Below are 53,127 nucleotides of genomic sequence, written 5' to 3'. Positions count from 1 at the left end.
GCCCAGCGCCAGGCCCAGGCGGGTCATCTCGGCCAGCCCGCGCGTGACCAACGCAGCCCGCGCGTTGAGCCCCAGTTGCAGGCCGTCGCACAGCCCGGTGGCAATCGCCAGCACGTTCTTGACCGCACCACCCACCTCGACACCAACCGCATCGTCATTGGCATAGATGCGCAGCGACGGGCCGTGGAACGCGCTCACCAGGGCGTCGCGAACCTCGGCGTGGGCGCTGGCCGCCACCAGGGCGGTCGGCTGGCCGCGCGCCACTTCCTGCGCAAAACTGGGACCACTGAGCACCCCGGCCTTCAGCCTGGGCGCCACAGCGGCCTGAATCTCGTGCCCGAGCAGGCCCGGCGAACCGCCGCCCTCACAAGGCGCCTCGAAACCCTTGCAGAGCCAGGCCACCGGCGACCCCTGGTCTGCCAGCCGCTCCAGCATGCCGCGCAGGCCGGCCATCGGCGTGGCCACCACCACCAGATCGGCCACGGCCAGCGCAGCGATCGGCCAGGGCTCGGCATCACCCGCCAGCCGCAGGGCCGGCGGCAGGGTCACGCCCTGAAGGTATCGGGCGTTTTCACCCTCGGCCCGCATGGCGGCCACCTGCGCGGCGTCGCGCGCCCACAGGGTCACCTGGTGGGGAGTGCCCGGCAGACGGGCGGCCGCAATGGCCAGTGCCGTGCCCCAGGCACCGGCACCGAGAACGACGATGTTCATCGCCTGCGGTTCAGGCCTGGCTTACTGCGTGACAGCACCGGCGGCCTGCGCCTGCTGCTGTTCGTACATGGCCTGGAAGTTGATTTCGGCCAGGTGCACCGGCGGGAAACCGGCGCGCTGGATCAGGTCGGCCACGTTGCCGCGCAGGTAGGGGTACACGATCTGCGGGCAGGCGATGCCCATGATCGGGCCCATCTGGTCTTCCGGCAGGTGGCGGATCTCGAAGATGCCGGCCTGCTTGACCTCGACCAAGAACACGGTCTTGTCCTTGATCTTGGTCTGAACCGTGGCGGTCACGGCCACTTCGTACACGCCTTCGGCGGCAGGGGTGGCTTCCACGCCCAGCTGGATGTCGACCGAGGGCTGCTCCTGTTCCAGCAGGATGGCCGGGGAATTGGGCTGCTCCAGGGACGCCTCCTTGAGGTAGACGCGCTGGATCTGGAAAACGGGATCTTGGTCGGCCATAAGAGCTTTCGGATGATTCAGGAATGAACAGGGCCCGCCCGGGAAGTCTCCCGCAGCGGGCCCGAGGGCGGATTATCTCAGCAGTGCGGCAACGCGCTCAGCCCCGCAGCAGCGGCTCCAGACCGCCCTGGCGGTCCAGTGCGTGGAGGTCGTCGCAACCGCCCACGTGCGTCTGCCCGATGAAGATCTGCGGCACGCTGGTGCGTCCGGTGATCTGCGTCATCTGGGCGCGCACCTCGGGCCGGCCGTCCACCACGATCTCCTCGTAGTCGGTGACGCCGCGCTGCGCCAGCAGGGCCTTGGCACGGCTGCAGTACGGGCAATAGTCGCTGGAATAGATCTTCACGTGGGCCATGGTGCGCTCCGTTTCAGGCCTTTTCGACCGGCAGGTTGGCGGTGCGCCAGGCGCCCATGCCACCGGTCAGCGAATGGGCGTTCTCGTAGCCCAGCTTCTTGGCGATCGACACCGCGCGCTTGGAGCGCATGCCGGACGCACAGACCAGCACCAGCGGCAGGTTCTTGTTCTTCACCACACCAGCCAGCTTGGCCTCCAGCTCGGGCAGCGGCACGTTCTTCGCACCGGTCACGTGCCCGGCCGCGAACTCATCGGGCCCGCACACGTCCACCACCGCGGCTTTCTCACGGTTGATCAGCTGCACCACTTCGGCGGGGGTCAGGCCCGCCGCGCCGCCGCCCGAGGTCAGGGCGGGAAACATCAACATCCCGCCCGAGGCCAGGGCGATGGCAAACAGCATCCAGTTGTCGAGAAAAAAACTCACGAAGCACCTTTCAGGTCAGACAAGCCTGGGATTTTAGAATGTGAGGCTGTCCGGCGCGGTCCGGCCAGCCTCCATGCCCCTTTTTCCTGCTCCCAACGCCCTCACGCCCATGCACAAGCTCGTCCTGATCCGCCACGGCGAATCCACCTGGAACCTCGAAAACCGCTTCACCGGCTGGACCGACGTGGAGCTGACCCCCACCGGCGTCTCCCAGGCCATGTCCGCCGGCAAGCTGCTCAAGGCCGAGGGCTACGAGTTCGACATCGCCTACACCTCGGTGCTCAAGCGCGCCATCCACACGCTGAACTACTGCCTGGACGAGATGGACCGCAGCTGGCTGCCGGTGGTCAAGGACTGGCGCCTGAACGAGCGCCACTACGGTGGCCTGCAGGGCCTGAACAAGGCCGACATGGCCAAGCAGTACGGCGACGAGCAGGTGCTGATCTGGCGCCGCAGCTACGACACCCCGCCGCCCGCCCTGGAGGCCAACGACCCGCGCGGCCAGCGCCAGGACCTGCGCTATGCCAAGCTGCCGGCCGACGCCGTGCCGCTGACGGAATGCCTGAAAGACACCGTCGCCCGCGTGCTGCCCTGCTGGAACGACTCGCTGGCGCCCGCCATCAAGGCCGGCCAGCGCATCGTGATCGCCGCCCACGGCAACTCGATCCGCGCCCTGGTCAAGTACCTGGACAACATCGGCGACGCCGACATCGTGGGGGTGAACATCCCCAACGGCATCCCGCTGGTCTACGAACTGGACGCCGACCTCAAGCCCATCAAGAGCTACTACCTGGGCGACGCCGAAGCAGCCGCCAAGGCCGCCGCTGCCGTGGCCGCTCAGGGCAAACGCTGAACCGCCCGGGCGGAACCGAATCACAAGGCTTGACTCCTAGGTGTATATTGGTTTGCAGGCCCGCGGCGCAACCGCCCGGGCCAGCGCTTTTTTCGGGGTGAATGGATGGGCAAGCAAGTGAATCAGAAGCTGAAGATCGTCGGCTGGGTGGCCGCAGGCGCCGTGGCCGGTGCGCTGACCACGGTGCAGCTTCAGGCGGTGGCGCGCGGCTCGCTCGCCCCCCTGCCGCTGGAGGAGCTGCAGCAGCTCGCCGCCGTGTTCGGCATGGTCAAGACCGATTACGTCGAACCGGTCGACGAGAAGAAGCTGATCTCCGAGGCGATTTCGGGCATGGTCTCCAGCCTGGACCCACACTCCCAGTACTTCGACAAGAAGTCCTTCAAGGAATTCCGCGAGGGCACCAGTGGCCGGTTTGTCGGCGTGGGCATCGAAATCACCATGGAAGACGGCGTGGTCAAGGTCGTGTCCCCCATCGAGGACTCACCCGCCTTCCGCGCCGGCCTCAAGTCTGGCGACCTGATCACCAAGATCGACGACACCGCCGTCAAGGGCCTGTCCATCAACGACGCCGTCAAGCTCATGCGCGGCGAGCCGCGCACCAAGGTGCTGCTGACCATCTTCCGCAAGGACGAGAACCGCAGCTTCCCGGTCACGATTACCCGTGAAGAGATCAAGACCCAGAGCGTCAAGAGCAAACTGGTTGAACCCGGCTACGCCTGGGTGCGTGTCTCGCAGTTCCAGGACCGCACGGTCGAGGACTTCGCGCGCAAGGTCGAGGAGCTGTACAAGGCCGGCCCGCTCAAGGGCCTGGTGCTGGACCTGCGCAACGACCCGGGCGGCCTGCTGGACGCCGCCGTCGCGCTGTCGGCGGCCTTCCTGCCCGAGAACGTGACCGTGGTCTCGACCAATGGGCAGCTTGCCGACAGCAAGTTCACCTACACCGCCAACCCGCAGCACTACCTGCGCCGGGGTGGCCCGGACCCGATCGCCCGCCTGACCAAGACGACCAACGGCGCGCTCAAGAACGTGCCGCTGGTGGTGCTGGTCAACGAAGGCTCGGCCTCGGCCAGCGAGATCGTCGCCGGCGCGCTGCAGGACCACAAGCGCGGCACCATCCTGGGCAGCCAGACTTTCGGCAAGGGCTCGGTGCAGACCGTGCGCCCGCTGGGCCCCGACACGGGCCTGAAACTCACGACCGCGCGCTACTACACGCCGGCCGGCAAGTCGATCCAGGCCAAGGGCATCGTGCCCGACGTGATGGTCGACGAAACGCCCGAGGGCAATGTGTTCGCCGCTCTGCGCACCCGTGAGGCCGACCTGACCAAACACCTGACCAATGGCGAAGAGGCCAAGGCCGGCGAGCCGATGACCGATGCCCAGCGCGCCGCCGAACAGCAGCGCGACCAGGAACGTGAGCAGGCCCGCAAGCGGCTGGAAGAAGAGTCCAAGAAGAACCCGGGCCAGCGCCTGGTGCCGGAATTCGGCAGCGACAAGGACTTCCAGCTGCAGCAGGCGCTCAACAAGCTCAAGGGCCGTCCGGTGCTGGTCAGCAAGACCCTGACCGAGCGCCCCGAAGAGAAGAAAGAGAACTGATCACCGCCCCGGTGAACGGGTCGGCGACGCGATCTTGGACGACCAGCAGCTCCTGCGCTACTCGCGCCACATCCTGCTCGAAGAGCTGGGCATCGAAGGCCAGGAGAAGCTGCTGGCGTCGCACGCCCTGGTGATCGGTGCCGGCGGCCTGGGGTCGCCGGTGGCGCTCTACCTGGGCAGCGCCGGCGTCGGGCGCATCACCGTGATCGACGACGACGAGGTGGACGCCACCAACCTGCAGCGCCAGATCGCGCACAACCTCGAACGCCTGGGCACGCCCAAGGCCGAGTCGGTGCGCCACGCGATCGCTGCCATCAACCCCGACCCGCAGGTCGCGGCCCTGGTACAGCGCGCCGACGACGCACTGCTGGACCAGTTGCTGCCCGGTGTCGATGTGGTGATCGACTGCTGCGACAACTTCGCCACCCGCCACATGGTCAACCGCGCCTGCGTGCGCCACGGCGTGCCGCTGGTCTCGGGCGCCGCGATCCGCATGGACGGGCAGCTGGCGGTGTACGACCCGCGCGACGCCGACTCACCCTGCTACGCCTGCGTGTTCCCCGAGGACGCCGGGGTGGAAGAGGTGCGCTGCGCCACCATGGGCGTGTTCGCGCCGCTGGTGGGCATCGTGGGCACCATGCAGGCGGCCGAGGCGCTCAAGATCCTCAGCGGCCTGGGCTCGCGCCTGACCGGTCAGTTGCTGATGATCGATGGCCGCGATCTGGCCTTCAACACCATCGCCCTGCCGCGCCAGCCGCACTGCGCAGTCTGCGCTCAGCGCGCCGGCTGATCCTTCGCGCTGCTGCGCGCCGGCATCGGGCACGGCCCGTGGCGCTTGCGGAAATCCCGCGGGTTCTCGGCACCCACCGACGCGAAGATGCCTTTGCGGTCCTTGCGTGCCAATACCTCTTCGATGGCGAACGGCCCGTCGCTGTGCCGCCAGCGGTACGACCAGGCCCAGCCCTCGCGCACCAGCCAGCCCGCCACATCGTCGCCCCGGTGCTTCAGCCGCACCAGCGCCCGCCCGTAGTCGTCGCGCCGCCGTTCGGTCACCGTCACCGTCTGCTCCAGCAGACGCCCGGCCAGCGCCTCGCGAGACGCCACACCGCCGTCCTGGCAGATCTCCGGTGCATCCACCCCGTCCAGCCGCAGCTTGCGGTACGTCCCACCCGCCAGCGGCTTCACCCACAAGGTGTCCCCATCCGGCACCCGCGTCACCCGCGCCTCATAGGCCACGTTGAACCGGGGACGAAAACCCGAAGCAGCGGACGACGTGGAAGCAGGCGACTGTGCGAGCGCAAGCGAAGCGCCGAACACAAAAAACAGCGGAGCGAAGAGAGACCAGGGCACCCGTGGAACCGGCTTCGCCGGGCCACAGGGTGCGTCCCCCCTCCGGGGGGAAGCCGCGAAGCGGCGCAGGGGGGGCCCCCTCATACAGCCATGTACCGGCCCGGCCGGTGGTTGATCGCCAGCGTCATGTTCAGCACCACCGCCCCCAGCACCGACCAGGCGATCTGCACCGGCTCGCGCAGCGCGAACGCGGTCAGCACGATGGCGCAGTCCAGCCCCATCTGGATGTGCCCCGCGCGCCAGCCGAAACGCTCCTGCAGGTACAGCACCAGCACGTTGAAACCACCCAGGCTGGCCCGGTGGCGGAACAGCATCAGCATGCCCGCACCCACCAGCAGCCCGCCCGCCACCGCGGCAAAGCCCGGGGCCAGTGCGCCGATGGATATCCAGCGCGGGATCAGGTAGGCCCAGAGCGAGAGCAGCCCCACCGCCGCAAAGGTCTTGAGCGCGAACGGCGCGCCCATGCGGCGCCAGGCCAGCCAGTAAAACGGCAGGTTGATGAGGAAGAACCAGACGCTGAAGCTCACGCCGGTCGCGTAGTGCAGCAGAAAGGCCAGCCCCGCCGTGCCGCCACTGAGCAGGCCGACGTGGCCGAACAGCACCACGCCCAGGCCGACGAACAGGGTGCCGGTGAGCAGGGCCTGCACGTCTTCGTGCGGCCGGTGGCGGGAGGGGGCTGCGGCGGCAGCGAGCATGGCGGTGGATCGGACAGCGGCGGTCATGGGCATCGGTCGGTCGACAGAGGCGCACAGTGTCGCCGCTGTGGCCACCCGCCGCCTTGACCCAGGTCAGCACCGCTCAGGGCCGCAGGACCTTGGCCACCGGGTTGTAGCGCAGGCGGAAGGCGTCGGGCATGTCCGAACCCAGCAGCGGGCGCAGGTAGAGCCGGAAGGCGTCGGTCACGTCGGTGCCGCTGGGCGCGATGAACTCATCCTCCATGGTGCGGGTCTTGCCCGCCACCGCCTCCAGCGGCAGCAGCTCGTAGTCGGCCGAGTAAAAGCCGGTGCGCTTGATCGCCACCGATCCGTCCACCTTGCCCCACATCGCGAACTGCACCGCTTTCTCGCCCACCTCGCGCGCCTCGCGCTGGTCCACGTCGCTCACGCAGCCGATGAAGCTGCGCTGCAGGTAGCCGAAGGTGTCGCCGCGCACGCGCTTGATGCCCAGCTTGGCCTTGATCTCCTCGCACAGCAGGTCGGCCAGCGCGCCGGTGCCACTGAGCTGCACGTTGCCATGCGCGTCCTTCTCCACGTCCTTGGCCAGCTGGGTGATGATGGGCTGGCCCGAGGCGTCGTGGATGCCTTCGCTGACCGCGATCACGCAGCGGCCGTGGCGCTCGTACATGGTCTTCACGTCGGCCAGGAACTTCGGGATATCGAACACCCGCTCGGGCACGTAGATCAGGTGCGGGCCGTCGTCGGGAAACTTCTTGCCCAGGGCCGACGCGGCCGTGAGGAAGCCGGCGTGCCGCCCCATCACCACGCCCACGTACACCCCTGGCAGGGCCGCGTTGTCCAGGTTCGCCCCCGCAAACGCCTGCGCCACGAAGCGCGCCGCCGACGGAAAACCCGGCGTGTGGTCGTTGCCCACCAGGTCGTTGTCGATGGTCTTGGGGATGTGGATGCTGCGCAGCGGGTAGCCGGCCTTGCGCGCCTCCTCGCTGACGATGCGCACCGTGTCCGACGAGTCGTTGCCGCCGATGTAGAAGAAGTGCTCGATCTCGTGCGCCTTGAGCACCTTGAAGATCTCCTGGCAGTAGGCCAGGTCGGGCTTGTCTCGCGTGGAGCCGAGCGCCGAGGCCGGCGTGCGCGCCACGGCTTCGAGGTTGTGGCTGGTCTCCTGCGTGAGGTCGACGAAGTTCTCGTCGACGATGCCGCGCACGCCGTGGCGCGCGCCGTAGATGCGTTGCACGTTCTGGAAGCGCCGCGCCTCCAGCGCCACGCCCACGAGGGACTGGTTGATCACGGCGGTGGGGCCACCGCCCTGGGCGACGAGGATTTTTCCGGACGACATGGTGAACCTCTGGGTGACGGCAAAAGTGTGCTCGCGCAATATAGCCTTCGGCGCCGCAGAGTGGGACACTGTCGCGCATGAAGACCTTCCACAACCCCCACCACGCCCTGCACCAGGGGCGCGAAGAGATGTTCCGTGGCCGCATGGTGCACTGTCACGAGGTGCCCGCGCGGCTGGACTACGTGCTGGCCGAGCTGCAGCGTCGTTCGCAGGGCGGGCTGTTCCTGCCGGAGGTGGGCGACACCGATCTGGACGCCGCCATCGCCCGCGTGCACGACGCGCGCTACACGCAGTTCCTGGCCGGCGCCTGGGACGAGTGGGTGGCGATGGACCCGGCGAACGCGCAGCGCGACGCCCTGCCCTCGGTCTGGCCGCTGGGCAACAAGCACGCCTTCCGCACCGATGTGCTGCCGCAGAACTTTGCTGCGCGGCTGGGCCTGTTCTCGTTCGATTCGGGCTCGCCGCTGATGGCCGGCACCTGGACCGCCGCGCGGGCCGGTGCTGCCTGTGCCGTGGCCGCCGCGCGCGAGGTGCACGGCGGCGCCCGCGCGGCGTTTGCGCTGACCCGCCCGCCGGGCCACCACGCCGGGCCGGACTTCTTCGGCGGCTACTGCTTCCTGAACAACGGTGCCATCGCCGCGCAGGCCTTGCGCGACCTAGGCCACGCCAAGGTGGCCGTGCTGGACATCGACTACCACCATGGCAACGGCACGCAGACCATCTTCTACGAGCGCGCCGACGTGATGACGGTCTCCATCCATGGTGACCCGGCGACCGAATACCCCTTCTTCCTGGGCCATGCCAACGAACGCGGCGCGGGTGCGGGCGAAGGCTTCAACCTCAACATCCCGCTGCCGCGCGGCACCGGCTTCGCCGCCTGGTGCGCCGCGCTGGACACCGCCATCGAGGCGGTAGAAGACTTCGGCGCCGACGCCTTGGTGGTGCCCATGGGCATGGACACTTTCAAGGGCGACCCGATCTCCGGCTTCACGCTGGAGAGCAGCGACTACGACACCGTCGGCCGCCTGCTGGCCGCCGCCAGCCTGCCCACCGTGTTCACCTTCGAAGGCGGCTACGCGGTGGACGAGGTCGGCGTCAACGCGGTCAACCTGCTCGAAGCCTACTGCCGCTCGATCTGACGCCGGCTCACGCCGGCTTCCAGAAGATGTAGTCGGCCGTGTAAGTGACCACGCGCTTGCTGCCCATGGTCGACGCATCGCAGGGCGCGGCCGGCGCCACGCCGCCCTTGGTCGCCACGCGCTGGATGTGGCTCACGCCCTGGGCCATGCCGCTGCCCATGGCCGGGTTGGCCCTGACCAGCTGCAGCGGGATGTTGCCGCTGCCGTTGGGCGCCACCGCCAGCTGCGCACCGCTCACCTTGGAGCCATCGTTGAAGTCCCAGGTGGCGGGCGGGCCGTAGTACTTGCCCAGGCGCTCGCCCTTGCGGCCCTTGAGGCCGGCGTCGGGGCTCATGAACACCCACTCGTACTGGCCGGCCATGTTCTTCTTGGCCTGGCACTGGTAGGTGATGTCGCCGGCGGCGGCGGTCTCGAAGGCCACGCGGTGGCCTGCGGGCACCTGCACCGCGGCCGGCAGATCGGCCTGCGAGAACGGGGCCATGGTGGGGCCGCTGGCGCAGGCGGAGAGAGCGAGGACGGCGGCGCCGCCCAGTGCGGTGGTGGTGAAGCGGGAGAACATGGAACAGCTCCTGTGTGTATCTATATAGGTGGGTGAACGGCACTCAGCGGGCCGGCTGGCCCGTGGCGAGGGATTGCAGGAAAGCGACGACGTCGCGCCGGTCGGCCGCCTCGGACAGCCGGTAGCCCATGGCCTGGCCGGGCACCAGGGTCTCGGGGTCGGTCAGCCAGGCCTGCAGCTTCTCGGGCGTCCAGACGTGGGTGGCGGCGGCCAGCGCGGCGGAGTAGGCAAAGTCCGCCTTCTTGCCCGCCACGCGGCCGGCCACGGTGCCCAGCGCGGGACCGACGCGGTCGTCGTCCAGGCTGTGGCAGCCGCCGCAGCGCGACTCGAACAGCCCGCGGCCACGCGCCACATCGCCCGACTGGGCCTGGGCCGCCGGCCAGGCGGCGGCCAGCAGACCCAGCGCGAGCGCGGCGCGGCGCAACGACATGGCCATCAGGCGCCGAAGCTCAGGGCGCCGCCGGGCAGCGGACGGCCCAGGGCGTTGGTCAGCACGGTGAAGTGCATGGTCTCGTCGGCCGCCAGGCGCGCGGCCACCTTGGCCAGGTCCTTGCTGCCGAGCGAGGGGATCACGCCCAGGTAGGCGTTGGTAGCGCCCAGCTCCAGCCGCGCCGCCAGGTCCAGCACGTCGGCCTGGTTGCGCAGCGTGTCGGCCTTGAGCGCCTTGGCGTAGTCGTCCAGCTTCTTCTCGGCCACCGGCGTGCCGCCCAGCTTCTGGATGGTGGCGATCAGCGCGTCGCGGTGCGCCTTGTGGTGCCCCTGGAAGCTCACGGCCACGTCCAGCACCGGCTTCTGCAGCAGCCCGCTGCCCGCACCCAGCTGGTAGGCGTTGATGGCCTCGTGCTCCAGGCCGAGCGCCACGTTGAGGATGGACACATCCTTGGACACATCGGCGGACATACCCTGGGCCAGGGTGTCCTTGCCGGCCAGCAGGGCCACGGCCACGGCCGAGAGCGCACCGCCGCGGCGCATGAAGCTGCGGCGCGAGGCGGGCGGGCCGACGAGTTCGGAAGCGGGAAGGATGATGTTCGACATGGTGGGGTCCTTGTGTGGTGGGTGAGGGAAACAGCGCCGGTCGAGAAATCAGCACCGACGGACCGGATACGCAGGCCGCTCCCGCAGCGGATTCAGAAACCCACAAATTTCTTGTGGGTATGCCGCGCCTGAATCCACTGGCCCGGTGGCCGCGTACAGGGAAGGTCGGGTCTGTTCAGCGACCGGCACCTTTTCCCCATCACATCCCACCACCATGCCCCACACCTTCCACTCCCCACTGCGCCGGCACCCTGTCCGCCACCTGCTCGCCCTGGCCGCCACCGCCGCCCTGCTGGCCCATGCGCCCGCCCACGCCGACACCGGCAAGCTGCTGCTGACCGGCGGCGTCAGCACCATCGACGGCGCGGCCGGCGGTGGCCTCTCGCCCTGGGCCGTGATCGGCAGCCAGGCGAGCGCCGGCCAGACCGGCTTTTCGGCCCACCTCAGCCATGCGCGCACGCAGGACTACAAGCTCAACGCCTTCGGCGCCGCGGTCGGCATCAACGACCGGGTGGAGCTGTCCGTGGCGCGGCAGGACTTCGACACCGGCATCACCGGCACCCTGCTGGGCCTGCCGGGCCTGAAGCTGAAACAGGACATCGTCGGCGCCAAGTTCCGCGTGGCGGGCGACGCCATCCTCGACAGCGACACGCTGATGCCGCAGATTGCGGTTGGCGTGATGGCCAAGCGCCTGGGCTCCACCGGACTGGACAGCACGCTGTCCGCCCTGGGCGCCAAGCGCTCGGGCACCGACATCTACGTCAGCGCCACCAAGCTGTTCCTGGCCCAGGGCCTGCTGGTCAACGGAACGCTGCGCGCCACCAAGGCCAACCAGGGCGGCCTGCTGGGCCACGGCGCCACGCTCGGCGGCGCCGACAACGGCGTCGAGCTGATGCCCGAACTCTCGGTGGCCTACCTGCTGCGCAACAACCTGGCGGTCGGCTTCGAGTACCGCGCCATGCCCGACAAGCTGAACAAGGCCGGTGCCGCGGCCGGTCTGGGCGACGGCCTGCGCGCCGGCGACTGGAAAGACATCTTCATCGCCTGGGCGCCCAGCAAAAACGTCTCGCTCACCCTGGCCTATGTAGATCTGGGCACCGTCGTGCCGGCCACCACGAAAGGCAAGAAGCAGACCGGCACCTACCTCTCGGCCCAGTTCGCGTTCTGAACGCCCACCCAAACAAGTCACCACCACCATGAAACAGCTCATCACCCTCTCCGCCCTCTCGCTGCTGGCCCTCATCGGCGCGCCGGCAGGCGCCCAGTCCATGGACAAGCCGCTGGCGCCCTCGGCCGCATCGGCCTACCCGGTGGCGCCGGCCCCTGGTCTGTACGACGCCCTGGGCGGCCAGACCGGCCTGCGCACCCTGATGAACGACTTCGTCAACCGCCTCAAGGCCGACGCTCGGCTGGCCGAGGCCTTCAAGGACGCGAACGGTGCCAACCTCGCCAAGCAGCTGACCGACCAGATCTGCCAGCTCGCCGGCGGCCCCTGCGTCTACAACGGCCCCGACATGAAGGAAGCCCACAGCAACATGGACGTGACCCGCGCCGACTTCAACGCGCTGGTCGAGGTGCTGCAAATGAGCATGGACGCCCGCGGGATTCCGTTTGCCCGGCAGAATCAGTTGCTCGCGCTGCTGGCCCCGATGCACCGCGACGTGATCAACGTCCGATAAACCAGGAGACCCCATGCGCCACGCCCCCCTTCTGGCCGCCTGCCTGCTGGCCGGCCTTTCTGCGGCGCAGGCCGCCACCGTGCAGGTCACCGTGCTCGCCCGCGACGGCAAGCCGCTGCCCGACGCGGTGGTGGTGCTGGAGCCGGCCGCCGGCCAGCCGGTGCCGGCGGCGCAGCCGATCAACCAGACGGTGACGCAGGAGAAGATGCAGTTCGACCCGGTGCTCAGCCTGGTGCCGGTCGGCTCGAAGATCCGCTTCTCCAACCTCGACCGATGGGACCACCACGTCAAGGGCGGCACGCCCAGCCTCCTGTCCGCAGGCACCACCGCCTTCGAGTTCCGGCTGGCGGGACGTGTGCAGGGGCAGACGCCTCCCAGCAGCGAAGTCACGCTGGAGAAGGCCGGGCCGATCCAGCTCGGCTGCCACCTGCACGGCTCGATGCGCGGCTTCGTCTACGTGGCGTCCACGCCCTGGGCCGCCAAGACATCCGCCGACGGCACCGCCACCCTGCCCCAGGTGCCCGAGGGCGCGATGCAGCTGCGGGTCTGGCATCCGGACCAGCTGGTCGACCAGGCCAGCGTCGCGCTGCAGGTGCAGCCGGTCACCACGGTGAACGTCCCCACCCTGGTGCAGCCGCGCAAGCCGCGCCGGGTGCAGTCCGACGCCGGCAGCACCTACTGAGGCCCGCCCACCGCATGGACACCGACCCCACCCTGATGGCGCTGCTCGACCGCGTGGCGCAGCGCGACGAGACCGCGCTCAAGTCGCTCTACGACCTCACCAGCGGCAAGCTCTACGGCCTGGCGCTGCGGGTGCTGGAACGCCACGAGTGGGCCGAGGACGCGCTGCAGGAAACCTTCCTGCACATCTGGCGCAGCGCGCCCGACTACCGCGCCTCGCTGAGCCCGCCCATGGCCTGGATGGGCCTGATCGTGCGCAGCCGCGCGCTGGACCTGCTGCGCCGGCGCAAGGCCGAGCGCGAGCACCTGAGCGACGACATCGACGACGACGGCATGGCCGACCGGCTCGAAGGCGACACGCCCGATCCGATGCACACCAGCCTGGCCAGCCAGCAGGCCTGGGCCCTGCACCAGTGCCTGACACGGCTGGAGAACAGGCAGCGCGAGGTGGTGAGCCTGGCCTACCTGCGCGACCTCAGCCACGGCGAGCTGGCCGAACAGCTCAAGCTGCCGCTGGGCACCGTCAAGACCTGGATCCGCCGCGGGCTGGACCAGCTGCGTGTGTGCATGGCAAGGTTTGCCTGAGGAACGCCATGGACATCCACCGACACCCCGAGCTGCTGGACCGACTGGCCGCGGCCTACGCCATCGGCACCTTGCGCGGCGGCGCGCGGCGCCGCTTCGAAACCCTGGCGCGCGAGCGGGCGCCGGTGCGCGCGGCGGCCCTGGTCTGGCAGAGCCGCGTGGCCAGCATGACCGAGCTGGCGCCCGCGGTGACGCCCTCGCCCGTGGTCTGGACGCGCATCCACAACCTGATCGAGGCCGAGCGCGAGCAGGCGGCCATGGCGGCGGCCCGTGCGGAACCGGCGCCGCCGCCCCCCATCGGCTGGTGGCGCAGCCTGGCGCTGTGGCGCGGTGCGGCCGGTGCCGGCGCGCTGGCCACCGTGCTGGCCGTGATCACCACGGTGGGCCTGCGCGACCGCATGGGGGCGCAGATCGACGAACTGCAGGCGAAGCTCTCGACCCAGCCGCAGATCGAATACGTGGCCGTGCTCAACGACGAACAGGCCAGCGCCTCGATGTTGGTGACCTTCGACCCGAAGAACCGCAAGCTGACGCTGCAGCGCGTGGGCGGTTACCAGGAAGCGGCCGACAAGTCGCTGCAGCTCTGGGCCCTGCCCCCGGGCAGCAAGCCGCGTTCGCTGGGCGTGCTCACGCCCGAGCGGCTGCTGCAGCTGGCGGCCGGTGAATCGGATGTGCGCGAGGTACCGGCGCTGGCGGTGAGTCTGGAGCCCAAGGGCGGCGTGCCCAGCGAGACCGGCCCCACCGGACCGGTGCTGTTCAAGGGCGCACTGATCCAGAAGATGCTCTGAACCAGGCCCACCCCTGCCGCGCTGCGCGCGACCCCCTCAAGGGGGCGATGCGAGTGGCCCGGCAGAGCCGGTTCCACCGCATCCTCGATGGCGTACCGGCGCGCCGGAGACGGCCTACTGTCTGGCAGTCCGCGTATTTGCGGGCGGCAGCTGAGGGTGGCTGCTGCGCCAAGGGTTGATGTCCAGTCCGCCGCGGCGGGTGTAGCGCGCGTAGACCATCAGCTTGGCCGGCTTGCAGCGCGCCATGATGTCCATGTAGATGCGCTCGACGCACTGCTCGTGGAATTCGTTGTGGTTGCGGAAGCTCACGATGTACTGCAGCAGCCCGGCCTGGTCGATCTGCGGCCCGCTGTAGCGGATCTGCACGCTGCCCCAGTCGGGCTGGCCGGTCACCGGGCAGTTGCTGCGCAGCAGGTCGCTCACCAGCACCTCGTCCACCGGCTTCTCGTCCAGCGCGGCGCTCAGAAAGGCCGGCGTCGGCTGGTAGGTGTCGCACTCGACATCGAGGCGGTCGATCGACACGCCTTCCAGCTCCTTCACCGGTTCGCATTCGAACAGCTCGGGCAGCAGCAGCCGCACGCCGGCCGAGGACTTCACCGCCTCACCGCCCCAGATGGCGCGGCTGATGTCGTCGCGAATGCGGTCGCGCACCGCGTCCGCACTGTCCAGGCGGGTGTTGTTGAAGCTGTTGAGATAGAGCTTGAACGACTTGCTCTCGACGATGTGCGTGCTCTCGCAGGGAATGGTGATGTGGGCGATCGCCACCTGCGGCTTGCCCTTCATGTTCAGCCAGCTCAGCTCGAAGGCGGTCCAGAGGTCGGCGCCCAGGAAGGGCACGCTGCCGGTGATGCCGATTTCGACGCGCTTGGCCTCGCGCGGCAGCGGGAACAGCAGGGACGGGTCGTACTGGTCGACGTAGTCGGTGGTCTTGCCCAGGGGAGATTGGTCTGGCGTCATTCAAATACCCGTTCGCGCATCCATTTGGTCGCCACCCATTTTTCACCTTCGAGCACCGGCGCGCCGCCGTGCAGGGTCAGGGTGCCGGGGTGCGGCCGGTTGTAGGAAAAAAACACCGCATTGCCGCGCACCGGCGCCACTTCCAGACCGATGTCCGGAAAGGTGGTGCCGCCGCCGCGCGGCGGTTCGTTGAGGTACATGACCACCGTGCCGACGCGCTGGCCACCGCGCTTGAGGATGGTCGGCGTGCCCGGCTCGGCCGGGTCGAAGTAGTCGTAGTGCGGCTTGTATTCCGCACCCACCTTGTAGTTGAGCACCTGGATGCCCTCGCCGTTTTCCACCGGCCAGTTCACCAGCCGCGCGATGCGCGCCTCGATGCGTTTGACCAGCTCACTTTCGCCGCGGTTGAAGAACATGCCGTTGCTGGTGCGGTCGGGGTTGAGCTCCTCGCCGCCGGTGGCGGTCTGCACGGTGAGCGAGCGCGCCAGGCGCGGCCGGGACGCCTCGATCAGGCCGTCGCACTCCTCGTGGCTGAGCAGGCCGCCGAGCACCACCACCCGCGGCTGCGTCACCGAGATGATCACGTCGACCATGCGGTCGCCCGCGTCCAGCCGGCGTGGCGAACCGCTGAGTGCGATGTCGGGCACGCGCACCGTGGCCATCTCGAGCGCCGTGGCCTGGGCCGGTGCCTGGGCTGGGGCCTGGACCGGGGCGGGCGCGGCGGCACGGCCGGCGCCGAGCTTCTGCAGGTGGTCGCGCAGGGTCTGCTCCAGCGCGGCTTCGGCCACGTCCGGTTGCCAGCCGGCCTTGACCATGGCTTCGAGCACCGCCTCGGGCATGCAGCCGGCGGTGGACTGCTCGATGATCCACTGGCGCAGTTCGGGGGTGACGGTCTGGGTCATGGTCGTCTCCTCGGTCGGCGGTCAGGCGCCCTGGTCGCGCCGGAACACGAAACGGTCGGGCCCGCTGGCGGCGGGCGCAAAACGGTAGCCCTCCAGATCGAAGCCCTTGAGCTGCTCGGGCGTGGACGCCCGGTGCTGCAGCGCGTAGCGCACCATCAGGCCGCGCGCGCGCTTGGCGAAGAAGCTCACGATCTTGTAGTTCGCGCCCTTCTTCTCTTCGAACACGCAGTTCACCACACGCGGCTGCAGCGCCTTGAGGTCCACCGCCTTGAAGTACTCCTCGCTGGCCAGGTTGACCAGCACCGGGCTCTTGTCGGCGCGGGCGCGGCCATTGAGGTACTCGGCGATCTGGCTGCCCCAGAAGCGGTAGAGGTTGCTGCCCTTGTCGTTCTTGAGCCGCGTGCCCATCTCCAGCCGGTAAGGCTGCATGCGGTCCAGCGGGCGCAGCACGCCGTAGAGACCGCTGAGGATGCACAGGTGCTGCTGCAACCAGTCCAGCTCGTCCTCGTTCAGAGTCTTCGCATCCAGCCCGCCGTACACGTCGCCATCAAACGCCAGCACGGCCTGCTTGGAATTCCTGGCGGTGAATTTGGGCGACCAGGCCTGGTAGCGCGCGGCGTTCAGGCCTGCGAGTTGGTCCGACAGGTCCATCAGCTCGGCGACCTGCTGCGGCGACTTCTCGCGCAGCACGGCGATCAGCTCGCTCGCCTGTTCCACGAACAGCGGTTGCGTGTAGGTCTTGATGTGGGCCGGCGTCTCGTAGTCGAGGGCCTTGGCGGGGGAAATGACAAACAGCATGGTGGCTCAGCCAGCCTTCTTCTTGGTGGGCACGGGTTCGGGCAGCGGCTTCTCGACCAGGCGCTGCACCTCGTCGACCAGGTGGTTGTGCGCGTCCAGGAAGGCCGCCGCAATCACCTTGGCCTCGTTGGTGTTGCTCCAGCCCAGGCCGCCCGCGCCGCCGGCCTTGCCGATGGCCAGGCCGCCGATGCCCAGATCGGTGCTGCGCGCGGCGCCGGTGGCGGCGGAGAGCTGCTCGGTGGTTTCGTTGTCGGTCAGCAGCAGCACCACCTGCGCTTCCTTGAGCTTGACGTTCTCGGCCGCGCCGGCGATCACGTTCAGGCCCGGAATCTGCGCCAGGATGCCGCCGATCTGGCGCCCTGCGTCCTGCTCGGAAAAGGTCAGGCTGGGCACCAGGGTGTACTGCGCCACGATGCCGCGGCCCTTCTTGACCGTGGTGTCGTCCTGGCGCAGGACGCCCTCTTCCTTGAGCTCCTGTTCCTTGACGGTGGCGTTCAGGCCCGAGTGGCGGTCGACGATGCGGAAGCACCCGCTCTGCTGCATCATCACGCGCACCAGCGGCAGGGGCGAATCGGGGAGCCCGCCACGGCCGATGCCGACGTAGCCGCGCGGGTTCTCCATCAGCGCCACCACTGCCACCGGCGCCGCACAGGTCTTGAGCTCGGTGGCCGCGTTGTGCGCGCCGTCCGGCCCGGCCGAACCCTTGACGACGGAGCCGCCTTCGCCCAGTTCCACACCCTGCTTGCCACAGGCGGCCAGCAGCAGCGACAAGGCCAGCGCGGCGAGGGTCGAGACGCGTCGGAACATGGTGTTTGAGGGGGGAAAAAGAGGAAAAAAGCGAGTGTACCTGTGGCATCCGAAGCATTCAGTCGCCGGACAATCGACCCATGCTGCGCATCCTGCACCGCGACGACCACCTGATCGCCATCGACAAGCCTCCCGGCCTGCTGGTGCACCGCACCGGGCTGGACGCAGGCGAGACGCGCTTTGCGGTGCAGCTGCTGCGCGACCAGATCGGCCAGCCGGTCTGGCCGGTGCACCGGCTCGACAAGGGCACCAGCGGCGTGCTGCTGTTCGCGCTGGACGCGGCCACCGCCAGCCTGTTGGGCCGCGCCTTCGAATCCGGCGAGGGCATGCGCAAGACCTACCACGCCGTCGTGCGCGGCTGGCCCGCCGACGAAGGCCTGATCGACCACCCGCTGCGGCGCCTGCCCGACGACATGCGCAGCGAGCGCGAAGAGGTGCAGGAGGCGCAGACCCGGTTTGCGACGCTGGAGCGCTACGAACTGCCGCTGCCGTACGGCGGCTTCCCGGCCACGCGCTGCGCCCTGGTGGAACTGCAACCGCTCACCGGCCGCCGCCACCAGCTGCGGCGCCACATGAAGCACATCGCCCACCCGATCATCGGCGACGCGACGCACGGCAAGGGGCCGCTGAACAGAGCCGTCGCCGATTGGCTGGGCATGCAGCGGCTGTGGCTGCATGCAAGCCGCCTGGCACTGCGGCACCCGGTCAGCGGCGACGATCTGGCGCTGGAGGCACCCCGCGATCCGGACTGGTCGCGCTGGTGCCAGGCCTGAGGCCTACTTCAGATCTCCGGCCAGACTCGCCAGCGTCTCCGCCGCAATCTGCACATGCGCAGGGTAGTGCGTGTGGTCGCAGCCGATCTTGACGGCCGCGCCCGCCTTGATGGCCGCGCGCATGGCAGGCGTGAACTCGAAGCGCACGAAGTGCACCGCGCTGGTCTTCTGCTCGTTCTCGCGGTCCAGGTCTTCGTCGGCGATGGCGTAGACGCGCTCGTAGCCTTCGACCTCGACGAACATGCGGTCCTCCACGCCGATCAGTCGCGCCAGCTCGCGCTTGCGCTCGTTGACGTCGATGTACTCGATCAGCATCGTCGCCTTCCAGTTGCTGCCGTCGGGCACCAGGGGCGCGTAGGCCTCGATCTCGCTCTGGATGCCCTCTTCCTCGAAGATTTTCTCGATGCGCAGCATCTCCTGGATCTGGTAGCGGATGGTGGTCTCGCTCTCGAACTGCAGGTTCAGGTGCTCGCCCAGCTGCACGCTGCGCAGCTTGCGGTGCGCGATGACCTCGGGCTTGTGGACCTTGCGCCACTTGCTGTAGGCCTCCAGGCTCATGAGGCTGTCGGGGGTGATGTGTCCGGTCAGTTGCATGGTGTCGTCCTCACTTCAGGCCATAGGCGCGGGCCACGAGCGACAGCGGGTGTTGCAGCTCAGGCGCCCCGTGCCCGTTCACTTCAAAACCTTGCGCGATGTGGTGGCCGCCGAGCGGGCAGTCGGAGCTGATGTAGTCGGGCTTGCTGCCGTCCTTCATGGTGGCCATGGCCTTGAACACCGGCTTGCCGATCTTCATGGCCTGCTGGTGCGAGCCCTTCTTGACGCCGAAGGTGCCCGCATGGCCCGAGCAGCGCTCGATGGTGTTGACCGTGGTGTCCGGGATCATCTTGAGCATCTCTTCGGTCTTCTTGCCGATGTTCTGCACCCGGCCGTGGCAGGGGATCTGGTAGCTGATGTTGCCCAGCTTCTGCGGGAATTCGGTTTTCAGCAGGCCGTCGCGCTTGCGCGCCATCAGGTACTCGAAGGGGTCCCACATGTGTTCCTTCACCAGCTGGGTGTCGGCGTCGTCCGGGAACATGAGCGGGATCTCCTGCTTGAACATCAGCGCGCAGCTGGGCACGGCAGCGAGGATGGCAAAGCCGTCGCGCGCGTACTTCGCCAGCACCGGGATGTTGGCCTCCTTGCTGGCCTGCACCGAGTCCAGGTCGCCCAGCTCCAGCTTGGGCATGCCGCAGCACTTTTCCTTCTCGACGATGGTGTAGGGGATGTCGTTGTGGTCGAGGATCTTGAGCAGGTCCAGGCCGATGCCGGGTTCGTTGTAGTTGATGTAGCAGGTGGAGAAGATGGCGACCTTGCCGGGCGTCTTCTCGCCATCGACCACCTTGGTGGCCCTGGCGTCGGGCGCCGCCCAGCGGAAGCGTTTGGTCGCCAGATCGGGCAGCCAGGCGTCCTTGTCCACGCCCATGGCGCTTTCCATCACGCCGCGCGCGGCCTTGGTCTTGTTCACCGCGTTGACCACCTGCACCACGATGGGAATGCCGGCGAACTGGCCGTGCACGTCGGTGGAGGCCAGCAGCTTCTCGCTGGTCTTGACCTCACCTTTTTTGAACTTGATGGCCTTGGCGCGCAGCATGGTGTGCGGGAAGTCCAGGTTCCACTCGTGCGGCGGCGTGTAAGGGCACTTGGTCATGTAGCAGAGGTCGCACATGTAGCACTGGTCCACCACCTTCCAGTAGTCCTGCTTGGCGACGCCATCGACCTCCATGGTCGCACTCTCGTCCACCAGGTCGAACAGGGTCGGGAACGAGCCACACAGGCTCACGCAGCGGCGGCAGCCGTGGCAGATGTCGAAGATGCGCTCGAGCTCGTGGAAGCACTTCTCCTCGTCGTAGAAGTCGGGGTTCTTCCAGTCCAGCGGGTGGCGCGTCGGTGCCTGCAGGTTGCCTTCTGTGGCCATGTCTCTTGTCCTCGTCTGTGCGGGTTGGCTCGTGGGTTTTTGAAAGCGCTCGCGCAAGCGCTTTCAAAAACGGCGTCCGGAGCGAAATTCCAGAACGCCGCGGAACCGGCTCCGCCGGGCCGCCAGCGTTGCCCCCTTGAGGGGGTCGCGCGCAGCGCGGCGGGGGTGGGTCAATCAGTCCACCAGCTCGTTCAGAGCCTTCTGGTAGCGGTTCGCGTGCGAACGCTCGGCCTTGGCCAGGGTTTCGAACCAGTCGGCGATCTCGTCAAAACCTTCTTCGCGCGCGGTCTTGGCCATGCCCGGGTACATGTCGGTGTACTCGTGGGTTTCGCCTGCGACGGCGGAGGCCAAGTTCTGGCGGGTGCTGCCGATGGGCAGGCCGGTGGCCGGGTCGCCGGACTGCTCCAGGAACTCCAGGTGACCGTGCGCGTGACCGGTTTCGCCTTCGGCGGTGGAGCGGAACAGGGCCGCCACATCGTTCTGGCCTTCCACATCGGCCTTGTTTGCGAAGTACAGGTAGCGGCGGTTGGCCTGGGATTCGCCGGCGAAGGCGTCCTTCAGGCACTGCTCGGTTTTCGAGCCTTTCAATGCGGCCATGGATATCTCCTTGTCTCGTGGGTTGAGGAAGCGCCCAGCCCGCCCGCCAGGCGGCGGGGAGGTCTGTGACAGGCAGACCGTACGCCGCCCCCCCCCTTCCGTCAAATTGCCGCAGACTATGTGACGAATTGTTCAAATCTATTCAGAGGGAGCCATTGATAACCACTCTCAACTGGGTCGACACCCCTCTGGAAAACCCTCACACTGACCCGGTGTCGGATGCCCGATAAGATTTCGTTTTGTTAAATGCATTCAACATTGCGAAACCCCGCAATAGAACAGGAGACTCCATGAACGCCACCCTGCCCCCGCCCGCCCCGGTGCAGCAGCTGCACCACTACGCCTACCGGGCGCGCGATGCCGAAGAAACGCGGCATTTCTACGAGGACATCCTGGGTCTGCCGCTCTACCACATCATCCAGAGCGACTACGTGCCCAGCACGGGCGAGTACTGCCCGTACACGCACTTCTTCTTCCGCCTGCAGGACGGTTCGTTCATCGCCTTCTTCGACCTGGGCGACGACGTGGCTGCCGAGCCGTCGCCGAACACGCCGAAGTGGGTGAACCACATCAGCTTCCGGGTGAACACGGTGCAGGAGCTGGAGAACACGAAGGCGCGCCTGCAGGCGCACGGGATCGAGGTGCTGGGGGTGACGGACCACCACATCTTCAAGAGCATCTATTTCTTCGACCCGAACGGCATCCGGCTGGAGCTGACGGCGCAGCTGGCGGACGAGTTCCAGATGCTGCAGGAGAGCAAGACGGCGCATGCGCGGCTGGCGGAGTGGAACGCGCGCAAGGAGCAGTGGCGCAAGGAGAGGGCTTCGGGTCAGACTTCGGCGCCGTTGAAGCCGCAGTCGAATGACCGGCCGGAGTTTGTGCCCTCTTCGTCTTGATTTCTCTTGGCGGTGGGCCCGTGCGGTGAATGGCTGGGTGACCGGCTCCGCTCGTGTCCCCCGCCAGCGGCTGCGCCGCTGGCTCCTCCTTTACCTCGCTGCGCTGGTCACCCAGCCATTCACCACACTCGTTGGCGCGCCAACAGTTCGCACACACGTATCTGGTGGTTCATGGGGGTGGTGTGCCCTGTGCAGCGAAGTAAAGGAGGAGGATCGGGCGAAGCCCGATCCGGGGGACATGAGCGGAACAGGGCACACCGCACCCATGAGCCCGCGAGGTCGATGAACGAAAAACAGAACACAGACAGGAGACACCCGTGACACCAACGGCATACAAGCAAGCCGCCCACACCAACAGCTACGAGTTCACCCAAGGCAGTGGTTACCAGCTGCCCGAATACCCCTTCGTCCCCCCACCCGAACTCAGCGAAGCACGAACAAGACGACACCCCATCGTCATCGTCGGCGGCGGCATCACCGGCCTCACCCTCGCCTGCTCGCTCGCCAAACTCGGCACCCCCGCCATCCTGCTCGACGAAGACAACACCGTCGGCGTCAAGGGCGCGTCCTCCCGCGGCATCTGCTACACCCAGAAATCGCTCGAAATCTTCCAGCGCCTGGGGCTGTACGACCGCATCGCCACCAAAGGCATCCAGTGGAGCGTCGGCCGCACCTTCGCCGGCGAGGACGAGGTCTACAGCTTCGACCTTCGTCAGCAGGGCGGCTACAACCTCTCCCAGCAGCCCCCCTTCATCAACATCCAGCAGTTCTACATCGAAGGATTCCTGGTCGAACGCATCGCCGAACTTGGCCATGTCGAGTTGCGCTGGCAGAACCGCCTGACCGCCTTCACACAGAACGCCGACTTCGCCACCCTCACGGTCGAGACACCCGCGGGCTCCTACGTCATCGAAGCCGACCACGTCATCGACGCCACCGGCTCGCACAGCCCGCTGCGCCAGTGGCTGCAGGTGCCGTTCACCAGCAAGCGCGGCGACGACCGCTGGTGCATCGCCGACGTGCGCTTCACGAAACGACCGCCGGTCGAGCGCCACACCTGGGTCGAGGCGCCGTTCAACGAGAACCGCGCCGTCTGGCAGCACCTGATGGCCGACGACGTCTGGCGCATCGACTACCAGATGGCGCCCGACAGCGACCCGGCCCATGTGAGCCGCGAGGACGTGGTGCGCGAGCGGCTGGCGCGCCAGTTCGGGCCCGACACCGAGGTCGAGATCGTCTGGGTGGGCCCCTACGCCTACCGCAGCGAGTGCGTGCACCGCATGCGCGAAGGCCGGGTGTTTTTCATGGGCGACTCGGCCAAGGTGGTCAGCCCCTTCGGCGCGCGCGGGGGCAACACCGGCGTGGCCGATGCCGACAACCTGGCGTGGAAGCTCGCGGCTGTTCTGCGCGGCCGCGCCCACCCCGCGCTGCTGGAGAGCTACGGCGACGAGCGGCTGGAGGCCGCGCAGCAGAACGTGCTGGTGACCAACCGCACCGCGCGCTTCCTGCGCCCGGCCGATGGCGTGGAGCGCCTGTTCCGCCACGCCGCCATCGGTCTGGCGAAGAAGCACCCCTTCGCCCGCACGCTGATGAACACCGGCCGCATGGCGGTCGCCAACCCGTACTCGCGTTCGCGCGCCTGCACCTACGCCGAGGGCAGCGCCGCCGGCCAGTCGGTGCAGAACGTGGCGCTGCGCTGGGCGAACGGTTCGGCAGGTTGCGTCAACGACCTGCTGAACTGGGCGGCGGGCGACCTGTTGCTGCTGGTCTTCGGACCGCTGGGGCGCGCCGACCTTCAGCGCCTGAAGACGCTGACCGGCGGCGCGCCGCTGCGCGCGGTGCAGGTACCGGCCGGCCGTGAGCGCGCCCAGGCGACAGAACACGTGCGCGACCCCGACGGCCACCTGCGCGCCGCCTGCCAACTCACAGGTCCGGGCTGGGCGCTGGTCCGGCCGGACGGTTATCTCGCCACCACCGGCGACCGCATCGACGGTCGACTGGTCGCCGCGCTCGAACGGTCGCTCGGCCTGCGCTGAAACCCTTTGGAGAACCGCATGAACACCGCCCCGAACTTCCAGGACGCCGACGGCTTCTATGAGCGCCTGCTCGACGCCCACCAGGGCCTCTCGCGCGAGCAGTCGGAACTGCTCAACGCCCGCCTGATCCTGCTGCTGGCCAACCAGATCGGCAACGCCCAGGTGCTGGCCGACTGCGTCGCCACCGCCCGGGACACCCTCGAATAAAATCGGGGGCTTCCCGAACACCCACCCGACGGCGCCCTGCGGGGCGCCGTCGCACTTTCTGCGCCCCACCCCCATGTCCGACGCTCCCGACACCCTGCAGCAACCCGGTCTGAACAGCCTGTCCAAGTCCTTCGAGCCCGCCGCGCTCGAAGCCCACTGGGGCCCCGAGTGGGAGCAGCGCGGCTACGGCGTGGCGGGCTTCCGCGGCACCTCGGCCCCCAGCGCCGAAGCGGCCACCGCAGGCAAGAACTTCGCCATCCAGCTGCCGCCGCCCAACGTGACGGGCACGCTGCACATGGGCCACGCGTTCAACCAGACCATCATGGACTCGCTGACGCGCTACCACCGCATGAGCGGCTTCAACACCGCCTGGATTCCGGGCACCGACCACGCCGGCATCGCCACCCAGATCGTGGTGGAGCGCCAGCTGCAGGAACAGAAGATCAGCCGCCACGACCTGGGCCGCAAGAACTTCGTCGCCAAGGTCTGGGAGTGGAAAGAACAGTCGGGCAACACCATCACCACGCAGATGCGCCGCATGGGCGATTCCGTGGACTGGAGCCGCGAGTACTTCACCATGGACGAGAAGCTCTCGACCGTGGTGACCGAGACCTTCGTCAAGCTCTACCAGCAGGGCCTGATCTACCGCGGCAAGCGCCTGGTCAACTGGGACCCGGTGCTGATGTCGGCCGTGTCCGACCTGGAGGTGGAGAGCGAAGAGGAAGACGGTTCGCTCTGGCACATTGCCTACCCGCTGGTCAACGGCAGCGGTCACCTGACCGTGGCGACCACCCGACCCGAAACCCTGCTGGGTGACGTGGCCGTGATGGTCCACCCCGAGGACGAGCGCTACAGCGCCCTGATCGGCCAGTACGTGAAGCTGCCGCTGTGCGACCGCGAGATTCCGGTGATCGCCGACGAGTACGTGGACCGAGCCTTCGGCACCGGCGTGGTCAAGGTCACGCCCGCGCACGACGCCAACGACTACGCCGTCGGCCAGCGCCACCAGTTGCCCATCATCGGCGTGCTGCACCTCAACGCCACCATCAACGACAACGCGCCCGAGAAGTACCGCGGCCTGGACCGTTTCGTGGCGCGCAAGCAGGTCGTGGCCGACCTTGAAGCCGCCGGCCTGCTGGTCGAGGTCAAGAAGCACAAGCTGATGGTGCCGCGCTGCGCCCGCACCGGCCAGGTGGTCGAGCCCATGCTGACCGACCAGTGGTTCGTGGCCATGAGCAAGGTCAGCGACCAGGACCCGACCGGCAAGAGCATCGCGCAGAAGGCCATCGACGCCGTGGCCAGCGGCCAGGTCAGGTTCGTGCCCGAGAACTGGGTCAACACCTACAACCAGTGGATGAACAACATCCAGGACTGGTGCATCTCGCGCCAGCTCTGGTGGGGCCACCAGATCCCGGCCTGGTACGACGAGCAGGGCCAGGTCTACGTGGCGCGCAACGAGGCTGAAGCGCAGGCTCTGGCCGGCGCGGGCAAGACACTCACCCGCGACCCGGACGTGCTCGACACCTGGTATTCCTCGGCGCTGGTGCCCTTCTCCACCATGGGCTGGCCCAACCAGGGCGACGCCGCCACCGACGACTACAACCTCTACCTGCCCAGCAGCGTGCTGGTCACCGGCTACGACATCATCTTCTTCTGGGTCGCCAGGATGATCATGATGACCACCCACTTCACCGGCCGCGTGCCGTTCAAGGACGTCTACATCCACGGCCTGGTGCGCGACGCGCAGGGCCAGAAGATGAGCAAGTCCGAAGGCAACGTGCTCGACCCGGTGGACCTGATCGACGGCATCTCGCTCGCCCCGCTGCTGGACAAGCGCACCACCGGCCTGCGCAAGCCCGAGACGGCGCCCAAGGTGCGCAAGCAGACCGAGAAGGAGTTCCCCGACGGCATCCCGGCATACGGCGCCGACGCGCTGCGCTTCACCTTCGCCGCACTGGCCTCGCTGGGCCGCAGCATCAACTTCGACAGCAAGCGCTGCGAGGGCTACCGCAACTTCTGCAACAAGCTCTGGAACGCCACCCGCTTCACGCTGATGAACTGCGAAGGCCACGACTGCGGCCTGATGGAACACACCAAGGCCGACTGCGAAGTCGGCGGCAAGGCGCACGGCTACATGAGCTTCAGCCACGCCGACCGCTGGATCGTCTCGCGCCTGCAGCGCGTCGAGGCCGAAGTGGCGCAAGGCTTTGCCGAATACCGGCTGGACAACGTGGCCAACGCCATCTACGACTTCGTCTGGAACGAGTTCTGCGACTGGTACCTGGAAATCGCCAAGGTGCAGATCAACACCGGCAACGAGGCGCAGCAGCGCGCCACCCGCCGCACCCTGATCCGCACGCTGGAGACCATCCTGCGCCTGGCACACCCCGTCATTCCGTTCATCACCGAAGAGCTGTGGCAGAAGGTCGCGCCGGTCGCCGGTCGTGAGGGTGCCTCGGTGAGCGTGGCGGCCTACCCGGTGAGCCAGCCCGAGCGCATCGACGAAGCCGCCGAGGCACAGGTGGCCAAGCTCAAGAGCCTGGTGGATGCCTGCCGCACGCTGCGCGGTGAACTCAACGTCTCGCCCGCCACCCGTCTGCCGATGTTCGTGGTCGGCGATGCGGACTTCATGCGCGCCAACGCCGCCGTGCTGCAGGGTCTGGCCAAACTGGCCGAGGTCAAGGTGTTCGACGACGAGGCCGGCTGGGCCGCCGCCGCGCAGGCCGCACCGGTGGCGGTGGTGGGCGAAGCCCGCCTGTGCCTGTTCATGGAAATCGACGTCGCCGCCGAGAAGGCCCGCCTGACCAAGGAAGCCGCACGGCTGGAGGGCGAAATCGCCAAGGCGAACGCCAAGCTGTCCAACGAAGCCTTCGTGGCCAAGGCGCCTCCGGCCGTGATCGAGCAGGAGAAGAAGCGCGTGGCCGACTTCGGCGCCACGCTGACCAAGGTGCGCGAGCAGCTGGCGCGGCTCTGACGCGCCAGCGACCGGATCTCAGCCCGGTCGCTCCTCGCCCAGCGAGATCTCGGCCCACTGGGACCCCGAGTCGACCGGCGGCCATTCCGGGTCGCGCGAGCTGTCGAGGCTGTCGAGCACGGAGAAGTCGCTGGCCTGTGCCTGCCCCCGCTCCACCACTGGTGACAGGGTTTCGTGGATGCGGTGCGCCACGTACCAGCTGGCGCGCAGCTTGGCCTCGCGGGTGTGCGACCCCAGCCGGGGTGTGAGGTGCAGGTTGGGAATGTTGTGCAGCGGGGTGCCGGGCCCGGCGAACTGGGGGTGCGCCCCGTCGAGCAGGCAGGCGTCGATCCGGCCATCCGTCAGCGCCAGTGCCAGTGCCTCGGGTTCGAACAGCGCGCTGCGGCTCAGCCCCACCCACAGCTGACCGGGCTTGCAGTTGTTGAGCAGGCGTTCGTTGATCCAGCCCTTGAAGCGGGAGGCATAGACCATCTGCAGCGACACGGCGTCGCTGCGCGCCAGCAGCTCGTTGGCCGGGATGTATTCGATGCCCAGCTTCTTCCAGATCGGTGCGCCCTGGTGCACCGCCGGGTCGTAGCCCAGCAGGCGCACCCCGAGCCCCCTGAGCATGGGCGCCAGGGTGTGGGCCACCGGGGCCAGGCCCAGCAGGCCCACGGTGCTGCCACAGAGCTCCCGGCCCATGCGCACCTGCGCCAGCTTGCGTCCCAGGAGGGCGCTGACCATGCCGCGCCGGTAGAGCATCAGCAGACCATAGAGCAGGTACTCTGCATTCGAACGCACCGTGGCGCTGCGTGCCTGGATCACCCGGATGTTGCGCTGCGCGCAGGCCTCCAGGTCGGTGTTCTCGCTGGAGATCTGCATGCGCGCCACCACCTTCAACAGGGGCGCGAAATCGAGAAACTCCCGCGAGACGACCACATGCGAGGGCAACACCAGTGCCTTCGTCTTGTAGACCTGCTTGCGCAGTGCCATGGGGTCGTCTGCCAGCTCCGGGGCCAGCGTCACGGCGTGGCGCTCCTGGAGCCAGGACAGGGCTTCAGGAACTAAGGGGTCGAGGAGCAGGATTTCCATGGTCGTCGGGCCGGCGATTGCGGCATGCCGCAACCATGGTGGACCCAGTTCAGCGGCGCTTGAGCACCGTGATGAAGTCGCTCCCTACGGTCTGCTGCTCCACCAGTTCGTTGCCCGTCTGCTTGGCAAAGGCCTGGAAGTCGCGAACCGATCCGGCATCGGTGGCGATCACCTTGAGCGTCTGGCCACTGGTCATGTCCGCCAGGGCCTTCTTGGCCTTCAGGATGGGCAGCGGGCAGTTCAGGCCGCGGGCGTCAAGTTCTTTGGTGGCGTTCATGAAGGAATCCTCGGAGATCGAATTTTAAACAGGAAGGGTGACAGAGATCAAAAACTGTATCAATTTGTACGAAGAAAAGTCACGCCGCCGGGACCTCCATGAACTGGGGCTCGATGCCGATCGAGCGCAGCCAGTCGGCCAGGGCAAAGCCCGTTCCGGCCGGCCAGCACCGGACCTGTTCCGGCGCGAGCAGCTTGTATTCGGCCAGCTCCGGGGACAGCACGATCTGCCCTTCTGCGAGCGCGTGGTAAGTGACGATCACTTGATTCATGCGCTGGAAGTCGTGCACGCCGACCAGCTTCAAGGCCGTCACGGTCAGCCCGGTTTCTTCGGCGATCTCGCGCCGGATGCCCTCTTCCGGCGTTTCCCCCGCTTCCATGAAGCCGGTGATCAGCGCGAACATGCGGTGCTGCCAGGCGGCGTTGCGGGCCAGCAGCACCTTATCGCCCACCTGCACGATGGCGGCCAGCACGGGCGTCGGGTTGTTCCAGTGGGTGAAGTCGCAGGCCGTGCAGCGCAGGCGGTGCTTCAGACCGCCGTCTTCCTGCGCAGCGGTCAGCGCCAGAGGCGCGGCACAGCAGGGACAGAACCGGTACTCGGCGGCCATGGCAGGCAACGGCCTCAGGCCGGGAACACGCCGGTCGAGAGGTAGCGGTCGCCGCGGTCGCAGACGATGAAGGCGATGGTGGCGTTCTCGACCTGCGCCGCGATCTGCTGCGCCACCCAGCAGGCGCCCGCGGCCGAAATGCCCGCAAAGATGCCCTCTTCTCGCGCCAGGCGGCGGCACATCTCCTCGGCGTCCGACTGCCCCACCAGGACCAGTTCGTCCAAACCCGACGGGTCGTAGATCTTGGGCAGGTACTCCTGCGGCCACTTGCGGATGCCCGGGATGCGCGAGCCCTCGCTGGGCTGGGCGCCGATGATGCGGACGGCCGGGTTCTTCTCCTTCAGGAAGCGCGAGACGCCGGTGATGGTGCCGGTGGTGCCCATGGCGCTGACGAAGTGCGTGATGCGCCCGCCGGTCTGCTCCCACAGTTCGGGTCCGGTGGTCTCGTAGTGGATGCGCGGGTTGTCGGCGTTGGCGAACTGGTCCAGCACGCGCCCCTTGCCCTCCTTCTCCATCTTGTCGGCCAGATCGCGCGCGTATTCCATGCCGCCGCTCTTGGGCGTGAGGACGAGTTCCGCACCAAAGGCCTTCATGGTCTGGGCGCGCTCGATGGACAGGTCCTCCGGCATGATCAGCACCATGCGGTAGCCCTTGATGGCCGCGGCCATGGCCAGTGCGATGCCGGTGTTGCCCGAGGTCGCCTCGATCAGCGTGTCGCCGGGCTTTATGTCGCCGCGCTCCTCGGCGCGCTTGATCATCGACAGCGCGGGCCGGTCCTTCACCGAACCGGCCGGGTTGTTGCCTTCGAGCTTGCCCAGGATCACGTTGCCCCGCGCACGGAGCATCTCAGAGCCGATGCGCTGCAACGCAACCAGCGGCGTGCGGCCGATGGCGTCTTCAATGGTCGGGTAGTTCATGCACCCCACTGTGCCATAATTTCGGGCTGTCCATGACACCCGCCCGGGTGGCGAAATCGGTAGACGCAGGGGATTCAAAATCCCCCGCCAGAGATGGTGTGTCGGTTCGAGTCCGACCCCGGGCACCAGCTTTCAGGGCCGCGCAGCGTTGGTTGCGCGGCCTTTTGTCTTGGTGCTTTCCGCGGGGGCATCCGCGTTGGCCAGCTCATCCTCCAGCATCTGCCGGTACACCCGTGGCAACTCGCGGGACATGCTGTTGTTCTCGATGCCATAGCCCAGGCTGGTCCAGGTGCCCGAAAGCCGGCGCAGCACCGGCTGGATGCGGCCCTGGCGCAGCTGGGCCGAGAGGTTGCCCCAGCGCCCTTCCTGCAGCCAGGCGTGCACAACCACGTCCTGGTATACGGGTGCAAAGCTCAGGCCAGTGGCGTCCAGTGCATCGTCGGTGCGCTCCGGGTGGTAACGCGCAGCCAGCTCCAGCCAGGTGCTGTAGAGCAGCTGGTAGCGGCCCGCCGCGGTGGAGCAGTTGCCCCGGTTCGGCCCCTGACCGATCGACTCGCAGCGGTTGGGATGCCGCTCCAGGGTGCCCACGTAGTCGCCTCCGTACAGCACGTGGTAGGGGCGCATGACATTGGACTCGCTGGCAGAGATGGTGCGCATCAGCGCCCGCAGGTAGGGGTCGCCCCCGGCCATCACCAGTGGCTGGGTGCCGGGCAGCAGCAGCCAGGGTCGCCACAGCCAGAGCATCAGCAGCATGAACGCCACCGCCAGCGCCGTCAGCCCCAGGCGGGCGCGCCAGGGTGAACCCCAGAAGTCGCGCTGGTGCGAAGGCCGTTGGTTCAGGTCGTGCGACATGGGGTCGGTGGGTGCAGGGTGGCGCTGAGACAATGGGCATTGTCCAACACCCACACCACGCCCATGCTGCTGCCCGTTGCCGCCGTGATCGCCGGACTGCTCTTGCTGATCTGGAGCGCCGACCGCTTCGTCGAGGGTGCCTCCGCCACCGCCCAGCACTTCGCGGTGCCGCCCCTGCTGGTGGGCATGGTCATCGTGGGCTTTGGAACCTCGGCACCGGAACTGGTGGTGTCCGTCATTGCGGCCACACAGGGCAACCCGGCGCTGGCGCTGGGCAACGCCTGGGGATCGAACATCGTCAACATGGGCCTGATCCTGGGCGTGACCGCACTGATCGCGCCGATCCAGGTGCGGTCGGTGGTGCTGCGCAAGGAACTGCCCCTGCTCATGGCGGTGACCGCGCTCTCGGCCCTGCTGGTCTGGGACCTGACCCTCTCGCGCGCCGACGCGCTGGTGCTGCTGGCGGCGTTTGCGGCGCTGATGGTCTGGTCCATCCGCGAAGCCCGCACCCATGGCGACGACGCGCTGGCGCAGGAGACCGCCAGCGAGCTGAAAGCGGGCGCCCTGCCGCTGCCGCGCGCCCTGCTGTGGCTGGTTCTGGGGCTGGTGGTGCTGGTGGCCAGCTCGCGCCTGCTGGTCTGGGGCGCGGTGGAGATCGCCCAGAACCTGGGCATCAGCGACCTCGTGATCGGCCTGACCGTGGTGGCCATCGGCACCTCGCTGCCCGAACTGGCGTCCTGCGTGGCGGCCGCGCGCAAGGGCGAAGACGACATCGCCCTGGGCAACGTGCTGGGCTCGGGTCTGTTCAACACGCTGGCGGTGGTGGGCTTGGCGGGCATCATCGCGCCCATGGACGTGGAATCGGCCGCGCTCACGCGCGACCTGCCGGTGATGGCGGGCCTGACGGTGCTCCTTTGGAAGATGGGCCGCGGCTGGCGGAGGCCTGGGCGCATCAACCGCTGGGAGGCGGGCGGTCTGCTCGGTGTCTACGGGGCCTACACGCTCTGGCTGCTCTGGACCATGGGACCACGCTGACGGCGCTGTGAAATTTCAGCCGCGCAGGCCCTGCGCCACCGTGGGGTAGCGCAGCCGCAGGCCCAGTTCGGTCTTCATGCGCCGGTTGTGCAGGCGGCGCGACTCGCTCATGAAGCTCAGCAGCACCATCGGCAGTTGGTCGCCCGCGGCATCGCGCGCAACGCGCGGCGGCCGGGGCAGGCCGTACAGATCGGCCGCGAAGTCGAAGTAGTCGCCCATCTTGAGCTCGGTGTCGTCCACCACGTTGATGGTGCGCCGGGGCTTGCCGCGCCAGAGCGCCAGCACGCAGGCGCGCGCCAGGTCGTCGGCGTGGATGTGGTTGGTGTAGACATCGTCCTCGGGCCGGAGCACCGGTGTGCCGCGGCGCAAGCGCTCCTGCGGCGTGCCGCCCGCCCGGTCGGGCGCGTAGATGCCCGGGATGCGCAGCAGCGTGCTGCGCACGCCCAGCGCGCGCGCCAGCCAGTGCACCGATGCCTCGGCGTCGACCCGTCGCCAGGCGCGCGGGGTCAGCGGCCGGGTGGGCGCCGACTCGTCCACCCAGCGGCCCTCGCAGTTGCCATACACCCCGGTCGTGGAACCATAGACCAGGGCGCTCGGAGGCGACCGCCGCGCCAGTGTCCGCACCAGGGACCGGGTCCTCGCGTCGGCCTGCCAGTCGGCCTGTCCTTCGGACGGCGGTGGCGCCAGGTGGAGCACGCGTGTGGCCAGGCCGGCCAGCCGCTGCAGGTCGGCCGGCCGGTCCAGGTTGCCGATCAGGGGCGTGATGCCTTGGCCACGCAAGGCGCCGGCATTGTCGGGGTTGGAGGTCAGCGCCAGCAGACGGACGCGCCGCCCGCCACCTAGCTCGCGCGCGGCGCGCTGGCCCACGTCACCGCAGCCGATGATGAGCACCCGTTCGCGGCGGAAACGGGCTGGAAGGGCACCAAGAAATGTCATGGATTCGAATTTGGGAAAATGGCGGGTTGCCTGCGGGGGCGCCCGCGGTTCAGCGCCCGTTCATCCAAACCACTGTAGCCTGATTCACCATGACCTTCAGCATCACCGTCCAGCCCAGCGGCCGACAGTTCAGCGCCGAATCCGGCGAAGCCATTCTCGCGGCCGGCATCCGCCAGGGCATCGGCCTGCCCTACGGCTGCAAGGACGGCGCCTGCGGCTCCTGCAAGTGCAAGCTCGTCAGCGGCAGCGTCGCCCACGGCCCGCACCAGGCCAAGGCCCTGAGCGCAGAAGAGGAAGCCTCCGGCTACATCCTCACCTGCTGCGGCGTCGCCCAGAGCGACGTGGTGCTCGAATCGCGCCAGGTCACCGAGGCGGGTGCGTTCCCGATCAAGAAGATGCCGGTGCGCGTGATCAGCCTGGAGCGCGCCTCGCACGACGTGATCGTGATGAAGCTGCAGCTGCCGGCGGCCGACACCTTCCAGTACCACGCCGGCCAGTACGTCGAGTTCCTGCTGCGCGACGGTGACCGCCGCAGCTACTCGATGGCCAACGCGCCGCACACCCAGGCCGCAGGCCCGCAGGTCGAGCTGCACATCCGCCACATGCCGGGCGGCAAGTTCACCGACCATGTGTTCGGTGCCATGAAGGAAAAGGACATCCTGCGCGTCGAAGGGCCCTACGGCGGCTTCTTCCTGCGCGAGGACAGCGACAAGCCCATGGTGCTGCTGGCCTCGGGCACCGGCTTCGCGCCCATCAAGGCCATCATCGAACACATGCGCCACAAGGGCATCACGCGGCCGGCCACGCTCTACTGGGGTGGCCGCCGTCCGGCCGACCTCTACCAGTCGGCCTGGATCGAGGAGCAGCTGGCCACCATGCCCCACCTGCGCTATGTGCCGGTGATCTCCGATGCGCTGCCCGAAGATGCCTGGACCGGCCGCACGGGCTTCGTGCACCGCGCAGTGCTGGAAGACACGCCCGACCTCTCGGGTCACGAGGTGTACGCCTGTGGTGCGCCGATCGTGGTGGAGTCGGCCAAGCGCGACTACCTGGCCGCCGGCCTGCCCGAAGAAGCGTTCTACGCCGACTCGTTCACCAGCGCCAAGGACAAGCTGTGAGCACCCGCCGCCACATCATTGCACTCGCCGCCACCGCGGCCCTCGCGCTCCCTGCGCTGTCGATGGCGCAGGCCGACAAGCCCACCCGCATCATCGTTCCGTTTGGCGCCGGCGGCCCGATCGACGTGACCGCACGCATCCTGGCGGAGGCGGTCAAGGACTCGCTGGGCACGGTGATCGTGGAAAACCGGCCCGGTGCCGGCGGCAACATCGGCGTCAGCGCCGTGGCCCGGGCCGCGCCCGACGGCCACACGCTGGGCATTGCCACCACCGCCTCGCACGGCATCAACCCCTGGCTGTTCAGCAAGCTGCCCTACGACCCCGCCAAGGATTTCGCCCCGGTCACGCAGATGCTGCGCGTGCCCAATGTGCTGGTGATGAACGCCGACACGGCGCAGCGGCTGAACATCCGCAGCCTGCCCGACCTCATCCGCTACGCCAAGGCCAACCCCGGCAAGCTCAACTACGGGTCGGGCGGCAACGGCAGCGCCGGTCACCTGGCGGGCGAGCTGCTGAAACACCAGGCCGGCATCTTCGCGGTTCATATCCCTTACAACGGTGGCAACCCGGCGCAGCTGGCCCTGCTGTCGGGGCAGGTGGATTTCAACATCGACAACCTGGCCACCGCCGCCGCCAACATCCGCGCCGGCAAGCTGCGCGCCCTGGCCGTGACCACGGCACAGCGCAGCGCCATGCTGCCGGAAGTGCCGCCGATGGCCGAGACCCTGCCCGGCTTTGAAGTGGACACCTGGTGGGGGCTGATCGCGCCGGCGGGCACTCCGGCCGAGACCGTGCGCAAGCTCAACAGCGCGTTCACTGCCGCGCTCGGCACGCCAGAGGTCAAGGCCCAGTTCGCGCGCCTGCTGGCCGAACCTGCGCCCAGCACGCCTCAGGCGTTCGAAGCCTTCCTGCAGAAAGAGCGCGGCAAGTACGAGCGCATGGTCAAGCTCAGCGGCGCCCAGGTCGACTGATCAGACCCCGGCCTCGGCCAGCAGCTTCTTCAGGTCGCCGGCAAGCGCCGGTGCGCCGCTGCCATAGCGGTGGTACAGCCGCAGGCGTCCCTGGGTGTCGTAGACATAGCTGCCCGCCGAGTGGTCCATGGTGTAGCTGGTGGGTGTCTTGCCGTCGACCTTCTTGTAGTAGATGCGGAAGCTCTTGGCGACCTCGGGCAGCTTGTCCGGCTGCGCGTAGAGCGCGAGAAACGTGGGGTCGAAGCTGCCCATGTACTCCTTCATGATCGCCGGCGTGTCCCGCTCCGGGTCGACGCTGACGAACAGGCCCTGCAGCTTGTCCCCGTCCGCCCCCAGCAGCTGTTTGGCCTGCGCCATCTCGCTCATCGAAGTCGGGCACACGTCCGGGCACTGGGTGTAGCCGAAGAAGATCACCACCACCTTGCCTTTGAAGTCCGCCAGCGAGCGCGTCTGGCCGTTGTGGTCGGTCAGCGAGAAGCCGGTGGCGTAGTCGGCACCCGTGATGTCGATGCCCGAGAAGCCGGAGGCGGTGGCGTCTGCGGGTTTGTCGGAACAGGCGGCCAGCAGGGTGCTGCACAGGGCCAGGGAAATCAGATGCCGACGTTTCATGGCGGGAGGGTGTTTCAGATGTAGTGGTCGATCAGCATCGCGGCGAACAGCAGCGACAGGTGCCAGAGCGAAAAGCGGAAGGTCTTGCGGGCGAGCGCATCCGAATAGTTGCGCCACAGGGCCCAGGCGTAGCCGCAGAACCCGACGCTCAGCGCCAGTGCGGCCACCAGGTAAACCCAGCCGCTCATGCGCATGATGAAGGGCATCAGGCAGGCGGCGAACAGCACGAAGGTGTAAAGCAGGATCTGCAGCCGCGTGAACTCCGAGCCGTGCGTCACCGGCAGCATGGGCAGCCCCGACTTGCGGTAGTCCTCGACGCGGTAGAGCGCCAGGGCCCAGAAGTGCGGTGGCGTCCAGAGGAAGATGATCAGGAACAGGATCAGCGCTTCGGGCGCGACCACGCCGGTCATCGCGGCCCAGCCCAGCACCGGCGGCATGGCACCGGACGCCCCGCCGATCACGATGTTCTGCGGCGTCAGCGGCTTGAGGATGACGGTGTAGATCACCGCATAGCCCACGAAGGTGGCGAAGGTCAGCCACATGGTCAGCGGGTTGACCCACAGGTACAGGATGGCCGAGCCGAGCGCACACAGCACGGCCGAGAACGTCAGCGTCCGCACATTGCCCAGCTCGCCCTTGGCGGTGGGCCGCCAGGCGGTGCGGCGCATCTTGGCGTCGATCTGCTGCTCGACCACGCAGTTGAAGGCTGCGGCCGCACCGGCCACCAGCCAGATGCCCAGGCAGGCCAGCGCGGCCGTCTGCACCTGGGCCCAGCTGGGCAGCCCGGGCACGGCCAGCACCATGCCGATAAGGGCGCAGAAGACGATCAGCTGGATGACGCGTGGCTTGGTCAGCGCGTGGTATTGGCGCCAGACCGAGGGCATGGTCGGGGCCAGGGAAGTGGGCGCGGTGCTCATGGGGAGGTGCGTGGAACGGTGAGCGCGGGCGCGCCCACGGAAGAAGGTGCAGTGCGGGTGCCTGCCAGCAGCCCGGTCATCACGACCACCAGAGCGGCCGCGCCACCCGTGTGGCCGACGGCAGACAGCAGCGGCCAGTCCAGCACCACATTGCTCAGGCCGGTCGCCAGCTGCAGGCCGGCCAGAGCGAGCAGCCAGCGCGCCGATGTGCGCGCGCCTGGCCGGGACCAGAGTTGCCAGGCCAGCCCCACGAGGGCGGCGAGCACGAGGTAGGCGCACAGACGGTGCACGTAATGGATGCCGGTCAGCGCGGCAAAGGTGATGGGCTGGCCATCGGCGTTCATGCCCAGCTCGCGCCAGACCGTGAATCCTTCGCTCAGGTTCATCGGCGGCCACCATCCGCCCTGGCAGGTGGGGAAGGTGTCGCAGGCCAGCACCGCGTAGTTGGTGCTGACCCAGCCGCCCAGCGCAATCTGCAGCCACAGCAGCGCGTACACCAGCAGCAGGGCCCCGCGGGCCGGCCGGCCCAGCATCAGCGGCGCATGCCCCTGTACGCCCAGGTCGTAGGCCACCGACTGGGCCCTCAGCAGGGCCAGCAGCACCATGCCCCCGAGCAGGTGCAGGGTGACGATGGCCGGGAACAGCTTCATGGTCACGGTCAGCGCGCCGAAGGCCCCCTGCAGACAGACCCAGAACAGGGTCAGCCAGGCCCATGCCGGGGAAATGCTCAGGCGCCGGCGCTCCATCCAGCTGGTCACCGCGAGCACCAGGATCAGCACCCCGACCGCCGTGGCGAGGTAGCGGTGGATCATCTCCACCCACGCCTTGCTGTGCGTGACCGGCCCGGTGGGCATGGCCTGCTGCGCCGCCGAGATGGAGGCGTGCGCCCCCACCGGACTGGCGCTGCCGTAACAGCCCGGCCAGTCCGGGCAGCCCAGGCCGGAGTCGGTCAGCCGCGTGAAGGCGCCGAACAGCACCAGGTCAAAGGTCAGGAACAACGTCAGCAGGGTCAGCGCGCGCAGGCGCTGCGCGCCGCTTGCGCGGCGATGGCGCAGCCACACCCAGGCCAGCGGCCCCAGAGCGATCACCGCCCCCAGGAGCATCAGCCGCAGGGCGGGCGACAGGTCGTACAGCTCGCCCATGTCAACGCCCGGCCTTGTCCCAGAACGCCGACGCGCGCAGCAGGCGGTCGAGATCGCGCTTGACCTGCTTCGGATCGTCCTGCGCCGGGAAACGCATCATCCAGTTGCCGATGGGATCGACCACATACAGGTGGTCCTCCAGGCGCTGGCCCTCGGCGGGCTGCAGCCAGGTCGCCAGCGCGGCCGCGTCGACGTGCAGCACGGTCGCCGCCGCCGTCGCCTGCTTCAAAGGTTCGGACAGTGCAGGCGAGCCGGTGCGCAGCCACACCCAGTCCAGCCGGTCCTTGTCCTTGCCCAGGGTTTCGCGCAGCTGCCGCTGCAGGAAGAGGTGCTTCTGGCAGGCGTCGTCGCAGGCGGAGTCGGCAACGCTGATGAGCAGCCACTGGTTCTTCAGCTGGGTCAGCGGTACTGGCCGACCGCTGGTGTCGGTGCCGACCAGATCGGGCAGCGGGCGCTGCGGGTCGATCAGTTCGCCATAGTTGCGGCGGCCTTCGGGCCGGATCACGTAATAGGTGAAGTACGACGCGATCACCGGCGAAGCGCACACCAGCAGAAGCAGCAGCATCTTCCAGCGCCCGGCCCGGGTGGCGGCGCTGGTGTCCGGCGCATCGGCCTTGGGCAGGCTGTGCACCGTCAGGGTCAGGGGTTCATCGGGGGTCTTGGCCATGAAGCGTGCGTCGGCGACGGGGAGAAATCAGTTGGAACCAGGCGTACAGCCCGGCGGCGACCGCACTCATGGCGAACCACTGGGCGGCGTAGGCGTGGTGCTTGTGAGCAGCAGATTCGAAGCGCGGCCACTCCCGGAGCAGGCCCTCGGGCGAGGCGCCGGTCTGGAGCACCGACATCGGCAGCAGCGCCAGCCCGGTGTCCCTGGTCAGCGACTCGATGTCGAGATTCTGCCGGATGCGCCCCTGCTCCGCTGCACCCAGCTCGAACAGCCGGCTCGGCGGTGGGGCCAGGCGGCCGACGACCTCCACTTCGTCCGGCGGGGTGGGGACATCGGGCACCTGCGACCGGTCCTGGAAGTTGCGGGGCACCCAGCCGCGCTGCACCAGCAACGCGCGGCCGTCGCCAGAGATTCTGAGCGGCGTGACCAGGATGAAGCCGCTGCGCCCGGCCATGGGCCGGTTGTCCAGAAACACGCTGGCCTCCGGCACCCACTGCCCCTTGAGCCGGACCATGCGGTGCAGCAGCGGCTCGAAGACCCCATTGGCCGAAAGCACCGCGGCACCGTCCAGTTCCGCCATCGCCCCCCGCTCGGCGATGCCGGTCTCCAGAGCCTGCTTCTGGGCGGCGCGCGCGAGCTGCCACACACCCAGCGATGCCGTGAGCCCAACCGTGCCGGCGGCGGCAATGGTCATGGTCCAGAAGCGGATGCGAGGTGTCATGGAAGGCGATGAAAACTGGGAGCGGCGGATAATCCCCGCATGACCTATCTTGTGATTGTGGCGTTTGTGGCCATCCTCGGCAGCCTGGCGGCGGCGCTGGTGTTCATGATGCGCGGCGGCGGCCAGGGCGACGACACCGGATCCCGCCGCAAAAACCCCATGGCCAAGGCTCTGGCCTTCCGCGTCGGCTTCTCCATCCTGCTGTTCGTCGTGGTGCTGCTCAGTTACTGGATGGGCTGGATCCAGCCCACCGGCCTGCCGCTTCGGGGTTGAAGGGCCGGCACACCGGATCCAAAAAAACGGCGCCTTCCGGCGCCGTTTTCTCTGGGACGGGCGGCGGGGCCGCCCAGTGCGTCACATCCAGTACACGAGGATGTAGAGGCCCAGCCAGACCACGTCCACGAAGTGCCAGTACCAGGCCGCACCTTCGAAGCCGAAATGCTTCTGGGCGGTGAAATGGCCCTTCTGCAGGCGCAGGGTGATGAACAGCAGCATCAGCATGCCGACGAACACGTGGAAGCCGTGGAAGCCGGTCAGCATGAAGAAGGTCGAACCGAAGATGCCCGACGACAGCTTGAGGTTCAGGTCGCCATAGGCGTGGGCGTACTCGTAGCCCTGCACGAACAGGAACACCAGACCCAGGATCACCGTCATCCACATGAAGGCGATGGTCTTGCCGCGGTTGCCCGCCTGCAGGGCGTGGTGGGCGATGGTCAGCGTCACGCCAGAGGTCAGCAGCAGCGCGGTGTTGATCGTGGGCAACCAGAACGGGCCCATGGTCTGGAACGGCTCGACGATGCCGGCCGGCGAGGCGGTGGCACCGACCTGGCGGCTCGGCCAGACGGACGTGAAGTCGGGCCACAGCAGGGCGTTCTCGATGTTGCCCAGCGCCGGCACCGAGTGGGTGCGGGCCCACCACAGCGCGGTGAAGAACGCACCGAAGAACATCACTTCCGAGAAGATGAACCAGCTCATGCTCCAGCGGTAGGACAGGTCGATCTTCCGGCCGTACAGACCACCCTCGCTCTCGGTCACCGCATCACGGAACCACTGGAACAGCACCACCAGCCAGAAGGCCAGGCCAAAAGCCAGCGAATACATGCCCCAGGCGGCACCGTTGATCCACTGACCTGCACCAAGAATCACGAAGAACAGGCCGACGGCCGCCATCACCGGGTGACGGGAGGGTCCGGGGACGAAGTAATAAGGCGTCGTGCCGTGGGTTGCTGCTGACATGCTCGCTCCTCAGTGCTTTCGCTGGTATGAATGAATAAAACTGTTTGATTCGGATGACTGGTTCAGCCAGCCACCCAGTTCACGATCAGGATCAGGATGCCGACAAACGCCAGGGCCATCAACACCCCCACCACCATCAGGTGGATCGGGTTGAGGCGGGCGATGTCGCGCTGATAGTCGGCCTGGCGACGGATTCCCAGAAAGCCCCAGAGCACCGCCTTCACGGTGCCCATGACCGAGCCCTTGCGTTTGTGGACCGGGGGCGTGCTCACACGGCCCCCTGACTGGTCACGGCCACAGGCGCCGGCGCGCGACCGACCATGCCTTGCGGCGCCGCGGGCACCTTGCCGCCCACCTCGAAGAAGGTGTAGGACAACGTGATGGTCGTCACGTCCTTGGGCAGCTTCGGATCGATCACGAAGGCCACCGGCCACTCTTTCTTCTCACCAGGCGCGAGGGTGTACTGCGTGAAGCAGAAACACTCGAGCTTGTTGAAATGGGAGGCCGCCTGCGTCGGTGCGTAGCTGGGAATCGCCTGCGCCGCCATCGTGCGGTTCTGGATGTTCTGGAACTCGTAGAGCACGGTGGTCAACTCGCCCGGATGCACCTGCAGTGTCCGGACGGCCGGCTTGAAGTGCCAGGGCCCGCGTGCGTTGACATCGAACTCCACCGTGATGGTGCGCGACCTGTCGACCTGGGTGTTGAGCACCTTGGGCTGGGCACCGGGCACCGTGCGCTCGGTCAGCGCGAGGACATTGATGCCCGTGGCTTCACAGATGGCCTTGTACAGCGGCACCAGCGCATACCCGAAGGCGAACATGCCCAGCGTGATCACGCCGAGCTTGCCCACCATCTTCAGGTTCTCTCGTTTCAGACCCATCGAATGCTCTCCCGGAACGGCTCAGCCGCCCAGCAGCACGATCTTGCCGACGAAGCCCAGGAAGAACACCAGCGCCACCGAGGCCAGGATGAGGCCCAGGCGCTGGTTCTGTTTTTTCTGTTCGTTCGAGGTCATGGACGTGCTCAGCCGATCACCTTGGTGGCGGTGGCGTCCAGCTTTGGCGGGTTTTCAAAGGTGTGGAAAGGCGCCGGGGACGGCACTTCCCACTCCAGGCCTTCGGCGCCATCCCAGGGCTTCTGAACCGCCTTGGGGCCAACGCCGCGCATCGCGGGGACGATCACGAACAGGAAGAAGTACACCTGGGCCAGACCAAACGCAAAGGCACCCACAGACGCGATGGCGTTGAAATCAGCGAACTGCATCGGGTAGTCGGCGTAGCGACGCGGCATGCCGGCCAGACCCAGGAAGTGCATCGGGAAGAAGGTGATATTGAAGGAGATCATCGACCACCAGAAGTGCAGCTTGCCACGGCCTTCGCTGTACATCACACCGGTCCACTTGGGCAACCAGTAGTAGATGCCAGCGAACATGGCGAACAGCGAACCGGCCACCAGCACATAGTGGAAGTGGGCCACCACGTAGTAGGTGTCCTGGAAGTTGATATCGATCGGCGCCATCGACAGGATCAGGCCGGTGAAACCGCCGATGGTGAACACGAAGATGAAGCCGACAGCCCACAGCATGGGCGTCTCGAAGGTCATCGAGCCCTTCCACATGGTCGCGATCCAGTTGAAGATCTTCACGCCCGTGGGCACGGCGATCAGCATGGTGCTGTACATGAAGAACAGCTGACCCGTCACCGGCATGCCGGTGGTGAACATGTGGTGGGCCCACACGACGAAGGACAGGATGGCGATGGAGCCGGTGGCGTACACCATGGAGGCGTAGCCGAACAGCTTCTTGCGCGCGAAGGCGGGCACGACCTGGCTCACGATGCCGAAGGCCGGCAGGATCATGATGTAGACCTCCGGGTGGCCGAAGAACCAGAAGATGTGCTGGTACATCACCGGGTCACCGCCGCCGGCGGGGTTGAAGAAACTGGTGCCAAAGTGGCGGTCGGTCAGCGTCATGGTGATGGCGCCGGCCAGCACGGGCATCACGGCGATCAGCAGGTAGGCGGTGATCAGCCAGGTCCAGCAGAACATCGGCATCTTCATCAGCGTCATGCCGGGCGCGCGCATGTTCAGGATGGTCACGATGATGTTGATCGAGCCCATGATGGACGAGGCACCCAGGATGTGCATGGCGAAGATGCCGGCGTCCATCGAGGGACCCATCTGCAGGGTCAGCGGCGCGTAGAGCGTCCAGCCGGCGGCCGGGGCGCCGCCGGGCATGAAGAACGAGGCCACCAGCATGATCGCTGCCGGGATCATCAGCCAGAAGCTGAAGTTGTTCATGCGCGCGAACGCCATGTCGGACGCGCCGATCTGCAGCGGGATCATCCAGTTCGCGAAGCCCACGAAGGCCGGCATGATGGCGCCGAACACCATGATGAGGCCGTGCATGGTGGTGAGCTGGTTGAACAGCTCGGGATTGACCAGCTGCAGGCCGGGCTGGAACAGTTCGGCGCGGATCAGCAGGGCCAACACACCACCTACCATGAGCATGGTGAAGGCGAACAGCAGGTACAGCGTGCCAATGTCCTTGTGGTTGGTCGCGTAGACCCAGCGGCGCCAGCCGGCGGGGGCGTGATGATCGTGGTCGTGCGCGTGAGCGTCGTGGGGATCCAGTACTGCACTCATGTTCTAGTCCTTGAGAATTTCAATCTGTTCTGGGTCCGCGTCACTTGCGGGCCGCGACGATGTCGGCGGGCTGCACGATCTGCTCGGTCTTGTTGGACCAGCTGTTCTTGGTGTAGGTGATCACGGCAGCGATCTCGGTATCGGACAGCTGTTTCCAGGCCGGCATGGCACCGTTGTTGACACCATTGAGCAGAACAGCGATCTGCTTGGATTTGTCAGCGTCCAGCACGATGGGGGATGCATCGAGCGCCTTGATCGGACCGGCGCCCTTGCCATTGGCCTGGTGGCAGGCTGCGCAGTTGGCGGCATAGACCGACTCGCCGCGCTTGACCAGGTCGGCCAGGTTCCAGACCTTGGAGGGATCGTCTGCAGCAGCAGCCATCTTTTTCTTCTCGCCCTCGACCCACTGGGTGTACTCCTCGGCGGACACCACCTTGACGTGGATCGGCATGTAGGCGTGCTCCTTACCGCACAGCTCGGCGCACTGGCCATAGAAGTCGCCGGTCTTCTCGGCACGGAACCAGGTGTCGCGCACGAAGCCCGGAATGGCGTCCTGCTTGATGCCGAAAGCCGGCACCATGAAGGCGTGGATCACGTCGTTGGCGGTGGTGATGATGCGGACCTTCTTGCCCACGGGCACCACGAGCGGGTTGTCCACCTTCAGCAGGTAGTCGTCCGTGGCGGGCGGCTTGCCGCTGTTGGACATTTCACGGTGGCTGTTGTCCAGGGTGGAGAGGAAGCCGATGCCCTCGCCTTCTCCCTTGATGTAGTCGTAGCCCCACTTCCACTGCATGCCCGTGACTTTGATGGTCAGGTCGCTGTTGGTGGTGTCCTTCTGGGCCACCAGCACCTTGGTGGCCGGCAGGGCCATGCCGATCACGATCAGCAGCGGCACGATGGTCCAGCCCAGCTCGACCCAGATCGGCTCGGGCAGTTCCTGCGCCTTGTGCCCCACCGACTTCCGGTGCTTGAGGATGGAATAGAACATCACCCCGAACACCACCACGAAGATGACCGAGCAGATGGCCATCATGAACCAGTGCAGCCAGTGCTGCTCTTCTGCGATCTTGGTGGCAGGCGGGGCAAAGTTGAGCTGGTTGACCGCCGGACCACCGGGCAAGTCGTTCACCGCATGGGCCGCCTCGGCCAGCCAGACCGAGGAGCCCAGAATCCAGGCAGAAGTCGTCGCACGCAGGCCACCGGAACGCTGGCGCAGGAAATCACCCATCTGTCTTGTCGTACTCACGTTGAACGCCTCAAATATAAGTATTGATTTATATCAATCCAATTAGACCAAAAACACCCTGAACGCCCTCTCAGGGAATACCCACACCAGCTTCTTGCCCCCTCAGTGCACGCCTGATTTCCCGGGCCAGCACCGGCCGCAAATCGGCCCTCACATACCGCCCGACTTCCGCCGAACGCCCTCCGCCCCGCACCGACACCAGCGAACAGTGGCCGGACGGACCCTCCACGCGAATGGCATGGCCCGCAAACTCAATACGCGACAACCGGCCGGCGTTCTCCCGCTCCACCACCAGCCGACCACAGCTCACACAGATGTGCTCACCGTCGGTCGCATGCCGGGCGTAGACCAGAAACGCCACGCCAACCGCCACCAGCTCCACCAAGGAGAATGGCAAAACCATCCAGGCGCCGTGGGTCCAGAAGAACCCAGCCACCACCAGGGACAGCGCACTCAACAGCGCGTATATGGACCCCAGTTGCCGTGGCGTGACCGAACAGTTGCGCCTCAGCACCCAGTGAGTCCCGTCCGCGGTGACGCTTGCGAGGCGATACATGTTGTGTCTCCGACACAACCGGATGCGCCGGGAGCGTCCGACATGGGATCACGCCTGCCGAAAATTCGGCGTGCGGAGTTTGATTTATGTCAATTGTAGCGACCAGAAACCGCCCGCCGCCCGCTGTACGGCATCTGGGGCGCGCCTTGGCAGCAGATCAGCCGCGCCGTTTTCGCAGCATGGCCCGCATCTCGTCCACCGAGACCGACTGGCTGTCCCCGGCCTGGGGTCGGGGCGCCGACTTGAACGCGTGCCCATAGTTGATCTCGAACCCCAGGGTCAGTCGCCCATGACCGTCGCGCGGCCCGTGCTGCTCGATGGCGGACTCGATGCGCGCGCGCCACCCGCGCCCCCGCAGCCCAGGAAACCGAGCCGCTCCCAGGTTGCGGCCAAAGCTGCGCAACTCGTCCAGCATGGCCGCCGCACTGCTGTAGGTCAGCGTGATGCGCTCCATGTCCATCACGGGCTCGGCGAAGCCCGCCTGCACCAGCATGTCACCCCAGTCGTGCATGTCGGTGAAGCTGTGGGCGGGTGATGGCCAGCCCTGGCCCTGGTAAATGCCCCGCAGCTCGCTCAGGCTGTCGGGTCCCAGGCAGGAGAACATCAGAAATCCGCCGACATCGATGTGCCCGTGCCAGCGACGCAGCAGGGCCTGGGGGCGGGGCTCCTGGTGCAGCACCATATTGGCCCACAGCATCGCCACCCGGGTGTCTGCGGTGGCCACAGCGGGTGCGCTGGACTTGCCCCAGCCCAGGAGCGACCGGAGCGACCGGCCGGCCCCGCCCTGCAAGCGCTCGGTCACGCGCAGGTCCTCCGCAAACACCAGGCAGCGGGCATTCGGCAATCGCGCAGCCAGGCTGCGATGCGCCTCCAGTCCGCCCATCAACGGCTCCCAGTGCAACCAGCTGGCCGGCTGCTCCCGGAACCACTGAAGGCGGTCAATCATGCGCCGGGCCACCTCCTCGTGCAGCCAGGGGCTGGCCGCATGCGAGCGAAGCAGCCAGCGCCGCGCTGCGACGGGATCAAGCCCGGGTACGGGCGATTCTTCGGTGGGGTGGGTCACAGAGGTCTGTTGACAGGGGTGGCGGCCGGCTGGCGAAGGCGAGCCAGTATATTGGCCCGCATGGGAGTTCTGACCGCTTTGCTGCACCGGATACCCGGGCTGCCCTCCATCTGCCAGGTCTGCGGCAGCTGGCCGGCAGCGCCGATCTGCCCGGCGTGTTGCCAGCGCCATGCGCCGCCCCTCGGTCGCTGCCAGCGCTGCGCCAGGCCGCTGCCTGACGATGCTGCGCTGTGTGGCGAATGCCTGACGGCCACAGGGTCATCCCCCGTGCAGAGGTGCCTGACCGCCGTGGACTACCGGTTCCCGTGGGACGGGTTGATTGGCCGGTTCAAGTTTCGCAACGAACCGGGCTGGGCCGGCCCGCTCGGGGACCTGATGGTGCAATCCGCCTCCAGGCAGGACTTCCTTGCGCCCGACATGTTGCTGGTGCCGGTGCCCGTGACACCAGCGCGGCTGGCCGAGCGGGGCTACAACCAGGCTTGGGAGCTGTGCCGAGTGATCGGTCGGCGCACCGGCCTCCAGACCATGGCGGAGGCCTTGGTGCGCCTGGGTGACACGTCGGACCAGCACCGCCTCACGCGCGCGCAGCGACTGGTCAATCTGCGAGGCGCATTCGTGGTCCACCCCCTCGTGGTATCAAGGCTGGCAGAAAAGCGGGTGGTCCTTGTTGACGACGTGCGCACCACGGGCGCTACCTTGCATCATGCAGGACTGGCGCTTCGCCATGCCGGCGCCATCGAGGTTCGGGCCCTGGTTTTGGCGCGAACGCCACAGGCGGCACAAGACGGGGAGACTGGTCGATGACACCGCTCCATATGCGCTTATGATCGCGCCCACCAAGGGGGTAGAAGACAAGGCCGGCCCACCGGTCACCGCGTTGAAGGCAGCGCCTCGCCCCATGTTCCACGTTGTCCTGGTCACACCGCAGATCCCGCCCAACACGGGCAATGTGATCCGCCTGTGCGCCAACACGGGATGCCATCTGCATCTGATCGAGCCCCTGGGTTTCTCGATGGACGACAAGCAGATGCGCCGGGCCGGACTGGACTATCACGAATACGCCAGTGTCCAGCGCCACCCCTCATGGACACAGTTCCTCGACACCGCCCAACCGGTTCGCGAGCGCATGTTCGCCCTCACCACCCGGGGACAGGGGCAGGCCTATGCCCAGCGCTTCATGCCCGGCGACTGGCTGGTCTTCGGCTGCGAAACCGAGGGGCTGCCGACCAGCGTGCGCGAGCACTTCGCCGCAGAACGGCAGTTGCGGCTTCCCATGCTGGAAGGCCAACGCAGCCTCAATCTTTCCAACGCCGTGGCGGTGCTTGTTTACGAAGCGTGGCGCCAACAGGGATTCGGAGCGACAAAACCGTGATGCATATCACTTCTTTGCTGAGGGACGCACCCCACATTTGGGGGTTGCGGTCAACCACAATACGCGGGTTCGTTTGTCCGCCGCATCATGCGGCTCATACTCCCTTGCTGTATTGTGTAGACGTCCTGCCCCTGCGGGCAGCCCGGAGGTTTTTTTGATTGCGACGCTGACCAAGCTCTTCAAAGGCAAGGCTGCGCCCGGCAAGGGGGCCAAGGCCGTGCCGAGCCTAAAAGATCTTCAGGTCATCCGGTCTGCCCTGCTGCAGACCGTGGCGGACTGCGACGGCATCTCCGTGCACCGGTTGCGGCACAAGATCGAGCAAACGCAGACCGTGCAGGATCTCTGGTTGCTGCGCAACGACGCCTACCAGCTCATTTCCCAAGCCACCAGCCAGACGGTGGCGGCCGAGCGGATCAACGCACTCCTGGCGGTGTTCGAAGGCTGGGTCGACGCCCGTCAGCTGGGACGCATCCGCTGAGCGACGCTCAGGGATAGCGCCGCACCAAGGCTTCGGCCACACACACCGGCTTCTCGGCCCCTTCGCGCTCAATGGCCACCGACCAGGCCATCTGCAGGCCATTGCCTTCGATCGGGGTGGCCGTCAACAGCGTCATGCGCGCCCGCAGGCGACTGCCCACCGGGACGGGTGAGGTGAAGCGCACCTTGTTCAGTCCGTAGTTCACCCCCATGCCGCCCTGCCGGATTTCGAACGCCGAGTCGAAAAACACGGGCAGCAGCGACAGGGTAAGGAAGCCGTGCGCGATCGGTGCACCGAAGGGGCCCGCACGCGCGCGCTCCACGTCCACATGGATCCACTGGTGGTCACCGGTCGCGTCGGCGAAGCGGTTGACCTGCTCCTGGGTCACGGTGACCCAGTCGCTGGTGGCCACTTCCTGACCCACACAGGCCGCAAGTTCGTCGAGGGTGTCAAAGCTTCTCATGGAGGCCGACTCTAGGTCCAGGACCCTGGAAGGCACTGTCGGCACCGCGACAGCGCCGGACCGGGTTCAGCGGTCCAGCCAGTCGCAGATGCCGCGCCACTGCTCCAGGTCTTTTTCCACACGGCTGGGCGCCACATCGAACAGCGTGAGCCCGCGCGCGGCGAGGTGGATGTAGTTCTGCGTGTCGCGCAGGTAGCCCAGAACCGGCAGCCCCAGCCCATCGACAAACTCGTGCAGCTTGTCGGCCGCAATCGTGCGGGCATCGACCCGCATGCCGACGATGCCCACCTGCAGATGCCCCGCGTGCTTGGACTGAGCGAGCTCGTCAAGAAACGCGCGCGTGGCGTAGATGTCGAAGATGCTCGGCTGCAGCGGCACCAGCACCTTGTCGGCGTGTTTGAGCGCTTCCTTGCACAGCGAACCGTGCAGGCCGGCGGGCGTGTCCAGCACCACATGGGTCGTCCCCTTGGGCGGCTTGCCCACATGGTCGCCCGACACTTCCCACGAGCGGATCGGGCGGGCGGCCGCAGGGCGCAGGCTCAGCCAGAGCGCGGACGACTGCTGGCGGTCGGCGTCGCCCAGCATCACGGCGTGGCCGCGGCTGGCCAGGTAGCCGGCCACGTTGGTCGACAGGGTGGACTTGCCCACCCCTCCCTTCGGATTTGCGATCACCACCACCGGCATACGGACCTCCTCGGGTGCATGGAACGCCGGCTATGTTAACGGGCGTGCATCCCAGAGCAGCTTCACCGCGGTCAGGAACATGCCGGTATAGACCATGCGGTAGAACAGCGCCTGGTTGATGCGGTGCGCGATGCGCACACCCACCCACACCCCGATCGGCGCGAATGGCAGCAATGCCAGCGAGGTGGCCATGTTGCGCCAGTCCAGCAGGCCCAGCCAGGCGTACGGAATCCACTTGGACAGGTTGATGAAGAAGAAGAAAAAGGCCATGGTGCCTGTGAACAGCACCGGCCGGAGCTTCAGCGGAATCACATAGGCATTGATCGGGGGCCCGCCCGCGTGGGCGATGAAACTGGTGAAGCCGGACGTGGCTGTCAGGATCGCGCCCAGCCATTTCGGCGGTGGCGGGCTGTCGGCGCGGGGCGGAAACAGCAGGCGCTGCGCCAGGAACAGCAGCGTCACCAGCCCCACCACCCCGGCCACCACCCGGGCGTCCAGGACGCGGAACAACACGGTGCCCAGGACGATGCCGGCCAGGCCGAACGGCAGCAGGAATTTCAGCAGTGCCCGGTCCACATCCTTGCGAAAGGCCGCCATGCCCAGCAGGTCCATCACCAGCAGCACCGGCATCAGGATCGCCGCCGCCTGCGGCACTGTGACCGCCAGCGCCATCATGGGCACAGCCAGCGAACCGAAGCCCGCACCGAAGCCGCTCTTGCTCACGCCCAGCAGCAGCACCGCCGGGATCGAGACCGCGTAGAAGAACGGATCGGTGATCAGCGGCAGCGCGCTCACACGCGCTCGACGATCAGCGCAATGCCCTGGCCCACGCCGATGCACATGGTGCACAGCGCGTAGCGTCCGCCGGTGGCGTGCAGGCGGTTGACCGCCGTGGTGGCCAGGCGCGCGCCGCTGGCGCCCAGCGGGTGGCCCAGCGCGATGGCGCCGCCCCAGGCGTTCACGCGCTCGTCGTCGTCCTTGAGCCCCAGCAGGCGCAGGACAGCCAGGCCCTGGGCCGCAAAGGCTTCGTTGAGTTCGATCACGTCGATCTGCTCCAGCGTCAGCCCGGTCTGGGCCAGCACCTTCTGCGTGGCCGGCGCAGGGCCGATGCCCATGATGCGCGGCGCCACCCCGGCCGTGGCCATGCCGACGATGCGGGCCTTGGGCGTCAGGCCGTTCTTCGCGGCCGTGGCCTCGTCGGCCAGCAGCAGGGCGCAGGCACCGTCGTTGACACCACTGGCGTTGCCGGCCGTCACCGTGCCGTCAGGACGCACCACACCGTTGAGTCTGGCCAGTGCATCCAGGCTGGTCTCTCGCGGGTGTTCATCGGTGTCGACCACCACCGCATCGCCCTTCTTCTGCGGAATGCTCACAGGGCAGATCTCGCGCGCCAAGTGCCCGGCCTTGATCGCCGCCACCGCGCGCATCTGGCTGGCCAGGGCCATGCGGTCCTGGGCTTCGCGCTCGATCTTGAAATCGGTCGCCACGTTCTCAGCCGTCTCGGGCATGGAGTCCACGCCGTACTTCTCCTTCATCAGTTTGTTGACGAAGCGCCAGCCGATGGTGGTGTCGTAGACCGCGTTGGCGCGGCTGAAGGCGCTCTCGGCCTTGGGCATCACGAACGGCGCGCGGCTCATGCTCTCCACGCCGCCGGCGATCATCAGCCCCGCTTCGCCGGCCTTGATGGCGCGCGCGGCCGTGCCCACCGCGTCCAGCCCCGAGCCGCACAGGCGGTTGATGGTGGCACCCGGCACCTCCAGCGGCAGCCCCGCCAGCAGGCTGCTCATGTGGGCGACGTTGCGGTTGTCTTCACCGGCCTGGTTGGCGCAGCCGAACAGCACATCGGTGACGGCTTCCCAGTCCACCGAAGGATTGCGCGCCATCAGCGCCCTGAGGGGAATGGCACCGAGGTCGTCGGTGCGCACGGAGGACAGGGCGCCGCCGTAGCGGCCGAAGGGGGTGCGGATGGCGTCGCAGATGAATGCCTGTGGCATGGTGTGTCTCCTCGAAAAACATGCAGGATAATGCATCCATGTTCAGTCCGTCCCAAGCCGATGTCCGGCGCTTCTTCTGTGCCGTGCACGCCAAACAACAGTCCGGCGAGGCCATGGAGGCCATCGAGATGCTGGCCGGCCAGTGGATCGCCGAGCACCCGGAGTACCACGCCGCGCTCTCGGATGTCGACGCGGCGCTGGCGCAGATGGGCACCCCCGGCGACGGTGGGCAGGAGAACCCGTTCCTGCACCTGTCCATGCACCTGTCGATCAGCGAGCAGTGCAGCATCGACCAGCCCCCGGGCATCCGCCAAGCGGTGGAGCTGCTGACCGCGCGCCGCGGCGACCTGCACGCCGCCCACCACGAGGTGATGGAATGCCTGGGCCGCATGATCTGGGAGAGCCAGCGCTCGGGCCGCCCGCCGGACGGGCAGGCCTACATCGACCAGGTGCGCCGACGCGCCACCCAGGACTGAAACAAAAAAACCGCTCGATGAGCGGCTTTTTCATGGGAGGTCAGAGGTCAGCGGAAGCGCGACTGCGGCACCGTCTGCAGGTCGCCGTCCAGCGAACCCAGGTACTTGGCGATCTCGCGCATCTCGGCGGGCTTGAACTGCTTGGCAATGCCGGCCATCACGCCGTTGGAGCGACCGACCACGTTGTTGCCCTCGACCGTGTAGGACTTGAGCGCGACGTACAGGTAGTCCGAATGCTGGCCGGCGATCTTGGGGTAGCTCGGATCGATGGGCTTGGCGAAGTTGGCGCCGTGGCAGGAGGCGCAGGCACCCTTCTGGATCAGTGCGGCGGCGGCTGCACTCGCGGTCTTGGGTGTCTCCGCAGGCGCGGCGCCAGCTTGTGCCGAATAGAACGCGGCCAGATCGGCCATGTCCTGCTCGCTCAGCGAACCGGCGATGCCGCGCATGGAAGGGTGCTTGCGGTCGCCCTTCTTGTAGGCGGTCAGCGCGGAGACGATGTACTTGTCGGACTGACCCGAGATCTTGGGAACCTTGTGGATCTCGGGGAAGCTGTTCTGGTAGCCCTTGATGCCGTGGCAACCAATGCACATTTCAGCTTTCTTCTGGCCGGCCTCAGCCGAGCCGGTCACACCTTGCGCCTGGGCAGCCGAAACCGCTGCAAGAAGGGTCGCAGCGGCGACAACAGTACGGGCGAACGTAGGCAGCGGATGGGTCATTTTGCAAGCACAATGAAGTGAACGATTGATAAAAATCAACAGACGATTATATAGACTTGACCATCAATAACGGCTTATTGATAACCCTGACCCACAGGCCCATCCACCGCCCTTCTCCGCCCCCTCCATGAAGTTCCAAGGCTCTGAAAACTACGTCGCCACCCAGGACCTGATGCTGGCCGTGAACGCCGCCATCACGCTCAAACGCCCGCTGCTCGTCAAGGGCGAACCAGGCACCGGCAAGACCATGCTGGCCGAGGAGGTGGCGCAGGCGCTGGACATGCCGCTGCTGCAGTGGCACATCAAGTCCACCACCAAGGCACAGCAGGGCCTCTACGAGTACGACGCGGTGAACCGCCTGCGCGACAGTCAGCTCAACACCGCCGACAGCGCCGAGCGCGTCAAGGACATCCGCAACTACATCGTGCAGGGTGTGCTGTGGCAGGCCTTCACCGCCGACCAGCCGGTGGCGCTGCTGATCGACGAAATCGACAAGGCCGACATCGAGTTCCCCAACGACCTGCTGCGCGAACTCGACCGCATGGAGTTCTACTGCTACGAAACGCGCGAACTCATCAAGGCCAAACACCGGCCGCTGGTGTTCATCACCTCGAACAACGAAAAGGAACTGCCCGACGCCTTCCTGCGCCGCTGCTTCTTCCACTACATCAAGTTCCCCGATGCCGACACGATGAAGAAGATCGTAGACGTGCACTTCCCCACGCTCAAGGACGAGCTGCTGACCGCGGCGATGAAGACGTTCTACGACGTGCGCAACCTGCCCGGCCTGAAGAAGAAGCCATCCACCAGCGAACTGCTGGACTGGCTCAAGCTGCTGATGGCCGAGGACATTCCGCTCGAAGCGCTGCAGAGCGCCGACAACAAGGTGTCGATCCCGCCGCTGGTGGGTGCCCTGCTCAAGAACGAGCAGGACACGACCTTGTTTGAAAAGCTGGTGTTCATGAACCAGCGGAACCGGTGAGCCCCCTGCTCGTCAACGGGAGTCCGTCATGCTGATCGACTTCTTCTACACCCTGCGCTCGGCCAAGCTGCCGGTCTCGGTCAAGGAGTACCTGACGCTGCTCGAAGCGCTCCAGGCCAACGTGGTCGGGCCGACCAACCCGGACGCCTGCACCATGGACGACTTCTACTTCCTGGCCCGCACCGCGCTGGTCAAGGACGAGAAGCACTTCGACAAGTTCGACCGCGCCTTCGCCGCCTATTTCAAG

Annotated in this window: 65 protein-coding genes and 1 tRNA gene (2 of these 66 cut by a window edge); 25 read left to right on the top strand and 41 right to left on the bottom strand. The window is 67.3% G+C overall.

Annotated elements, in window-relative coordinates:
* The 4 genes from BC358_RS02730 to BC358_RS02715 all read right to left on the bottom strand — a co-directional run.
* Nucleotides 1-711: the 5' portion of an NAD(P)H-dependent glycerol-3-phosphate dehydrogenase gene (locus BC358_RS02730; RefSeq protein ID WP_079364550.1), read on the bottom strand. It extends 312 nt beyond the left edge of the window; only the first 711 of its 1,023 coding nucleotides appear in the window; its start codon is at nt 709-711; its stop codon lies beyond the left edge, outside the window.
* A 21-nt stretch (nt 712-732) separates the two neighbouring features.
* On the bottom strand, nt 733-1,176 hold the full coding sequence (gene secB, locus BC358_RS02725) for a protein-export chaperone SecB (protein WP_079364549.1): 444 nt from the start codon (nt 1,174-1,176) through the stop codon (nt 733-735).
* A 97-nt stretch (nt 1,177-1,273) separates the two neighbouring features.
* Nucleotides 1,274-1,531 carry a glutaredoxin 3 gene (grxC, locus tag BC358_RS02720; RefSeq protein WP_066255680.1) on the bottom strand — a complete coding sequence of 86 codons (258 nt, stop codon included), beginning with the start codon at nt 1,529-1,531 and terminating at the stop codon, nt 1,274-1,276.
* 13 nt (nt 1,532-1,544) lie between these two features.
* Nucleotides 1,545-1,955 carry a rhodanese-like domain-containing protein gene (locus BC358_RS02715; RefSeq protein ID WP_066158536.1) on the bottom strand — a complete coding sequence of 137 codons (411 nt, stop codon included), beginning with the start codon at nt 1,953-1,955 and terminating at the stop codon, nt 1,545-1,547.
* A 109-nt stretch (nt 1,956-2,064) separates the two neighbouring features.
* Between BC358_RS02715 and gpmA the strand changes: the two genes are divergently transcribed.
* From gpmA to BC358_RS02700, 3 genes are all read left to right on the top strand, one after another.
* On the top strand, nt 2,065-2,808 hold the full coding sequence (gene gpmA / locus BC358_RS02710) for a 2,3-diphosphoglycerate-dependent phosphoglycerate mutase (protein WP_066158861.1): 744 nt from the start codon (nt 2,065-2,067) through the stop codon (nt 2,806-2,808).
* Nucleotides 2,809-2,925: 117 nt separating this feature from the next.
* Nucleotides 2,926-4,401, top strand: a complete 1,476-nt coding sequence (locus BC358_RS02705) for a S41 family peptidase (protein ID WP_143434140.1) — start codon at nt 2,926-2,928, stop codon at nt 4,399-4,401.
* A gap of 34 nt (nt 4,402-4,435) precedes the next feature.
* Nucleotides 4,436-5,191 (top strand): molybdopterin-synthase adenylyltransferase MoeB, encoded by a 756-nt coding sequence (locus BC358_RS02700; protein WP_066158541.1) that lies wholly within the window; start codon nt 4,436-4,438, stop codon nt 5,189-5,191.
* Here the strand turns inward: BC358_RS02700 and BC358_RS02695 are convergent.
* From BC358_RS02695 to BC358_RS02685, 3 genes are all read right to left on the bottom strand, one after another.
* Nucleotides 5,176-5,751 (bottom strand): thermonuclease family protein, encoded by a 576-nt coding sequence (locus tag BC358_RS02695; protein WP_179129993.1) that lies wholly within the window; start codon nt 5,749-5,751, stop codon nt 5,176-5,178. The two genes, BC358_RS02700 and BC358_RS02695, sit on opposite strands and share 16 nt — an antisense overlap.
* A gap of 80 nt (nt 5,752-5,831) precedes the next feature.
* Nucleotides 5,832-6,473 carry a YitT family protein gene (locus tag BC358_RS02690; RefSeq protein WP_079364760.1) on the bottom strand — a complete coding sequence of 214 codons (642 nt, stop codon included), beginning with the start codon at nt 6,471-6,473 and terminating at the stop codon, nt 5,832-5,834.
* Between the two features lie 76 nt (nt 6,474-6,549).
* On the bottom strand, nt 6,550-7,764 hold the full coding sequence (locus tag BC358_RS02685) for a 6-phosphofructokinase (protein ID WP_079364759.1): 1,215 nt from the start codon (nt 7,762-7,764) through the stop codon (nt 6,550-6,552).
* A gap of 77 nt (nt 7,765-7,841) precedes the next feature.
* Between BC358_RS02685 and BC358_RS02680 the strand changes: the two genes are divergently transcribed.
* A complete protein-coding gene (locus BC358_RS02680; protein WP_079364546.1) occupies nt 7,842-8,903 on the top strand; it encodes a histone deacetylase family protein in 1,062 nt (353 codons plus the stop codon).
* Between the two features lie 7 nt (nt 8,904-8,910).
* Here BC358_RS02680 and BC358_RS02675 read toward each other — a convergent pair whose 3' ends face one another.
* From BC358_RS02675 to BC358_RS02665, 3 genes are read right to left on the bottom strand one after another with little or no spacing between them, the layout of a single operon-like run.
* Entirely contained in the window at nt 8,911-9,462 is a 552-nt protein-coding gene (locus BC358_RS02675; RefSeq protein WP_066158549.1) for a DUF3455 domain-containing protein, read from the bottom strand.
* A 43-nt stretch (nt 9,463-9,505) separates the two neighbouring features.
* The gene (locus BC358_RS02670; protein ID WP_079364758.1) at nt 9,506-9,892 is read right to left on the bottom strand and encodes a cytochrome c family protein; all 387 of its coding nucleotides are present in this window, start codon (nt 9,890-9,892) and stop codon (nt 9,506-9,508) included.
* Between the two features lie 5 nt (nt 9,893-9,897).
* Nucleotides 9,898-10,497 carry a ferritin-like domain-containing protein gene (locus tag BC358_RS02665; RefSeq protein ID WP_066158553.1) on the bottom strand — a complete coding sequence of 200 codons (600 nt, stop codon included), beginning with the start codon at nt 10,495-10,497 and terminating at the stop codon, nt 9,898-9,900.
* 214 nt (nt 10,498-10,711) lie between these two features.
* Between BC358_RS02665 and BC358_RS02660 the strand changes: the two genes are divergently transcribed.
* Genes BC358_RS02660 through BC358_RS02640 form a run of 5 tightly spaced genes read left to right on the top strand, consistent with a single transcriptional unit; the run spans nt 10,712 to nt 14,230 of the window.
* A complete protein-coding gene (locus BC358_RS02660; protein WP_079364545.1) occupies nt 10,712-11,665 on the top strand; it encodes a DUF3034 family protein in 954 nt (317 codons plus the stop codon).
* 28 nt (nt 11,666-11,693) lie between these two features.
* Entirely contained in the window at nt 11,694-12,176 is a 483-nt protein-coding gene (locus tag BC358_RS02655; protein WP_079364544.1) for a group 1 truncated hemoglobin, read from the top strand.
* A gap of 13 nt (nt 12,177-12,189) precedes the next feature.
* Nucleotides 12,190-12,858 (top strand): hypothetical protein, encoded by a 669-nt coding sequence (locus BC358_RS02650; protein WP_079364543.1) that lies wholly within the window; start codon nt 12,190-12,192, stop codon nt 12,856-12,858.
* 14 nt (nt 12,859-12,872) lie between these two features.
* Complete coding sequence (locus BC358_RS02645; protein ID WP_079364542.1) at nt 12,873-13,442, top strand: sigma-70 family RNA polymerase sigma factor; 570 nt, start codon at nt 12,873-12,875, stop codon at nt 13,440-13,442.
* Nucleotides 13,443-13,450: 8 nt separating this feature from the next.
* Nucleotides 13,451-14,230, top strand: a complete 780-nt coding sequence (locus BC358_RS02640) for an anti-sigma factor domain-containing protein (RefSeq protein ID WP_079364541.1) — start codon at nt 13,451-13,453, stop codon at nt 14,228-14,230.
* Nucleotides 14,231-14,344: 114 nt separating this feature from the next.
* On the opposite strand, the gene queF is transcribed toward BC358_RS02640, so the two are convergent.
* The 4 genes from queF to BC358_RS02620 are packed head-to-tail and all read right to left on the bottom strand — an operon-like array spanning nt 14,345 to nt 17,694.
* Nucleotides 14,345-15,187, bottom strand: coding sequence for an NADPH-dependent 7-cyano-7-deazaguanine reductase QueF (gene queF / locus BC358_RS02635; protein ID WP_066158563.1), 843 nt, complete (start codon nt 15,185-15,187; stop codon nt 14,345-14,347).
* A complete protein-coding gene (locus BC358_RS02630; protein WP_079364540.1) occupies nt 15,184-16,089 on the bottom strand; it encodes a 2OG-Fe(II) oxygenase in 906 nt (301 codons plus the stop codon). Before BC358_RS02630 ends, queF begins: the two co-directional genes overlap by 4 nt.
* 21 nt (nt 16,090-16,110) lie before the next feature.
* Entirely contained in the window at nt 16,111-16,887 is a 777-nt protein-coding gene (gene yaaA / locus BC358_RS02625) for a peroxide stress protein YaaA (RefSeq protein WP_079364539.1), read from the bottom strand.
* A gap of 6 nt (nt 16,888-16,893) precedes the next feature.
* Nucleotides 16,894-17,694 carry a CsgG/HfaB family protein gene (locus BC358_RS02620; RefSeq protein WP_079364538.1) on the bottom strand — a complete coding sequence of 267 codons (801 nt, stop codon included), beginning with the start codon at nt 17,692-17,694 and terminating at the stop codon, nt 16,894-16,896.
* Nucleotides 17,695-17,774: 80 nt separating this feature from the next.
* On the opposite strand from BC358_RS02620, the gene BC358_RS02615 reads away from it, so the two are divergent.
* Entirely contained in the window at nt 17,775-18,467 is a 693-nt protein-coding gene (locus tag BC358_RS02615) for a pseudouridine synthase (protein ID WP_079364537.1), read from the top strand.
* A 3-nt stretch (nt 18,468-18,470) separates the two neighbouring features.
* Here BC358_RS02615 and BC358_RS02610 read toward each other — a convergent pair whose 3' ends face one another.
* From BC358_RS02610 to BC358_RS02600, 3 genes are all read right to left on the bottom strand, one after another.
* The gene (locus BC358_RS02610; protein WP_079364536.1) at nt 18,471-19,061 is read right to left on the bottom strand and encodes a DUF3501 family protein; all 591 of its coding nucleotides are present in this window, start codon (nt 19,059-19,061) and stop codon (nt 18,471-18,473) included.
* 10 nt (nt 19,062-19,071) lie between these two features.
* The gene (locus BC358_RS02605; protein WP_079364535.1) at nt 19,072-20,421 is read right to left on the bottom strand and encodes a (Fe-S)-binding protein; all 1,350 of its coding nucleotides are present in this window, start codon (nt 20,419-20,421) and stop codon (nt 19,072-19,074) included.
* 174 nt (nt 20,422-20,595) lie between these two features.
* Entirely contained in the window at nt 20,596-21,018 is a 423-nt protein-coding gene (locus tag BC358_RS02600) for a rubrerythrin family protein (protein ID WP_066158576.1), read from the bottom strand.
* A 290-nt stretch (nt 21,019-21,308) separates the two neighbouring features.
* On the opposite strand from BC358_RS02600, the gene BC358_RS02595 reads away from it, so the two are divergent.
* The 4 genes from BC358_RS02595 (at nt 21,309) to BC358_RS02580 (ending at nt 27,131) form a co-directional block, all read left to right on the top strand.
* Complete coding sequence (locus tag BC358_RS02595) at nt 21,309-21,914, top strand: VOC family protein (protein ID WP_079364534.1); 606 nt, start codon at nt 21,309-21,311, stop codon at nt 21,912-21,914.
* Nucleotides 21,915-22,231: 317 nt separating this feature from the next.
* On the top strand, nt 22,232-23,950 hold the full coding sequence (locus BC358_RS02590; protein ID WP_079364533.1) for an FAD-dependent oxidoreductase: 1,719 nt from the start codon (nt 22,232-22,234) through the stop codon (nt 23,948-23,950).
* A gap of 18 nt (nt 23,951-23,968) precedes the next feature.
* Nucleotides 23,969-24,157 carry a DUF2783 domain-containing protein gene (locus BC358_RS02585; protein ID WP_079364532.1) on the top strand — a complete coding sequence of 63 codons (189 nt, stop codon included), beginning with the start codon at nt 23,969-23,971 and terminating at the stop codon, nt 24,155-24,157.
* 73 nt (nt 24,158-24,230) lie between these two features.
* The gene (locus BC358_RS02580) at nt 24,231-27,131 is read left to right on the top strand and encodes a valine--tRNA ligase (RefSeq protein ID WP_079364531.1); all 2,901 of its coding nucleotides are present in this window, start codon (nt 24,231-24,233) and stop codon (nt 27,129-27,131) included.
* Between the two features lie 18 nt (nt 27,132-27,149).
* Here the strand turns inward: BC358_RS02580 and BC358_RS02575 are convergent, their stop codons facing one another.
* The 4 genes from BC358_RS02575 to cysM form a co-directional block, all read right to left on the bottom strand.
* Nucleotides 27,150-28,202, bottom strand: coding sequence for a D-isomer specific 2-hydroxyacid dehydrogenase family protein (locus tag BC358_RS02575; protein WP_079364530.1), 1,053 nt, complete (start codon nt 28,200-28,202; stop codon nt 27,150-27,152).
* A 49-nt stretch (nt 28,203-28,251) separates the two neighbouring features.
* Nucleotides 28,252-28,479, bottom strand: coding sequence for a sulfurtransferase TusA family protein (locus tag BC358_RS02570; protein WP_066158587.1), 228 nt, complete (start codon nt 28,477-28,479; stop codon nt 28,252-28,254).
* 79 nt (nt 28,480-28,558) lie between these two features.
* Nucleotides 28,559-29,086: an NUDIX domain-containing protein gene (locus BC358_RS02565; RefSeq protein ID WP_079364529.1), complete on the bottom strand. Its 528-nt coding sequence runs from the start codon at nt 29,084-29,086 to the stop codon at nt 28,559-28,561.
* 14 nt (nt 29,087-29,100) lie between these two features.
* Nucleotides 29,101-30,003 (bottom strand): cysteine synthase CysM, encoded by a 903-nt coding sequence (gene cysM, locus BC358_RS02560; RefSeq protein WP_079364528.1) that lies wholly within the window; start codon nt 30,001-30,003, stop codon nt 29,101-29,103.
* Between the two features lie 41 nt (nt 30,004-30,044).
* On the opposite strand from cysM, the gene BC358_RS02555 reads away from it, so the two are divergent.
* Nucleotides 30,045-30,131, top strand: a tRNA-Leu gene (locus tag BC358_RS02555).
* A gap of 4 nt (nt 30,132-30,135) precedes the next feature.
* On the opposite strand, the gene BC358_RS02550 is transcribed toward BC358_RS02555, so the two are convergent.
* Nucleotides 30,136-30,855 (bottom strand): glycoside hydrolase family protein, encoded by a 720-nt coding sequence (locus BC358_RS02550; protein WP_079364527.1) that lies wholly within the window; start codon nt 30,853-30,855, stop codon nt 30,136-30,138.
* Between the two features lie 39 nt (nt 30,856-30,894).
* On the opposite strand from BC358_RS02550, the gene BC358_RS02545 reads away from it, so the two are divergent.
* A complete protein-coding gene (locus tag BC358_RS02545; RefSeq protein WP_256861403.1) occupies nt 30,895-31,890 on the top strand; it encodes a calcium/sodium antiporter in 996 nt (331 codons plus the stop codon).
* Nucleotides 31,891-31,905: 15 nt separating this feature from the next.
* Here the strand turns inward: BC358_RS02545 and BC358_RS02540 are convergent, their stop codons facing one another.
* Entirely contained in the window at nt 31,906-32,826 is a 921-nt protein-coding gene (locus tag BC358_RS02540) for an SDR family oxidoreductase (protein WP_079364526.1), read from the bottom strand.
* A gap of 89 nt (nt 32,827-32,915) precedes the next feature.
* On the opposite strand from BC358_RS02540, the gene BC358_RS02535 reads away from it, so the two are divergent.
* The gene (locus BC358_RS02535) at nt 32,916-33,944 is read left to right on the top strand and encodes a CDP-6-deoxy-delta-3,4-glucoseen reductase (RefSeq protein WP_079364525.1); all 1,029 of its coding nucleotides are present in this window, start codon (nt 32,916-32,918) and stop codon (nt 33,942-33,944) included.
* Nucleotides 33,941-34,915 (top strand): tripartite tricarboxylate transporter substrate binding protein, encoded by a 975-nt coding sequence (locus tag BC358_RS02530; protein WP_079364524.1) that lies wholly within the window; start codon nt 33,941-33,943, stop codon nt 34,913-34,915. Before BC358_RS02535 ends, BC358_RS02530 begins: the two co-directional genes overlap by 4 nt.
* On the opposite strand, the gene BC358_RS02525 is transcribed toward BC358_RS02530, so the two are convergent.
* From BC358_RS02525 to BC358_RS02505, 5 genes are read right to left on the bottom strand one after another with little or no spacing between them, the layout of a single operon-like run.
* Nucleotides 34,916-35,524 (bottom strand): SCO family protein, encoded by a 609-nt coding sequence (locus BC358_RS02525; protein ID WP_079364523.1) that lies wholly within the window; start codon nt 35,522-35,524, stop codon nt 34,916-34,918.
* 14 nt (nt 35,525-35,538) lie between these two features.
* Nucleotides 35,539-36,441 carry a heme o synthase gene (gene cyoE / locus BC358_RS02520; protein ID WP_066158603.1) on the bottom strand — a complete coding sequence of 301 codons (903 nt, stop codon included), beginning with the start codon at nt 36,439-36,441 and terminating at the stop codon, nt 35,539-35,541.
* Nucleotides 36,438-37,583, bottom strand: coding sequence for a heme A synthase (locus BC358_RS02515; protein ID WP_079364522.1), 1,146 nt, complete (start codon nt 37,581-37,583; stop codon nt 36,438-36,440). The genes cyoE and BC358_RS02515 overlap by 4 nt, the downstream gene beginning before the upstream one ends.
* Nucleotide 37,584: 1 nt before the next feature.
* The gene (locus BC358_RS02510; protein WP_079364521.1) at nt 37,585-38,250 is read right to left on the bottom strand and encodes a hypothetical protein; all 666 of its coding nucleotides are present in this window, start codon (nt 38,248-38,250) and stop codon (nt 37,585-37,587) included.
* On the bottom strand, nt 38,231-38,971 hold the full coding sequence (locus tag BC358_RS02505; RefSeq protein WP_079364520.1) for an SURF1 family protein: 741 nt from the start codon (nt 38,969-38,971) through the stop codon (nt 38,231-38,233). The genes BC358_RS02510 and BC358_RS02505 overlap by 20 nt, the downstream gene beginning before the upstream one ends.
* Nucleotides 38,972-39,010: 39 nt before the next feature.
* Here BC358_RS02505 and BC358_RS02500 point away from each other — a divergent pair, with 39 nt between their 5' ends.
* Nucleotides 39,011-39,244, top strand: a complete 234-nt coding sequence (locus tag BC358_RS02500) for a twin transmembrane helix small protein (protein WP_066158612.1) — start codon at nt 39,011-39,013, stop codon at nt 39,242-39,244.
* A gap of 81 nt (nt 39,245-39,325) precedes the next feature.
* Here the strand turns inward: BC358_RS02500 and BC358_RS02495 are convergent, their stop codons facing one another.
* The 8 genes from BC358_RS02495 to BC358_RS02465 all read right to left on the bottom strand — a co-directional run bounded on the left by BC358_RS02495 (nt 39,326) and on the right by BC358_RS02465 (nt 45,598).
* Nucleotides 39,326-40,207, bottom strand: coding sequence for a cytochrome c oxidase subunit 3 (locus tag BC358_RS02495; protein WP_066158614.1), 882 nt, complete (start codon nt 40,205-40,207; stop codon nt 39,326-39,328).
* Between the two features lie 62 nt (nt 40,208-40,269).
* A complete protein-coding gene (locus BC358_RS02490; RefSeq protein WP_373270128.1) occupies nt 40,270-40,479 on the bottom strand; it encodes a DUF2970 domain-containing protein in 210 nt (69 codons plus the stop codon).
* Nucleotides 40,476-41,087, bottom strand: coding sequence for a cytochrome c oxidase assembly protein (locus BC358_RS02485; RefSeq protein ID WP_079364519.1), 612 nt, complete (start codon nt 41,085-41,087; stop codon nt 40,476-40,478). Before BC358_RS02485 ends, BC358_RS02490 begins: the two co-directional genes overlap by 4 nt.
* Before the next feature lie 21 nt (nt 41,088-41,108).
* Nucleotides 41,109-41,222, bottom strand: coding sequence for a cytochrome oxidase small assembly protein (locus tag BC358_RS22180; protein ID WP_218008599.1), 114 nt, complete (start codon nt 41,220-41,222; stop codon nt 41,109-41,111).
* 8 nt (nt 41,223-41,230) lie between these two features.
* The gene (ctaD, locus tag BC358_RS02480) at nt 41,231-42,850 is read right to left on the bottom strand and encodes a cytochrome c oxidase subunit I (protein WP_066158620.1); all 1,620 of its coding nucleotides are present in this window, start codon (nt 42,848-42,850) and stop codon (nt 41,231-41,233) included.
* A 40-nt stretch (nt 42,851-42,890) separates the two neighbouring features.
* Nucleotides 42,891-44,096, bottom strand: coding sequence for a cytochrome c oxidase subunit II (gene coxB / locus BC358_RS02475; RefSeq protein WP_373270127.1), 1,206 nt, complete (start codon nt 44,094-44,096; stop codon nt 42,891-42,893).
* Between the two features lie 70 nt (nt 44,097-44,166).
* On the bottom strand, nt 44,167-44,652 hold the full coding sequence (locus BC358_RS02470; RefSeq protein WP_079364517.1) for a DUF2244 domain-containing protein: 486 nt from the start codon (nt 44,650-44,652) through the stop codon (nt 44,167-44,169).
* Nucleotides 44,653-44,809: 157 nt separating this feature from the next.
* Nucleotides 44,810-45,598, bottom strand: a complete 789-nt coding sequence (locus BC358_RS02465) for a biotin synthase (RefSeq protein ID WP_256861402.1) — start codon at nt 45,596-45,598, stop codon at nt 44,810-44,812.
* A 405-nt stretch (nt 45,599-46,003) separates the two neighbouring features.
* On the opposite strand from BC358_RS02465, the gene BC358_RS02460 reads away from it, so the two are divergent.
* The 3 genes from BC358_RS02460 (at nt 46,004) to BC358_RS02450 (ending at nt 47,565) form a co-directional block, all read left to right on the top strand.
* A complete protein-coding gene (locus tag BC358_RS02460; RefSeq protein WP_256861401.1) occupies nt 46,004-46,519 on the top strand; it encodes a ComF family protein in 516 nt (171 codons plus the stop codon).
* Nucleotides 46,520-46,613: 94 nt separating this feature from the next.
* Nucleotides 46,614-47,087, top strand: a complete 474-nt coding sequence (gene trmL / locus BC358_RS02455) for a tRNA (uridine(34)/cytosine(34)/5-carboxymethylaminomethyluridine(34)-2'-O)-methyltransferase TrmL (protein ID WP_079364755.1) — start codon at nt 46,614-46,616, stop codon at nt 47,085-47,087.
* A 154-nt stretch (nt 47,088-47,241) separates the two neighbouring features.
* Nucleotides 47,242-47,565, top strand: a complete 324-nt coding sequence (locus tag BC358_RS02450) for a hypothetical protein (RefSeq protein WP_079364515.1) — start codon at nt 47,242-47,244, stop codon at nt 47,563-47,565.
* A gap of 7 nt (nt 47,566-47,572) precedes the next feature.
* Here BC358_RS02450 and BC358_RS02445 read toward each other — a convergent pair whose 3' ends face one another.
* The 4 genes from BC358_RS02445 to pcaF form a co-directional block, all read right to left on the bottom strand.
* Nucleotides 47,573-48,028, bottom strand: coding sequence for a MaoC family dehydratase (locus BC358_RS02445; RefSeq protein ID WP_079364514.1), 456 nt, complete (start codon nt 48,026-48,028; stop codon nt 47,573-47,575).
* A gap of 66 nt (nt 48,029-48,094) precedes the next feature.
* Nucleotides 48,095-48,712: a ParA family protein gene (locus BC358_RS02440; RefSeq protein ID WP_066158633.1), complete on the bottom strand. Its 618-nt coding sequence runs from the start codon at nt 48,710-48,712 to the stop codon at nt 48,095-48,097.
* Nucleotides 48,713-48,742: 30 nt separating this feature from the next.
* Nucleotides 48,743-49,507: a sulfite exporter TauE/SafE family protein gene (locus BC358_RS02435; RefSeq protein WP_066158636.1), complete on the bottom strand. Its 765-nt coding sequence runs from the start codon at nt 49,505-49,507 to the stop codon at nt 48,743-48,745.
* A complete protein-coding gene (gene pcaF, locus BC358_RS02430; protein WP_079364513.1) occupies nt 49,504-50,706 on the bottom strand; it encodes a 3-oxoadipyl-CoA thiolase in 1,203 nt (400 codons plus the stop codon). Before pcaF ends, BC358_RS02435 begins: the two co-directional genes overlap by 4 nt.
* Nucleotides 50,707-50,744: 38 nt before the next feature.
* On the opposite strand from pcaF, the gene BC358_RS02425 reads away from it, so the two are divergent.
* Entirely contained in the window at nt 50,745-51,182 is a 438-nt protein-coding gene (locus tag BC358_RS02425) for a DUF1841 family protein (RefSeq protein WP_066158643.1), read from the top strand.
* A 47-nt stretch (nt 51,183-51,229) separates the two neighbouring features.
* Here BC358_RS02425 and BC358_RS02420 read toward each other — a convergent pair whose 3' ends face one another.
* Nucleotides 51,230-51,898 (bottom strand): cytochrome c, encoded by a 669-nt coding sequence (locus tag BC358_RS02420; protein ID WP_066158645.1) that lies wholly within the window; start codon nt 51,896-51,898, stop codon nt 51,230-51,232.
* Nucleotides 51,899-52,025: 127 nt separating this feature from the next.
* Here BC358_RS02420 and BC358_RS02415 point away from each other — a divergent pair, with 127 nt between their 5' ends.
* Both BC358_RS02415 and BC358_RS02410 read left to right on the top strand, forming a co-directional pair.
* Nucleotides 52,026-52,880 (top strand): MoxR family ATPase, encoded by an 855-nt coding sequence (locus tag BC358_RS02415; RefSeq protein ID WP_066158648.1) that lies wholly within the window; start codon nt 52,026-52,028, stop codon nt 52,878-52,880.
* A 28-nt stretch (nt 52,881-52,908) separates the two neighbouring features.
* Nucleotides 52,909-53,127 carry the start of a VWA domain-containing protein gene (locus tag BC358_RS02410; RefSeq protein WP_079364512.1) on the top strand. It continues 969 nt past the right edge of the window, so 219 of the gene's 1,188 nt are visible here — the first part of the coding sequence; its start codon is at nt 52,909-52,911; its stop codon lies off the right edge, out of view.

It is taken from the genome of Hydrogenophaga sp. H7 (assembly GCF_002025745.1).
GTDB lineage: Bacteria > Pseudomonadota > Gammaproteobacteria > Burkholderiales > Burkholderiaceae_C > Hydrogenophaga > Hydrogenophaga pseudoflava.
The sequence above is the reverse complement of the archived record's forward strand: the minus strand, read 5'-3'. Positions and strand labels throughout refer to the sequence as shown.

Coding starts and splice junctions, on each gene's coding strand:
- BC358_RS02485 (WP_079364519.1), bottom strand. CDS start 41,087: ATGGGTCTGAAACGAGAGAACCTGAAGATGGTGGGCAAGCTCGGCGTG.
- BC358_RS02505 (WP_079364520.1), bottom strand. CDS start 38,971: ATGACACCTCGCATCCGCTTCTGGACCATGACCATTGCCGCCGCCGGC.
- BC358_RS02465 (WP_256861402.1), bottom strand. CDS start 45,598: ATGATTGACCGCCTTCAGTGGTTCCGGGAGCAGCCGGCCAGCTGGTTG.
- BC358_RS02610 (WP_079364536.1), bottom strand. CDS start 19,061: ATGCAACTGACCGGACACATCACCCCCGACAGCCTCATGAGCCTGGAG.
- BC358_RS02575 (WP_079364530.1), bottom strand. CDS start 28,202: ATGGAAATCCTGCTCCTCGACCCCTTAGTTCCTGAAGCCCTGTCCTGG.
- BC358_RS02525 (WP_079364523.1), bottom strand. CDS start 35,524: ATGAAACGTCGGCATCTGATTTCCCTGGCCCTGTGCAGCACCCTGCTG.
- BC358_RS02665 (WP_066158553.1), bottom strand. CDS start 10,497: ATGTCGAACATCATCCTTCCCGCTTCCGAACTCGTCGGCCCGCCCGCC.
- BC358_RS02515 (WP_079364522.1), bottom strand. CDS start 37,583: ATGGGCGAGCTGTACGACCTGTCGCCCGCCCTGCGGCTGATGCTCCTG.
- cyoE (WP_066158603.1), bottom strand. CDS start 36,441: ATGAGCACCGCGCCCACTTCCCTGGCCCCGACCATGCCCTCGGTCTGG.
- grxC (WP_066255680.1), bottom strand. CDS start 1,531: ATGGCCCACGTGAAGATCTATTCCAGCGACTATTGCCCGTACTGCAGC.
- BC358_RS02640 (WP_079364541.1), top strand. CDS start 13,451: ATGGACATCCACCGACACCCCGAGCTGCTGGACCGACTGGCCGCGGCC.
- BC358_RS02510 (WP_079364521.1), bottom strand. CDS start 38,250: ATGGCCAAGACCCCCGATGAACCCCTGACCCTGACGGTGCACAGCCTG.
- BC358_RS02420 (WP_066158645.1), bottom strand. CDS start 51,898: ATGACCCATCCGCTGCCTACGTTCGCCCGTACTGTTGTCGCCGCTGCG.
- BC358_RS02675 (WP_066158549.1), bottom strand. CDS start 9,462: ATGTTCTCCCGCTTCACCACCACCGCACTGGGCGGCGCCGCCGTCCTC.
- BC358_RS22180 (WP_218008599.1), bottom strand. CDS start 41,222: ATGACCTCGAACGAACAGAAAAAACAGAACCAGCGCCTGGGCCTCATC.
- trmL (WP_079364755.1), top strand. CDS start 46,614: ATGTTCCACGTTGTCCTGGTCACACCGCAGATCCCGCCCAACACGGGC.
- BC358_RS02570 (WP_066158587.1), bottom strand. CDS start 28,479: ATGAACGCCACCAAAGAACTTGACGCCCGCGGCCTGAACTGCCCGCTG.
- BC358_RS02680 (WP_079364546.1), top strand. CDS start 7,842: ATGAAGACCTTCCACAACCCCCACCACGCCCTGCACCAGGGGCGCGAA.
- BC358_RS02690 (WP_079364760.1), bottom strand. CDS start 6,473: ATGACCGCCGCTGTCCGATCCACCGCCATGCTCGCTGCCGCCGCAGCC.
- secB (WP_079364549.1), bottom strand. CDS start 1,176: ATGGCCGACCAAGATCCCGTTTTCCAGATCCAGCGCGTCTACCTCAAG.
- BC358_RS02615 (WP_079364537.1), top strand. CDS start 17,775: ATGCTGCGCATCCTGCACCGCGACGACCACCTGATCGCCATCGACAAG.
- BC358_RS02685 (WP_079364759.1), bottom strand. CDS start 7,764: ATGTCGTCCGGAAAAATCCTCGTCGCCCAGGGCGGTGGCCCCACCGCC.
- BC358_RS02540 (WP_079364526.1), bottom strand. CDS start 32,826: ATGACATTTCTTGGTGCCCTTCCAGCCCGTTTCCGCCGCGAACGGGTG.
- BC358_RS02495 (WP_066158614.1), bottom strand. CDS start 40,207: ATGTCAGCAGCAACCCACGGCACGACGCCTTATTACTTCGTCCCCGGA.
- pcaF (WP_079364513.1), bottom strand. CDS start 50,706: ATGCCACAGGCATTCATCTGCGACGCCATCCGCACCCCCTTCGGCCGC.
- BC358_RS02595 (WP_079364534.1), top strand. CDS start 21,309: ATGAACGCCACCCTGCCCCCGCCCGCCCCGGTGCAGCAGCTGCACCAC.
- ctaD (WP_066158620.1), bottom strand. CDS start 42,850: ATGAGTGCAGTACTGGATCCCCACGACGCTCACGCGCACGACCACGAT.
- BC358_RS02440 (WP_066158633.1), bottom strand. CDS start 48,712: ATGCCGGTGGTGGTGATCGCAAATCCGAAGGGAGGGGTGGGCAAGTCC.
- BC358_RS02670 (WP_079364758.1), bottom strand. CDS start 9,892: ATGTCGTTGCGCCGCGCCGCGCTCGCGCTGGGTCTGCTGGCCGCCGCC.
- yaaA (WP_079364539.1), bottom strand. CDS start 16,887: ATGCTGTTTGTCATTTCCCCCGCCAAGGCCCTCGACTACGAGACGCCG.
- cysM (WP_079364528.1), bottom strand. CDS start 30,003: ATGAACTACCCGACCATTGAAGACGCCATCGGCCGCACGCCGCTGGTT.
- BC358_RS02550 (WP_079364527.1), bottom strand. CDS start 30,855: ATGTCGCACGACCTGAACCAACGGCCTTCGCACCAGCGCGACTTCTGG.
- BC358_RS02500 (WP_066158612.1), top strand. CDS start 39,011: ATGACCTATCTTGTGATTGTGGCGTTTGTGGCCATCCTCGGCAGCCTG.
- BC358_RS02445 (WP_079364514.1), bottom strand. CDS start 48,028: ATGAGAAGCTTTGACACCCTCGACGAACTTGCGGCCTGTGTGGGTCAG.
- BC358_RS02415 (WP_066158648.1), top strand. CDS start 52,026: ATGAAGTTCCAAGGCTCTGAAAACTACGTCGCCACCCAGGACCTGATG.
- BC358_RS02600 (WP_066158576.1), bottom strand. CDS start 21,018: ATGGCCGCATTGAAAGGCTCGAAAACCGAGCAGTGCCTGAAGGACGCC.
- BC358_RS02650 (WP_079364543.1), top strand. CDS start 12,190: ATGCGCCACGCCCCCCTTCTGGCCGCCTGCCTGCTGGCCGGCCTTTCT.
- queF (WP_066158563.1), bottom strand. CDS start 15,187: ATGACGCCAGACCAATCTCCCCTGGGCAAGACCACCGACTACGTCGAC.
- BC358_RS02580 (WP_079364531.1), top strand. CDS start 24,231: ATGTCCGACGCTCCCGACACCCTGCAGCAACCCGGTCTGAACAGCCTG.
- gpmA (WP_066158861.1), top strand. CDS start 2,065: ATGCACAAGCTCGTCCTGATCCGCCACGGCGAATCCACCTGGAACCTC.
- BC358_RS02620 (WP_079364538.1), bottom strand. CDS start 17,694: ATGTTCCGACGCGTCTCGACCCTCGCCGCGCTGGCCTTGTCGCTGCTG.
- BC358_RS02425 (WP_066158643.1), top strand. CDS start 50,745: ATGTTCAGTCCGTCCCAAGCCGATGTCCGGCGCTTCTTCTGTGCCGTG.
- BC358_RS02470 (WP_079364517.1), bottom strand. CDS start 44,652: ATGTATCGCCTCGCAAGCGTCACCGCGGACGGGACTCACTGGGTGCTG.
- BC358_RS02655 (WP_079364544.1), top strand. CDS start 11,694: ATGAAACAGCTCATCACCCTCTCCGCCCTCTCGCTGCTGGCCCTCATC.
- BC358_RS02585 (WP_079364532.1), top strand. CDS start 23,969: ATGAACACCGCCCCGAACTTCCAGGACGCCGACGGCTTCTATGAGCGC.
- BC358_RS02660 (WP_079364545.1), top strand. CDS start 10,712: ATGCCCCACACCTTCCACTCCCCACTGCGCCGGCACCCTGTCCGCCAC.
- BC358_RS02605 (WP_079364535.1), bottom strand. CDS start 20,421: ATGGCCACAGAAGGCAACCTGCAGGCACCGACGCGCCACCCGCTGGAC.
- BC358_RS02535 (WP_079364525.1), top strand. CDS start 32,916: ATGACCTTCAGCATCACCGTCCAGCCCAGCGGCCGACAGTTCAGCGCC.
- BC358_RS02630 (WP_079364540.1), bottom strand. CDS start 16,089: ATGACCCAGACCGTCACCCCCGAACTGCGCCAGTGGATCATCGAGCAG.
- BC358_RS02565 (WP_079364529.1), bottom strand. CDS start 29,086: ATGGCCGCCGAGTACCGGTTCTGTCCCTGCTGTGCCGCGCCTCTGGCG.
- BC358_RS02645 (WP_079364542.1), top strand. CDS start 12,873: ATGGACACCGACCCCACCCTGATGGCGCTGCTCGACCGCGTGGCGCAG.